A 56677-nucleotide genomic window follows, 5' to 3' on the forward strand; every position below is an offset into this window, starting at 1 on the left:
CCTGCTGGCCAACACCCTCACCGCCTGCTGCCGCGCAAACAAACTCCCAGAACCAGAAGGCCTGACCGCCTGATAAACACGGGGGCCGGAGCGGGGCGTTTCAGAGTGCAAGGTACCCTATACCTGCAAATGCAACACAACACCCAAGCCACTGCTGAAGAGCCATTTTTTCCTTCAATATGGCCCAGGCCAGAACTACGGTTAACAACCCAAAAACGGATGCCGAGACCGAGGCAAATTGTGCATTGGGCAAACCACCCGCTGAGACCACGCAAAGGATGGCAACTGCATCCAGAACACCCATCACACATAACAGGGGCATCGCTTGGGGTCCGGGCCAAATTGCTTTTCCAGATGCCACAGCAACCATCCCCAGAGTCAGGATTGCCGCCAATCGGCTGACCAGCGAGACCGAGTACTCGTTGCTAAGCTCGGTTGCATATTGTCCTAGGGCAAAGGCCGCCGCGAAGCCGACGGCCGCAACCAGCGACAGCAGTATTGTTGGGCCTGTTGCCGGATACACCACCGCATCCCGTTCGGACTTGGCTGCGACCACGGAAACCCCGATGCCAATCGCAATGACGGCAAGCCAATGCAGCGGGCTGATAGTTGCACCACGCCACATGGCCAGCAACACGGACAAGACCGGGTAACTCGCGACAAGTGGCGCAACCAACCGAACCGGGCCACGCTGAAAAGCGGCATACATGCTGATACCCGCCAACAGATAAAACCCGCCCGCGGCGACAGCGGTGAACACTGCGGCACCAGAAATCGAGTCAAATGTACCCAGCGTCACCGTCAGACCAAACTGAAGCACCGCGCCCGATATCAGCACGACCATCAGCGACGCGATCACGCTGACAGACTGGCTGACATAACGTACTGCCAGATCGTGTATCCCCCAGCAAAGTGCCGCGACCAGGCCAAGCGCCAGAGCAGTCATTTTGTCATCACCATCATCGGCTTTGTTTCAATCCGCTTGAGACCATGCATACGTCAAACTGTCACTGGTATTAAACTTATTTTCCTGTTATGCAATATTATTGAAGCCAAAGGCAGTAAGAGGCAGCACATGACGTCTGCATTAGAGCAACTTGGCGGTGAGAGCCGGCTGCGCAGTCTGGTTGAGCGTTTCTATGATCGGATGGAAACGGATCCGGCAGTTTATTCCTTGCACAGGCTACACTTTCGCGGCCATGGGCTAAACCATACCAGACAGGCCCAGTTCGAGTTTCTCAGCGGTTTTCTGGGAGGGCGGGCCTATTACCGCGAACGATTTGGTCATATGGACCTGCGCGAAATTCATGCGCATGTCCCTATCCGCGAAGCTGATGCCGAGCTTTGGCTGGAGACGTTTGACGCCGCGCTGGCGGATTGCGGCATGTCCGGTCCGGTTGTCGATAGGATGCGCGTGACGTTGCGCAGGGCGGCGCTCATGCTGGTCAATGACGTACCTGACTGGCGGCTGGAGGCGGATGCGGGCGCAGATGCCCGTGACACACAGCGTGAAAAGAGCGACTAACTTCGCGTGGCCATCGCAGAAACAGGGCCGCCTATGGCGCGGCCCCGATATGCAACCCTGCAATCCGACTTAGATATCGAGCGTGTTGTCTTTTTCCCAGCGCGAGAAATGGGAAACAAAAGAGTTCCATTCCTGATGCTTCATTTTCAGGAAAGCTGACGAGAATTCGGAACCCATCATCGCCTTCAGCTCTTTGTCCTTGTCGTATTCGCGCAGCGCATCAAGCATGTTCAGGGGCAGTTTCGGTGCACCGCGTACCTTATGGCCTTCGGCATACATATCGATGTCCCAGCGCTTGCCGGGATCGGCCTTGGACCGGATACCTGACAGCCCGGCCGCGATGATGACGGCCTGTAGCAGGTAGGGGTTGGTTGCGCCATCGGGCAAGCGCAATTCGAAACGTCCGGGGCCGGGAACGCGCACCATGTGCGTGCGGTTGTTGCCGGTCCAGGTCACCGTGTTAGGCGCCCAGGTAGCACCGGATATCGTCCGCGGCGCGTTGATGCGTTTGTAGCTGTTCACCGTGGGGTTGGTGATCGCCGCCAGTGCCGAGGCGTGTTTCATGATCCCGCCGAGGAAGTGCTTGCCGCGTTCTCCCAGACCAACCTCGCCGGTTGGGCCGTCACCCTCTCCTGCGAATACATTGGTTTTGGCGGCATCACCCGGCGCATCCCAGACCGAGATATGGGCGTGGCAGCCATTGCCGGTCAGTCCTTCGACCGGTTTCGGCATGAATGTCGCCCGAAGCCCGTGTTTTTCCGCGATCGATTTTGCCATGAACTTGAAGAAGGAATGCTTGTCTGCTGTGCGCAGGACATCATCAAATTCCCAGTTCATCTCGAACTGGCCGTTGGCATCCTCGTGGTCGTTCTGGTACGGACCCCAGCCCAGGTCCAGCATGTAGTCACAAATTTCGCGCACCACATCATAACGGCGCATCACGGCCTGTTGGTCATAACAGGGCTTTTCGGCTGTATCAAACGGATCACTGATCTGTTCGCCATCCGGGGTCATCAAAAAGAACTCGGCCTCGATCCCGGTTTTGACATGCATGCCCTCGCTTGCCGCTTCGCCAATCAGGCGGCGCAGAACATTGCGCGGGGCTTGCGCGACGTCCTTGCCTTCCATCACACAGTTGCCCGCAACCCATGCCACCTCTGGCTTCCATGGCAGCTGGATCACCGATGACGGGTCCGGCACCGCCAGCATGTCAGGATGCGCAGGGGTCATATCCAGCCAGGTGGCAAACCCGGCAAAACCAGCGCCATCTTCCTGCATCTCGGCAATGGCTTGCGCTGGCACCAGTTTGGCCCGCTGTCCACCAAACAGATCGGTGAACGAGATCATGAAGTATTTGACGCCTTTTTCTTTTGCGAAAGCTGCGAGATCTGTCGTCACGATTGCTTTCCTTTCCCTGTTGAATTTTCGGTTTTCAAAGCAAGAACGCGGCCCCCATTCAGGAGGCCGCGTCGCATATGTTCAGAACCCTTCCTTGCCCGGGTACCAACTGGTTCCCGCTAAGGGCACCCGCGCCATCGCGGCGGCCTCCATGGTCAGGGCACACAGGTCCTCCGGCTCGAGGTTGTGCAGGTGGTTGTGACCGCAGGCGCGCGCAATGGTCTGCGCCTCTAACGTCATGACCTTCAGGTAGTTGCGCAGCCTGCGACCCGCTTCGACGGGGTTCAAGCGCGCGGCAAGCTCTGGGTCCTGCGTTGTGATGCCAGCGGGGTCGCGCCCTTCGTGCCAGTCATCATAGGCCCCTGTGGTCGTGCCCAGTTTCTGATACTCGGATTCCCATTTGGGATCGTTGTCGCCAAGGGCCACCAGAGCGGCGGTGCCAATGGCGACCGCATCGGCCCCAAGCGCCAATGCTTTGGCCACATCTGCACCTGTTCGTATGCCACCCGAAATGACCAACTGAACTTCACGATGCACACCTAGATCCTGCAACGCCTGCACGGCGGGGCGGATACAGGCCAGTGTGGGCAAGCCAACATGTTCGATGAACACATCCTGCGTGGCAGCTGTGCCACCCTGCATCCCGTCCATGACCACGACATCAGCCCCGGCCTTTACCGCCAGTGCAGTATCATAATAGGGGCGCGTCGCGCCGACCTTGACATAGATCGGCACCTGCCAACCGGTGATTTCGCGCAACTCAAGGATCTTGATCTCCAGATCGTCCGGCCCGGTCCAGTCCGGATGGCGACAGGCCGAACGCTGGTCGATGCCTTTGGGCAGGGTCCGCATTTCGGCCACACGGTCGCTGATCTTCTGACCCAGAAGCATCCCGCCACCGCCGGGTTTAGCGCCTTGCCCGACCACGACTTCAATCGCATCCGCCTTACGCAAATCATTCGGGTTCATGCCGTAGCGCGAGGGCAGATACTGGTAGACCAGCTTGGATGAATGACCCCGTTCTTCCGGGGTCATGCCGCCATCACCGGTTGTGGTCGACGTGCCCGCAGCAGATGCGCCACGGCCCAAAGCCTCTTTGGCAGGACCAGACAACGCGCCGAAACTCATACCCGCGATGGTGATCGGAATGTCCAACTTGATCGGATTTTTCGCAAAACGTGTGCCTAGCGTTACCGAGGTATCGCAGCGTTCGCGATATCCTTCCAGCGGATAGCGCGAGATGGATGCGCCCAAAAACAGCAGATCGTCGAAATGAGGGACCCTGCGCTTGGCTCCGCCACCGCGAATATCATAGATGCCGGTCGCAGCAGCGCGTCGGATCTCGGCATTGATGGGGTTGGAGAACGTCGCCGACTGGATCGGCAGGGTGCGGGGGATCTGATCGTCCATATCTTTCATACCCTTCTTCCTCAGTATGCGGCGGCGTTGTCGATGTCGAAATTGTACAGCTGCCGAGCCGAGCCGTAGCGTTTGAACTCTTCCGGTTTGGCATCACAGCCCGCCCGGTCCAGCAGGTCTTTCAGTATCTCCAGATGTTCGGGACGCATTTCCTTCTCGATACAATCGGCACCAAGACTTTTGACCGAGCCGCGCACGAACAGCCGCGCCTCGTAGAGTGAATCCCCCAGCGCATCGCCTGCGTTTCCGCAGACCACCAGGTTTCCGGCTTGCGCCATGAAGGCGGACATGTGGCCGATATTGCCGTGCACGACGATGTCGATGCCTTTCATCGAAATGCCGCAGCGCGAGCTTGCATTGCCCTTGATCACCAGCAATCCGCCATGGCCGGTCGCGCCGGCATATTGGCTGGCGTCACCATCGACGATGACCTGACCGGACATCATGTTCTCTGCAACACCCGGCCCGACGGACCCTTCGACCTTGATAGTTGCCTGCTGGTTCATCCCCGCGCAGTAATACCCGGTCGATCCCTTGACCGTCACCTCGATCGGCGCGTCCAGCCCAACGGCAATCGCATGGCTGCCCTTGGGATTTACAATTTCCCAACGGGTCTGGTTGGTCTCGGAATTTTGTGCCTGCAAGCAAGAGTTCAATCCGCGCAGCCCGTCTGCCTCTAGATCATAGGTCTGCATATCAGGCGGCCTTTTCGTGGGTTGTGGGGCTGTCGTTGTGCGACCAGAAATAAACGGTGGACGGTTCAGGTTCCCAAACTCGTGCATCTTCGATGCCGGGCAGGTTCACTAGGGCGCGATACTCGCTGCCAAAAGCCACATACTGATCGGTTTCAGCCATCACGGCTGGTTTACACGCGATCGGATCACGCACGACGCCAAAGCCGTCCTTGGTTCCCACGACAAAAGTGAAGAAACCGTCCAGATCATCAATGCTGGATTCCAGAGCCTCGCCCAAGGTGGCACCATTCATCATCTTCCAGGTCAGGTAGGCTGCGCCAACTTCGGTGTCGTTCTCTGTCTGGATCGTTACACCCGCGCGGCGCAGCTTGCGGCGCAACGAGTTGTGGTTGGAAAGCGACCCGTTATGGACCAGACATTGGTCAGACCCTGTATTGAACGGGTGGGCACCCATTGTGGTCACCGCAGATTCCGTCGCCATGCGGGTGTGTCCAATGCCATGCGTGCCGCTCATTCCGCTGAGGTTAAAACGCTCGGCAACATCCTTCGGCAGGCCGACTTCCTTGTAGATTTCAAGGCTGTCACCACGGCTCATCACCCGGACCGACGGGCGGATCTCAGCCAGCGCGGCGCGTGCAGCTTCGAACTGACCGGCGGGAATTTCCAAAACGGCATGTGTGTCGTTGTTTCTTTGACCAACAGATGTGCCCAAGCTTTTGCCCAACTCGTCCGCAAGGTCGACAAAATCGGTTTCGGGGTTGGGGGACTGAACCGTAATCTTGGTTTTACCCGCCGATTCTGCGCCATAAATCGCAATACCGGCACTGTCGGGGCCACGATCTGTCATCGTGATCAGCATGTCTGTCAGCATATTGCCCAGTTGAGGAGCAAGGGACTGATCTTTGAGGAATAATCCAACAATTCCGCACATGGCTGGCAGATCTCCTTGTGTGTTTCGTTATGATTCGACGGTACCAATTATTCTGCAGGATATCAATAACAGCAGGAAAGTTTTTTTCCTGTCAGGCAATGGACGCATCCATTGATCTTGCGCCCATTGCCGGTCCTCAGAACCGGATCAATAACGATCCAGCTGTGCTTTTACTCTGTCTTCGTCTCCTGCGTGGCGGGCTTTTTCAAGATGCTCGCCCTCGCGGACAAATTGGATACGGTGCCAGCCGATCCAGAAGACGACGCCGATGATGACCATCAGAATTTCGTACCCCTGGAAGGGATAGACCGGGCCGACTTCGGCAAGATCAACGGCCCAACTTGTATATCCGATTGTAGACATAACCTTCTCCTCTATTTCGCGGCTGCGCCACGGGCGGCCAGCTCTTCTTTGTCAGCCGCGATGATCGCTGCTTTGGCATCTTCGTAGGCATGGTGTTCGGCGTAATCGAGGCCCTGAAGCTCAACCTCTTCCGGTATGCGAAGAACACCGGCAGCAGCTTGCAACTTGGCCACGATCCAACCGGGCATGAAACCCAGCACAAAGAACATTATGACTGCACCGGTGACCTGTCCGACCGGATTGATCGTCGCATATCCTTCGTAAGGCGAAGACGGGACACCCCACAGGACAAACCCAGCAATGATGAGGCCAATGACACCTGAGTACCCGTGCACTGCAACCGCCCCGACAGCATCATCCAGCTTGAACCGGCGTTCGACCCAGTAGTGCAGCTTGTAGACAATCACGACACCGATCGCGCCGATGATCATCGCCTGGATCGGGTGGTACAGGTCATTCCCTGCGGATGCTGTGATAACACCGGCCAGCCCGCCCGAGAACGTCCAGAAGGCATCGCCTTTTGAAACCACATACGCCGCCATCAATCCACCAGACAGAGACATCAGGAAATTGAAGGTAATCGCCGAGAGAGTCGTCGGAGCCAGATAGATGTTTGTTGCCGTCCAGGTCACGCCAGTGATCTGCCCGTCAATCGCCTCGGGAGAGATCACCGGAACGTTGCAGGCAGCGTAGAAACCCCAGAAGCCGGTGTAGATCAGGAAAATCCCGATCGTCAGCATCCACGGATTGTGAGGTGGAATATCCCGAGGCGTTCCGTCCTTAGCAAACTTGCCAAGGCGAGGACCCAGAACCATGATCACACCAAGCGCATACCCACCCGCGATCGCGTGAATAACGCCGGATGCATAGGCATCATGATACCCCAGAACACGCACCATCCAGCCGGCATAGTGCCAACCCCATGCGGCATCGATGATCCAGAAGACCGACCCGATCAGCACCGCATGTACCCAAAGGGCAGAAGATCTGATCCGCTCGATCACCGAGCCGGAAACGATCGAGGCCGCGGTCCACGAAAACAGCAAGAATGCGGCCCAGAAGACCCCTGTGATTCTGTCGCCAAGGTTGGTGGCCATTGTGTCGGCCCAAGGCAGATTCGCGGCACCCGCTTCTGCATCCAGACCGCCCCAGAACGGAAAGTTTGGAAAGGCCCAATAGATCCACCATCCAAAGAAGAAGAACGTGACCGTCACCAGCGGGATGATCATGATGTTTTTCATCAATGTGTGCATGTGGTTACGCGCTCGGCTTGCGCCGACCTCGTACATGCAAAAGCCCACATGGATGAGGAACATGAAGACGACCGTTACCCAGTAATAAAACTCGGTAAAGACCGTCGTGAGTGCGTTTAGATTACCATCCACTTCGTAGTCTCCCTGTTGTTGCAGCAGGAGGTCCGCCCGCGCAGAATTTCCTGCTGGGAATATTTATCTACTCAGAGGACATTTTCATTTGCGACCTGTCAATAGATATGTGGGGCAAACACCTTTTAGGCCTGTCCGCGACCTACGCTTTAGCACACCAAAAACGGACCTAAACATTTGACAAACAACTAACAAATTCCTTTCTCAGGAATGTTTTCAGGGTGCAAAAATTGCAGGCAAATATTCCCAGCAGGAAAATTTTCTGCACTCAGGTGTTGATTTTCAATCCAACATCGGCCTCAATGTGGCCAACAAAAACGATCAACGGGAGACCTGAACCATGGCCATTCTTTGGAGGACGTCGGCCCTTGCGCAGCGCCATGCCGAGATCGGCGGCGAGCTTGAGGACTGGAACGGAATGGGGACCGCTTGGTTCTATGACCACAGCCCTGAACGTGCCAAAGCGGACTACGAAGCCATCCGCACCAAAGCTGGTCTTATGGATGTGTCCGGTCTGAAAAAGGTTCATGTGGTTGGCGAGGATGCCGCCTATGTTATTGATCGCGTCACCACGCGGAATGTGGAAAAAATCATGCCGGGCCGATCGACCTATGCCTCGATCCTGAATGCTGAAGGCAAGTTTGTTGATGACTGCATCATCTATCGTCTGTCGGTGAACACGTGGTTGGTGGTGCATGGCACCGGAACAGGTATGGAGCAGCTGACATCCGTGGCGGCAGGCAAGAACTGCTCGGTCATTTTTGACGACGACATGCATGATATGTCGCTGCAAGGGCCAGTCGCCGTTGATTTCCTGGCAAAGCATATCCCCGGCATTCGTGACCTGGCTTATTTCGGCATCATGCAGACCAAGCTTTATGGGTGCCCGGTGATGGTTTCGCGGACCGGGTATACCGGTGAGCGTGGGTACGAGATTTTCTGTCAGGCCAAACATGCTGTGCATCTGTGGGACAGCATTCTGGCTGACGGCAAGGACATGGGCATCGTACCAGTCCAGTTCTCGACACTCGATTTGCTGCGCACCGAAAGTTACCTGCTGTTCTATCCGGGCGATAATTCGGAAACCTATCCGTTCGATGGTGAGACATGTGGCGATACGCTGTGGGAACTGGGTCTGGAATTCACTGTCTCGCCCGGCAAGACCGGCTTTATCGGCGCCGAGAACCATTATGCCTCGAAGGGCAAGGAACGGTTCAAGATCTATGGCGTCAAGTTGGAAGGCACGACACCGGCGAATGAGGGCGCGGACCTGCTGCAGAACGGTGAAAAGGTCGGTGTTGTCACCTTTGGCATGTATTCCGAAATCAACGGGCATAACGTGGGTATCGCGCGGATGCCGGTTGCCTGCGCATCGCCCGGAACCAAGCTGACGGTGCGCAACGGAGATGGAACGGAAATAGCGGCGACTGCGGAAGAGATGCCGTTCTACGATCAGGATAAATCGATCAGAACCGCAAAGGGCTGAGTTTCAGGGGGCGCAACGGGCATACCGTGGCGCCCTTTTCCTATTTGAGGGTACAATGTCAAAGTTCGAATTTCCCAAGTCAATCACAAGCCGACCGATCTGGGGCACGCTGGAAGCTCGGCAGGGCGACCATCATCTCATGATCGCCGAAGCCGAAGGCGCCGAAGCTGTTCTCGACATCGCGACGCCTGATCTGATGGCCAAAACGCACCTGATCTATATCCCCAAAGGGACGGACTACTCGGAAAGGTTGCGGGCGCTGAACCCCGCGCAGTTCTACGAAGGACCTTCCTATGCGGCCGCGCTGCAACGCATCCGCCGCGTACTGGAGGACGCGCATATGGGACTGCAGGTCTATCTGAGCGGTACTGAGGGCATGATGGGACAGGCCATGAACGAGGTGACAGCAGTCGGCCTGCCACACACGGCAATACAGACCGAGCATCGCGGTTCGGTTGCACGCCGGATGCAATGTGTGCACTGCAAAGGCATCACCGAAGATGTCGAGGTTGATCCATTTGTCTGCTCGCATTGCGGGCTGAATCTGTTCGTGCGCGATCACTACTCCCGCCGGCTTGCCGCCTATCAGGGCGTCCGCGTCGACGCCGAAGATCATGGCAACGTGCCCGAGCCGAAAGGGATTTACGAATGAGCGGTGCCGAGAAAATTCAGGTCAAAGTGACCGAAATCACCCCGCTGAATGAACTGGTGACGCGGTTCCGGTTCGAACGCATCGACGGCGGTCAGTTGCCAACATTTTCCGGCGGGGCGCATACCGTTGTCGAAATGAAGGATGGCGGTATCACACGGCTTAATCCTTATTCCCTGATGTCCGACCCGTTTGATCAGTCATCCTATACGATCTCGGTCCGCCGTGATGATGAAGGCAGGGGCGGTTCTTTGTTCATGCACCGTCAGGTCAAGCTGGGTGATGAAATGACCATCAGCTACCCGGTCAACCTGTTCTCGCTTGACTTGCGCGCCCGCAAGCACCTGTTTCTGGCCGGTGGCATTGGCATCACGCCATTTCTGGCGCAGATCAAGCAACTCGAACTGCTGCACGGGCACTGGGAACTGCATTACGCGTGCCGCAACACGGCATTGGCGTCTTATGCCGAGCAACTGACAGACAGGCATCCAAATGAAACCCATCTGTATTACGACGACCAAAACCAGCAGATTGATCTGAAGAACCTGCTGAGCGGGCAACCCTTGGGAACGCATGTTTATGTCTGCGGTCCCAAGGGCATGATTGATTGGGTGCGCAACACCGCCGCTGCCGAAGGCTGGCCCGAGGATTGCGTCCATTACGAAGAGTTTCTGGCACCGCGACCCGGCAAACCGTTCGAAGTGCGGTTGGCCACATCGGACAAGGTTATTCATGTGGGCGAGAATGAAAGCCTGCTGGAGGCGATCGAACGTGAAGGGGTGGATGCACCGTATCTGTGCCGCGGCGGGGCCTGTGGCCAATGCGAAACAGTTGTGCTGGATCATGATGGCAATTTCGTTCACCGCGACCACTGGCTGACCGATGAGGAAAAGGCAGCGGGCAAGAAAATCATGCCCTGTGTATCGCGTTTCGAGGGCAAGTCCCTCGTGCTGGACCGCTGAGAGGAGGCCCAACATGACCATTCAATTCAACGACGAGTCCTTCCGCGACGATTATACGTTTCATAACTCGGACTGGGCGATAAAACGCTTTCCGTTTCCGTTCCACGAAGACAGCTACATGTATTCGGTCAACATGGAACAGCATCGCGGCGGGCCCGAAGGGTCAGTCTATGAAAAGCGGTTCGATGTGGACGAACATTATGTTTCGGAAATGAAAGACCGCGCCATCGTTCTGGATCAGGACCCGCTGCGTTGCCAGTCTTTGCCACACATGACATTGGCGGGTTGGGACATTCTGGAACTGATTATGGTTTGCAAGTCCGAGGATTACCCGGATCTGTTTGAACTGCACCGCAACGGCAACCAGTGGCGCTGGATCAACAAACCATTGGGGATTGATCACAGCTTTACCTTCATGGATGAAACCACCCTGCCCTGCGGGCCGATGGAATATATCACCCGTCAGGCCCAGGGTGACTATGCGGTGCTTGATCAACGTGACGACATGCTGTGGATGGATGCCGGAATGGTGACCACCCAGGCCGACTGGAGCCTGGATTTCGACATTGGCATGAACTTTTTCGAATGGCACGCCCCGGTACCACTGGCCCACGAGATGGGTATCTTTCAGCGTGCGCTGAAATTCTTGCTGAGTATTCAGCAGGGCGCACCCGCACGCCGCCTGAACTGGACCATGACGGTCAACCCGCTTTTGGATACCAGCCCGGAGAACTACCATAAATGGGGTATTCAGAAAACCACACTGACACCGGAGAATATTGGCCAAAAACAACATCTTCGGGTCGAGTTGCAGACATTCTTCCGACTACCGCGTTCAAACGCGCTGTTATTCCCAATCCGCTGTTATCTGTGTAGTTTTCAGGATCTGATGACTGTACCGAAATGGGGTCGTCGCCTGCATCGTGTTGTTCGTGATCTGCCAGTGGAACTGGCAACCTACAAAGGGTTCATCGACAACCGGCCGCTGATGCTGGACTATCTCAGCCAGTTCGACGACGGGTTGCCCACCTCGCCCGGGATCTGGCCGGATCTGGAAACGGAACCCCCCTTGTCAAAGTAAACCGGCAATGTCAGGTGTCTTGGCTGTTATGACTGATCCAGACAGAACACCGTGGCTCATCCCGAGCGATGACTTCGCTCTGTATGACGCTCTGGCGCTGCTGCGCGAGTCCTTTCGGTACATGGATGCTCGGATCGACCCTCCGTCGTCCATCCATCGTCTGAACGTGGACGGAATGCTTGCGCATTGTCAAAGTGGCGGAGAAATCTGGGCCATCGGCCGACCGCTTTTCGCCTGCATGTTTCTAACGCCCAAGCCCGACAGCTTGTACCTTGGAAAGCTGGCAGTGAAGGACGGATTGCGAGGACAGGGTATTTGCCGGTCCTTGGTGGATCATGCTGCAATCCGCGCAGCGCAGCTTGGCCTGCCCGCGCTGGAACTGCAAACGCGCGTGGAGCTCACTGAAAACCATCGCATATTTTCCAGGCTTGGGTTCACGATTGTCAGCACGGGCAGCCATGAGGGGTATGACAGACCCACAGATTTCCTGCTGCGCAAGCCGATCAGTTTGTCTGCGGATAGCTGATCACTGAAAGATAGCGTGCCGGCAGATTGACCAACCGTTCCGGGCCGTGGGGTGCGTCGGCGTCAAAGAACAGGGTATCGCCGGGCTTCAGGGGATAAATCTGGTCCCCGTGGCGATAGTCTACCTCGCCTTCAAGCATGTAAATCGTCTCAATTCCGCCATGTTGGAACGTTGGGAACACATCGGATTCAGCAGTCAGTGTGATCAGGTAAGGTTCCACGATTACACCTGATCCATTGGCGCCGATATGCCCAAGCAGGTTGTACTGATGGTTGGCGCGAGTTCCCTCGCGCTCCAGTTCGACCCCTTCACCAGCTTTCGTATGAACCGCCTCGCGGCGTTCTTCAAACTGACGGAAAAAGCTAGTCAGAGGAACCGAGAGCGCATCCGCCAGCAATTGCAGGGTTGTCAGAGAAGGTGACGTGTTGCCGTTTTCGATCTTCGACAACATGCCGATTGACAACCCAGTTAGCTGAGCCAGGTCTGCAACCGTGATGTTCTGCTGTTTACGAAACGCTCGAACCTCGCGACCAATGGCGACTTCGAGAACTTTTTCCCTGTCACCCGAACGAACCGAATGCGGGTCCTGACTCAGATTTATCGCCATGTCTTTGTCTTTTTTTTTCAATTTCACTCTTTCAACGTCTTGCTACACTTGTCCAAACCGGTTCTGCAACCAGGCGCGGTGCAATAGCCCATCCAATTCGGACCACAATAGCACCAAGCTTTCCTGATAGTAAAATAATCATGCTGACAGAGAATATGAGCACGCTGTTCAATCGCAGGAACCGTTCCGCTGCACGCAGGTGTTTTGCCAAAACGCTGGACTGCCAGGTTTCACTGCATCAATCTGAAATCTCGGCTAAATCGACCCAGCGATTTACTTGGGTCGATTTCAGTACTGCGCCACAGAATCGCATTTCGTAGCGACCGTCTTCAAATGTCGCCAGTTGCGTAAAGTGCGACATGCTGCCTGTCGTCAGGGAATTTGGGACAGTTGGCCGCCTGAACTAAGAGAGGATCAGGCTCACCTGGTTGTTTTGATTATGCGGCGGATTCGAGGTGGAGCAAGCGCCGGGTTTCGATTGTCTTTTGTTTGGTCCTTCCTCGTTGTCTTAGTATGGTCTGCCCGCGTCCGAAGTAGACATCGGCCGGGGTTAGGTGTTCAGTTTCGGCATCTGGTGGATTGGATTTAGGATGGATCGATCTGGTTTTGATGTCCAGATTTTGCAGATGTATTCATATGGTGCGAGACCGCTGAGCGTCTTCAGTCTGAGGGCAAAGTTGTAGGGGTCAATTGCGGAAGAGTGTGGAATCCAACGCTAAGAAAACAATGACGCCATTGCGGGACGGGGCGAAATGACACTCTGAGCGATTTCGTGTTGCGCGCGCTCACAGCACCTGTATGCCGCAGGGACGGAAATTTCGGCGCCGCGGTGCAGCGCGGAGACCGGCCATTCATCGACTGCGCAGCAATTTTCGGACACCCAATTTACGAGTCGCGGACGAGAGTCCTATTTCGCTGCGGTTGCACCAACGTCCGGTCGCACGACGGGTTTCTAGTCAACGATCACCACCTGCCCTGTGAGAGCACCCTCGACACATTTCGCATATGCCAATCCAACATGATGGGATGAAACCGGTTTGTGGCCGTGAAACCATGCGCCGTAACGTGGCGCGGACACGTCCAACATGCCCGGACTGACAACATTGACTCTCAACCCGCGCGGCATCTCGATTGCAGCGCTCTTTACGAAGCCTGCCAATGCTCCGTTAGCGGTTGCCGCATTTGAACCCATTCTGATCGGATCGCGATCAAGAACACCGCTTGTCAGAGTGAAGGAACCTGCATCCGAAATGACGTCCAGCCCAGCCAGGACAAGGTTCACTTGCGCCATAACCTTTTGCTGAAGACCCACCATGAAGGTCACTTGGGTCATCTGCGGCAACGGGGCAAAGGTCGCGTCGCCTGCACAGGACACCACAGCATCGAAATTGCCGAGGCTTTCATACAGTGATTTCACCGCGTTTAAGTCACTTGAATCGACCCGATGGTCCCCACTTGAACGTCCCACTGTGACGATTTCATGCCTTTGCCGAAGCTCCTTGCAGGCAGCTTGTCCAATATCACCACCTGCTCCGACTACGATAATTCTCATGCCTGATCCTTCAATATCTCATCATAGCGTTTCAGTTTTCGATTTAGGATCACGCGGCATCGGTCCAGATCGGCCTGTCGATCTTCCAGGCGGCGGCTATGTGCCAAAAGGGCAGCTTTGCGCTCAGGGACTTTGCCGTCGCCGGATGCGTAAAGCTCCGCAAAAGCCCGCATTTCTGCCAAAGGCATACCTGTCGAACGAAGGGACGCCAGTAACTCTAACCAATCGGCATCTGCCTTCGAGAATTTGCGCTTGCCATCCGCGCCGCGTTGGACGAATGGACACAACCCCGATTTCTCATAGAAACGAATTGTTGAAGCGCTGAGTCCGGTGCGTTCTGCAACTTCTGAAATCATCATGCGATCTGATCCTCTCGCCCAAGTCCCTACCTACCTGAAGCTACTTCAGGTCAAGCAACTTCTGCAGAAACTCTCAAAAGCCGCCATTCTCGCATCGCGCAGCTTCGGCCACTCTGGCTCGCTGCAAAGCGCTTGGGCAGTATCGATGCGGACAGACAGGACTTGGCGCGCCGCGGCCAAGGTCAGCTTTCGACGTATCAGGCAGCCACCATATCAACTTCGGCAGTCGAGAATCCAAAAGAAGCGACCATGTTCCGATGGGCATCGGTCCCAAGGAATTGCGAAAGAACTGCGTCGACTTCGTTCCGCAGGTTTGTGTCGTTCAAACCAAACGCGAATGACCCGAACGCAGGAGGTTTTTCTGAGTTTGGCACAAGGATCAGTTCCAGGTCCCATTCCGGGTTCTGCTCGATAAATCCACCATGCGCTCGACCCACGCTGGCATAGGCATCGGCGGTGCCTTCACAAACAGCTTGTGCGGCCTCGGCATATGTTTCGAAAATCATGATGCGCTCTGCGCTGACGCCAAATTCAATCGCCGAGCGATGCTGAAACTGGTCCCGGATAACCGCCAAACGGATATCAGAATTGTCGGCAACCGATCGATATCCGCTCAAACCCATCTGATTGCCCCCAGCCACCAGGAGCCCGTCGGGTAGCGCCCAGATCGGGCGGCTGAACAATGCGCTCTTCCTGCGTTCTTCCGTTCCAAAAAGACCGGTCGTCATGCGCCATCGGCCATCCCCGACCCCGGGCAAGAGTTCAGCAAATTCCGTTTCTACCATTTCAAAACCGGCAATGCCAAGTTGCGCCAATACATACCGCGCGAGTTCAACGTCACAGCCGGTGACGAGGCCTGTTGCATCGATGTAGTTGAACGGCGGTTCGATCAGGTAGGCAAACTTCATGGGTCATCCTCTTTGGTGTCCGGGCCATAGCTGGCGATCTTGATGGCGAGGATACTTTCGCATTTTTCGAGAGTAGCGCGTTTGGCTTTTAGCGTTGACGCGTGGCCCAACAGGATTTGTCGCCGTTCTTCGATACCTGCATCGCCCGCTTTGGCAAGAGTCGTAAACCGACGCATTTGCTTGAGTGGCATGCCGGTTTCGCGCAGCCAATAGAGCAGAGTCAGCCACTCGACCAAACGAGGCGTAAACCGACGATGTCCATCGGTGCCACGCTCGATCTCTGGCAGCATTCCCGACTTCTCGTAGAACCTTATAGTATGTGCGGATAGCCCACAGGCTTCCGCCGCTTCAGCAATTCTCATCTTCGCAAATGTTCCTCTGATCTCTGGGTAGCGAGTTAGAGCCACTCTAAGTCAATAGCGACTTTTGAAAAGCTGACATTCGTGCAGAGTGCGGTATCTGTCAAACTGGGCTCTGGGCGGTCATCGAAGGCGGAGCAGCATCTGAATTAAGAGAGATCTGTGGAGCCATCGAGGACGGCCCAAACCAATCTCTCAGCGCAACCCCATACTCTACGGTCGCTGCCCGAAATTCAGACATTCGCTGCAGGCACGAAAGGTAGGATCACCGCAAGGTCAGCAGCGCGAACAAAGCTGGCATCGACAATTCGTGTTTGAGATCCACTACCGATGCAAGTCTCCGTTCAAGTATCGCAGACCGGTGTCGATGATCACGGTCACTACGGTTTTGCCCGGTCCAAGTTCCTTGGCCTTTTTCAGGGCCGCCCAGATGTTTGCACCTGACGTCACACCGCCAAGCAAACCTTCCTGGCCAGCGAGCGCCCGGGCCCCCCAATAGGCGTCTTCATCCTTCACTGGAATAACATCATCAATGAGGTCCCTGCGCAGGATCTTCGGCACGAAGGATAAGCCTATCCCCTCGAGCTTGTGCGTACCACTGGTGTCACCTCCTGAGAGGTTGCGCACGTAGTAGGGCTCCACGGCGACAATTTCGGTGTTGGGATTGTGCGTCTTCAAGACCTCAGCATTGCCCGAAATGCAACCGCCACCGCCCGCAGCCATGACGAAGGCATGTACGGGAGTGTTTACTTGGCTCAGAATTTCCTGAGCCATATCGTGATACCCCAGCTTGTTATCTATGTTGTTCACCTGATCCGGCCAAAACGTGCCTGGTTCACCGGCCAGTTCTTTTGCGCGCACGATCATCCGGTCGAGTACATCCGCAGTCAGCACGCCGCCCTCAGCGTGGACAATTTCCACTTCCGCGCCGAACGCTCTCATCGTTTGTAGCTTTTCCTCGGAGAACCCGTTTGAAGACACAAAGTGGGCCTTATACCCGCGAGTGGCACAGACCATCGCCAGCGAGCTTCCGGTGCTGCCACCAGTGTACTCGACAACGCGCCCACCGGGCTTCAACTCTCCGCGCCGTTCGGCCCCTTCGATCATCGACAAGGCCATGCGGTCTTTCATACTGCCCGTTGGGTTGGCCCCTTCCCACTTCACATAGATGTCGGCGTGATCGGGTCCTGTCAGATGGGACAGTTTGATGAGTGGGGTATTGCCGATGGTGGTCATTTTGGAGCCTTTCGCGGACTGTCATCACCAGCGGCTTCCATAAATTAAGTCACAATCCGAGTCAAACTTCCATTTTTTAAGTAACTGCACTAAGTTCAACAAATTGACAGCTAACATGAGGACGGAATGACCCAAACAGAGCATGAGTTTCGTTCCCGATGCTCGATTGCGCGCAGCCTTGAGATCCTTGGTGACAAATGGACCCTGCTGGTGGTGCGAGACCTGTTGTGGCACGGAAAACATACATTCCAGGAATTGCAGAACAGTGAGGAACACCTGCCCCCAAACCTTCTGTCTCAACGACTAAAGCGGTTGATGGAGTGGGGGCTTGTGGAGCGGGAGGCCTATCAGGTCAGGCCTGTGCGCTATCGTTACATGCTTACCGACCGGGGGCGAGCGTTAGAGCCAACCTTGTTGGGGATCATGAACTGGGGGCACTTGCACTTAGGGGGAGGACTGTTCGACCCAACGCTTGGCAAGACAGTGGCTGGAAGATCGGTCTGAGTTTCCAAACACATTCGTCCTGGGTTCGTAGCAGACCTAGGAGCATGCGCGTCAACTAGATCCCAGAGTTTGCGACACATCCTCGGCATGTCCGAAGCAGAATATCAACGGCTTCTCGATCTGAACAGCGAATGGCGTTTCGGCAACAACTATCTGCTGACGATTCTCCTGGCACACTTAGACGATGTTGTGGACAGGAGGCTTGGAGCACCGTGATGGCGGACTTCATCGACGAAAACGGTCAGCTGGAAAGCGGCAGATTGCGTTAGCTGATGATGAGGCCCGGCCGATAGTGTTGAAAAACTCTGATTTTGCCCAAAAGTGGTGGAATAGTTAGCCGTAGAGAGCCAGTCGAAGACCCCGGCTAGGCATAAGAACACAGTTTCGACGTCGTCAATCTGGATTTGACCAAGGCTTCGGCAAAGGTGACGGCACAGGCAACACCATCAACAACTGGTAAACCAAACTCCTCGGATAATTGTGACATCAAGTCTGTCATTCCGGCACAACCCAGAACGATGGCTTCAGCTTTGTCCTCGTCAATGGCGGCGCGAATTTCAGCCCGTATCTTATCTATTGTCGCCGGATCGTTTTCCTCAAGCTTCAGAACCGGCACGTCCGATGCCCGAACCCGGGCGCATCTGCGATCCAGGCCATATTTCAACAAATTTGTTTCCAACCCAGCCAGAGATCGGGACAGCGTAGTAATGACGCTGAATTTTGGACTGATCATGGAGGCCGCGTGATAGGCGGCCTCACCAACACCAACGACCGGAGCTGAGGTGATGCAACGTACAGCGTCGACACCTGTGTCATCGAAACAGGCCACTACGATGCCATCCACATCCGGATGCTGCTTGACCACATCCAACAAGCCCGGAACACAAGTAGAGACATCCAGATAGCCCTGTATGCTGGCGGGACCGTCTTGCGAAGTGGCAGCAATAATCATGGTTTCAGGATGCGCAGCCGCCCGCGCTGCCTCTTCTATCTTTCGCGTCATGGAACTGGTGGTGTTGGGATTGACGACTAGAAGTTTCACAACGTCCTCACATTTCTCCGCCCAGATAGGCGGCTTTGATCCGGGGATCGGTCAACAGCTCTTTGGAATTGCCCGCGATCACCACATTCCCAGTGGTCAACGCATAGGCGCGGTGCGAAATCGAAAGCGCCATGCGCGAGTTCTGTTCCACCAGCAGCACAGACACACCTTCGTCCCGGTTGATAGCTACAATAGACCGCGCAATGTCTTGCACCAGTTTGGGCGCAATTCCCAACGACGGCTCATCCAGCAACAGAAGGCGTGGCTTTGCCATCAGAGCGCGCCCGATCACCATCATCTGCTGCTCGCCACCCGACAAGGTTCCTGCCGACTGGCTGTAGCGCTCTTTCAGGCGCGGAAACCGTTCCAGAACCGAATCCAGAGTGCGCTGAACATCCGCTTTGTCCGAGCGGGTAAACGCCCCCATGAGAAGATTGTCTTTTACCGACATGTACGGGAAGACGCGCCGCCCTTCGGGCACCATAGCGATGCCTTTCGAGACGATCTCGGCCGGGTTGGTTCCGGCAATCTGTTCGCCCTCGAACGCGACCGAACCGGATTTGATCTTCGCCAGCCCAGTGATCGCCCGCAGGATCGAGCTTTTGCCTGCCCCATTGGCACCGATCAAAGCAACCGTTTCGCCTTGCTCAAGATCAATCGATACCCCTTTAAGGGCATAGACGTGATCGTAGTAAAGCTCGACATCCTTGAAATCTAACATCTTGGTCATGGCTCAGATCCCAATCTCGTCGTCGGCGCTGCCCAGATAGGCTTCGATAACTTTTTCGTTGTTCTGGATTTCTACCGGTGTGCCCTCGGCGATCATCTCACCGAAATTCAGCACGACGATCCGGTCCGAGATATTCATCACCGCAGGCATGTCATGTTCTACCAGTAGAACGGTCACCCCCCGGTCATCTCGCACCTTGCGCACCAGATTGACCATTTTCATGGTCTCGTCATGGTTCATCCCGGCGAAGGGTTCATCCAGCAGCAACACCTTGGGATCGGTTGCCAGACCAATCGCGATCCCCAACGCCCGCAGGTTGCCCTGTGGCAGGTTTGAGGCCTGTTCGTTTGCAATCTCGGTCATGCCGAGGAATTCGATCAGATCGTCGGCATATTGCCCGAAGCTGTCGACATCTTCATGCGCCGTTTTTGTGCCCCAGAAATACCCGGCCAACGAAGCACGGGCCCGTAAGTGCTGAGCGACAATGATGCTTTCGCGCACTGTCATGGATTTGAAGATCGTCGTTTCCTGAAACGTACGGACAACGCCCCTGCGGGCCACTGCGTGTGGTTTCAGGTTTGAAATTCTCTCGCCCTTGAACAGCACCTCTCCGGTCGTGGTCGGCAGGAAGGATGAGATCATCTTGAACAGCGTGCTTTTGCCCGCACCGTTCGGTCCGATCACCGACAGGATCTCGTTTTCATTGACGTTGAACGAGATGTTGCTGTTCGCGGTCAGGCCACCGAATTTCTTGGTGACATGGCGGACTTCCAGAAGATGGCTCATTTGTCCTCTCCTTTCTTGCCAGGCAGACGCAGGCTGAGCAGCCCGTTGGGCAGGAACAGCATCAGGATGATCAGCAAGCTGGAATAGGCCAGCAGCTGGAAACGACCCAACTCGAACAACAGGTCCCAGCCAAAATACAGGACCAGCGTGCCCAACATCGGGCCAAACACATATCCCAGACCACCGAGGAAGCAATTCAGCATGAAGTTCACACTGTCGGCGACCTGAAAGCTGGACGGATAAACCGATTGCGCGATCGATCCGAACATCGCACCGCCAATGCCGCCCAGAAAGGACGAGATGGCAAAGACGATGACCCGGATATACGAGATGTTCACACCTATGGAGCTGGCCAGTTCCTCATTCTGCTGCATCGAGCGGCAAAGGTGGCCAAGGCGCGAATTCACCAGCCGGTACATGGCGGCAAAGGTCAGGACCATCAGAACACAGGCGGTGTAGTAGAAGGCCAGTCTTGGGTTCTCCAGTGTTCCGAAATCGGGTATCAGAGGGATACCCAGGATCGACACCCCGCCCGGAAGCGGGATCGAGGTGATGCCCTTGGCACCATTCGTGACAGGCAAGGCAAGCGCAGTCAGGGTGACGACCTGTGTCAGCACCAGCGAGATCATTGCAAAATACACGCCCCGCAGCCGCAGGATCGGCAGACCGATCAGAACCGCCACACCGGCTGCAAAGAGGCCCGCAAGCGGCAGGGACAGCCAGAACGAAATGCCAGCCTTGGTCACCAGAATGGCCGAGACATAAGCTCCGATCAGGGCAAAGGCGCCCTGCCCTATGTTAATGCGGCCGATATAGAAGGTCAGCCAGACACCGGCACTGGCGATCGACAGCAGCGCTACCGAGGTCAGCGTGTAGTACAGGTCAGACCGTCCGGAGGCGGCGACAAAGCTGGGAACCGCGATGAAGATGGCCAGCAGGAAGACCGCCACACCGGCCCATTGGATCATTGAAAATTTTGGCACTGCGTTATCCCCACGGTTTGCCCATCAGGCCCTGCGGGCGGATGGCCAGGAAAATCATCAGCGAGACGAAGATCAGCAGATAGGTGATATCGCCATATTGCGAGAGCACCGCTAAACCGATGGCTTCCATGAAGCCAAGGATGATACCGCCTGCGATTGCGCCGGAAATCACACCTGCGCCGCCGATCATGACCATCATGAAAGCCTTGATTGAGGTCGGTCCGCCCATACCCAGATTGACGCCGGTAATAGTCACGAGCAGACCGCCGACCAGACCAGCCAGCATTGCGCCCAATGCAAATCCAATCATGGAGTAGCGAGCAACATTGACTCCCATCAGTTGGGCAGCGGTTCTGTCCTGCGCCAGCGCACGCAGGGCGCGGCCGGTTTTGGAATACTGCATAAACAGGATGAAAGTGACGATCGACAGAATAGCCAGCACGCAGATCAAAATACGGTCATATGGCATGATCAACTTGAAATCCCAGTTGAAAACCCCGTTGACGATCTTGGGCACACCGCGCTGTTTTTCTCCAAAGACCAGCAGGATGACCGCGTCAAACAGAAACGCCAGTCCCGCCGCCAGCAGCATTGTGCTTTCTTCGCGCGATGACCGTCGTATGACTGGGGCGAACAGAAACCGTTCTATCAGCGCGCCGAGCACGGCCAGAGTGATACAGGACGCCAGCAGCGCAAGGATGAAAGGCCAGCCAAGTTGTCCGTAGAAGGTGTAGGTCACAAAGCCGCCGAGAACGTACATCTGTCCGTGAGCAAAATTCAGTACGTTCATCAGGGCAAAGATCAGCGTCAGACCCAAGGCGATCATCGCATATTGCGCGCCCAGATAGATGCCGTTTGCTAGTATCTGTTCCATGATAGTCCCGCGTTAGGTTCGGGTTTCCCGGGCCGATCATCAGCCCGGGAGTTTGAGTGGCTCGTTAGGCTTTCGCCTTGTCTTGGGGAGTTCTGCCTCAGTCGACTTCAGCGACAAAGAGTGTTTCAAACTCTCCGTCCTGGTAAACATTCACTACCAGCGGGACCGCAATCTGACGCTTTTGTCCGAAGGAGGTTGTTCCGACGTACCGCATCACGGCGTCGCCCTTCATGAAAGGGTTCGGTGCTTCGAACGTGTCCATCGTGGTCTGGAACGCCTTGACGTCGTCAATGCCCGCCGGGTTGGCGTTCAAGGTCGCCAGAATATACTCCAGCGCATAGACCTTGGTATTCGATTCATCGTTATATTCGCCGAACATATCAGTGTAACGCTTGACGAATTCCTTCATGTCGTCCGATGCGATTTCAGGCGTCGATGCACCGCCGACCGAGATGAACCCGTTGGCCAGATCGCCCGCACCTTCGCGCAGAACCGTCGCATCCTGCGCGGTTTCGGTCGAGATGATGCCCTGATACCCCAGTTCGCGCGCAGACCGGATCAACTGAGGTGCATTGGCCGGCGAGACGCCGGACAGAACCAGCAAATCAGGCTGCGTGCGCATTACAGGCGTCAGAACCGGGGTAAAATCTGTCGTGTCCACCTGATACGTCACGTTGTCAGACACAACTTCAAGACCCAACGCATTGGCCGCTGCGATCCCTCCATCCCGCTGGCTCAGCGGATCAGACTCGTTGGCAGCAACAAAGGCCACGCTCTTTACGCCTTTTTCGTCGCGCAGGTATTCGTAAATCGCCGGGCCGGATTGATAGTTCGCAACCATGCCCAAAACCGCATTGGACGCCGGAGCGGTATAAAGCTCTTTCGGGAAGGCATATGGGAAATACATGATCCCTTGAGCCTCGGCCACAGGGCGCACGGCGGCAGCGCCGTCATCCACATTCGGACCAACCACATAGTGGATGCCTTCCTGTGCCATCTTCTCCATGCCCGCGATTGCGCGCTTGGGGTCTTTCTGGTCATCGAACGAGACGATTTCGATATCGTAAGTGGTATCACCGATCTTGTAGCCGCCGGATTCATTGATCCAGTCAGCGCGTGCTTCCATCGAGCGCTGGTTCGAGATGCCCCAGGCCGCTGCCGGACCTGAAGTCACACCAACAAAGCCAATCTTGAGAACCGGGTTTTCCGCCCAGGCGGTGGAGCCCAGAACGGATATGGCCAGCGCCAGGGCCGCCGATGATTTCATCAGATTTCTGCGTTTCATTTTTTCCTCCCTATTGAGGTTTGGGCGCCTCTTTCGGGCGCTTGCAAAGGTCATTGAGTCACAGGTCGAATCCCGGTGATGCTGCCAAGCTCAACATTGTTAACAATATATGTCAACATTTTTTAATGAATGACAGTGTTGATATTGTGAACAAATACTCAATATATTGTCAGTCAGAAGCCGTGCGTCTAAGAAAACGCACAAGAATTCCAGTCGAATTGAAACCAGATGACAGACGCACAACAAATACTCGACACCGTCCAATCTGATCCGGATGAGCAATTGATCGTTGATCGAATTTATTCCGCGGTAATGGAACAAAAGCTGGCGCCACGAACCAAATTGAGCGAACAAACCTTATGTGAGACCTTTGGCGTTGGTCGAATGCGCGTCCGCCGCGCATTGTTGTTATTGAGCAGCCAAGGCATTGTTGAACTTCATTCCAACCGCGGTGCCTTCATTGCTTGCCCAAGCCCCGAAGAAGCCCGAGACGTGTTTGAGGCCCGCTTGATGATCGAAACCGGTATCGTTCGGGATTTGACGCGAGAAATTAGCAACGCGGGGGTCAAAGCGTTGCGGCTTCATATCAAAAAAGAAGATGAGGCTAGGGCAAGGAACGACCAAACAGAAATTATCAGGCTCTCTGGTGAATTTCATGTCGAGTTAGCTAAATGCCACAACAACGCAGTACTCACTCGCGTCGTCAGGGAACTGGTGACCCGGTCTTCTCTGATCGTGGCGCTGTTCGGAACCAACAAGGACTCATCTTGCCCCGATGATGAGCACGCGTCGATCATCAATGCGATCGCGAGTGGTGACCCGCAAGCTGCGGTAGACAGCATCCAACACCACCTTTTTCACGTTAAAAACAGCCTGGATCTGGAAAAAACCCAAAAGGTTGAACCCGATCTGGCCAAGATACTCACCGGGCGCATGTAATTGGATCTGTTGCAAACTTTTGGAATGGCCAGAGTAGCGAATAACCGGACACACCTTTCCTGCGATCTCTGCAAATAGCTGAAATCCCGACGTCGTAGCGTTGGGGAACAGCTGCTTTCGGATCATGTTTGCGACCTCGATGCCGTCCAGACTAGCCGATGCGGACCCGAACGATTTGAACCCGCACATGTGCCGCACGCGACGCTTGATAAACCGGTGATCCTGCTCGATCAGGTTATTCAAATACTTGACCTGACTGTTTGAATTTTGTCGAGGCAACCAAACCGATTAAAGATTTTGTTCACCTCTCGAATGCCCGCTGCGTTGTTTCCGCTTTTGTCGATGACGATCTTGCTCGCGACTCCATTTGAAGACAGCGCTTTGGCAAAGAACCTGGCTGCCGCTGGAGGGTTCCTCCGCTCAGACAGCATAAAATCAAGGGTCTTGCCGTGCTTGTCGACAGCTCGATAGAGGTAAACCCACGCGCCTTTCACCTTGATGTAAGTTTCGTCCATTCTCCACGAACGATCACAAGGTCCTTTGCGGCGACGTGCTGCCTCAGCGATCGCACCAGAATACCGTGTTACCCATCGGTTTAGCGTGGCGTGGTCCACTAAAACAACGCGCTCGGCCATGATTTCTTCCAGATCCCGGTATGACACACCGAATCGGACATAAAAAAACACCGCGAACAGGATCACGTCCTTCGGATATTGCGCGCCTTTGAAAGAAATCATGAACCAACTTTCGACTGATTATACCGAAAGTCATTCACCCGCAGCATCTGACCTCGTCAACAGCCAAATGTTTGCAACAGATCCGTTGAATGCCGTCTTGGAACCAGCCCGAGCCAGGCGGCGAAGTCGCGCCCTCGCGGGAACGTTTCCGGCGGCGGGGCGAGGGCCACCAGCGCAGTTGCGATGAGCGGACCAATTCCAGGCACCGTCATAAGGCGGCGTGCCGTTTCATTTGACCGCGCGCGGCGGGCAATCTCGGCATCCAGTTCTTTGATCTGACCCTCCAGTTGGTTCAACATGCTGATCAGCCTTTCTAAGCACTGGCGCAGGCCTCCATTCAGGTTGTTTGCAAACCCACAATGGCACACCGAGGCCAGCGGGGGCCTCTACACCTTCAGAACCGTACAGGATTTCTCAAATGGAGCGATTTCTTTGCCGACCCGGTGGCAGAACTGGTCGATATGGAACTTAGAACGCTCTGTGGCGGGATCGTCCGGTGGTCCGGCAGATCTCACGAATTGATCGCATTTGAAGAAGGCGGACTTGTACGAAGCCTCGATAGCTTCCAATCGGGTCAGGTCGAAGACTTGGTTGCGGAATTTGGCCTCAACCCAGCTGAAGTTACCGAAGTGCGCGGAGATTCAGACGATCAAGCCCTTTGGATCAGATATCTGAAATAATGAATCGTCTGCACCCGCTACACTTGCGTTCCCCAGCAATCCACTTATGAAAGTGCCATCAATTGACCTAGGGAAAGCTTGCGATGCGCATGCGCGATACGTTCATCAAACCGATGCACCCTGAAGGCATTCGGTTTGTCGCGATCTTTGCCGCCATCACGGTCGGTCTGTTTCTCCTGTCCGACATTCTGGGCTGGATTGGCGTCGGCCTTACGATCTGGTGCTACTATTTTTTTCGCGACCCCGAACGCGTATCACCGACAGGGGAAGGCCTGATTGTCAGCCCGGCGGATGGGGTGGTATCGCTAATCGAAGCGGCAGTGCCGCCGAGTGAGCTTGGGATGCCAAACACGCCCCTCACTCGTGTCAGTGTATTCATGAGCGTCTTTAATTGCCATGTGAACCGCGCGCCCATTGAAGGTGAGATCACCGCCGTTGCCTACCGCCCCGGCAAGTTTTTCAACGCATCCCTAGATAAGGCCAGTGCCGATAACGAGCGCAACAGCCTGCGTATTCGAATGAGGAATGGTCAGGACCTGGCCGTGGTCCAGATTGCCGGCCTAGTGGCCAGACGGATCGTCTGCTTTGTGAAATCTGGCAACGCGCTTCAAACCGGAGAGCGATTTGGATTGATCCGTTTCGGATCCCGGCTGGATGTTTATCTTCCAGATGGCGTGGAGCCGCAGGTGCGTGTCGGGCAAACGATGATTGCCGGCGAAACCATCCTTGCCAGTTTGCACACACCCAATGAAAAGTAGGTGGCTGGATCAGTGACAGAACCATCCGAACAGGAAGAGACCGGGTTTGCGCTGATTCATTTGCTGCCCAATGCACTGACAATAACAGCCATTTGCGCGGGCCTGTCGGCAATCAGATTTGGCGTTCAGGGAAACTACGAGCTTGCGGTGCAGTTGATTATAGCCGCTTGTGTGCTGGATGGGTTGGATGGGCGCATTGCGCGCTTGCTCAGCAGTGACAGCAAAATCGGGGCAGAACTGGATTCGCTCGCGGATTTCTTGAACTTCGGCGTTGCCCCGCCGCTTGTTCTCTATTTCTGGGCTTTGCAGGATGTACCCAGTGCTGCATGGCTCGCCGTGCTGTTTTTTGCGGTGTGCTGCGTTATGCGCCTTGCTCGGTTCAATGTGGGCAGCAAGTCCGAGACCTGCGAACATGACAGCGCTTATTTCGAGGGGGTTCCAGCCCCTGCAGGGGCGCTGCTGGTCATGTTGCCAATGTATCTGTCCTTCGCTTTCGCGGATGCGCCCGCGCTGCCCAGTATATTGATTTGCCTCTTCATCGTGATCATTGGTCTTTTGCTTATCAGTCGCATACCGACCTGGTCTTTTAAAACCACGCGGATTTCACGCGAGAACGCGAAGTTTTTTCTCATCGGTGTCGCTGTTGTTGGCGCCGCGCTGCTGACCTTTGCCTGGGCCACGCTGATCGCGCTTTGTGTCGGATATGTGGGAATGGTCGCCTGGGCGTGGATTGACAGGGAAGCACGTTCTAACCGTTAAGGATACGATATGGACATCAAAGCCGTTCAAACCTCTTACGCTCGCTGGGCACCCGTCTATGACAAGACGTTTGGGGCCGTCACCAATGTCGGGCGGCAGCATGCGGTTGACTATATCAACAGACGTTCTGGCAAGGTTCTGGAGGTTGGCGTGGGCACCGGGCTGTCACTGGAACATTACGGACCCAGGACTCAGGTGACCGGAATCGACTTCAGCGAGGACATGCTGCAAAAAGCACGCGGCAAGGTAAGAGATTTATCCCTGAGCCACGTTGCGGAGCTAAGGCAAATGGATGCCCGCGCGCTTGATTTCCCAGACAACCATTTCGATACGGTTGCAGCGATGCATGTGCTGTCCGTCGTTCCAGAACCGGAAAAGGTAATGGCGGAAATTGTGAGGGTCTGTAAACCCGGCGGCAGTGTGGTGATTACGAACCATTTCAAACGAGAGCGAGGTCTGCTGGCAACCTTGGAACGCGCGTTTGCGCCAATTGCTAACACAATCGGTTGGCACTCTGACTTCGAAATCGACACGGTATTACAAGAGCAAGCGCTAACTGTCGAAGAGCAAAGAGCCCTACCACCGATTGGGATGATGACCTTTCTGGTTTTGAGAAAGTCAGTGGTTGCATAGTGGTCTAATGAAAAGTTAGCGCCTACTAAAACAGGAAGCCGAGCAGAATGACAGGTATTGCCAAGTTGATGACCTGAGCATGTGAGGTATTGGCGAAGACAGGATCAAGCGGTCATTTCCGCAGTGTACTCGTCCCAGAGGTTGAACGCGTCGGAACGAGCGTGGCGGTAAGAGTTTGCGGTGAGTTGATAGCGGCTGGGGCGGAAGACCAGGTTGATTTTGTCATGCGCAGACAGAAATCTCTGAGCCTTTAGGTCAGACTTGAACCGGCCCATGATCTTTTCTCGTTTGCGGGTTGGTCGGTGCGACACTTCGATGGCGTTATTCAGACCTTTGTGGGCATGATGGTCAACCTCTGGTGCAAGTATTTTGATCGGCTTGATATAGCTGCGCAATTTGTCGGTGATGACGACCCTGGGTTCGCCAAACTTGGCAACCGGCCCGAGCAGCCAACAGATCCTCAACGTCAGCTGTGCTCAACCCAAAGCGATGGTAAGCCCAGACCGCGTAGGCAATGATCTCACGAGAAAAGCGAAAACTTTTCAGGAGTGGCATGATCGTTGGGATGTTCATTGGCGCGACATAGCTGGATCATTCAACGTGAACAACTTGGCAATACCGTCGAGTTAGGTTCTTTCGCAAACTTCTCTGAGATCTGCATACATGAAGCTGGAGGGACGATTGTCCAGCCAGTTGGCTGAACTGCTGAAAAAGACGGAATATGGGCGTGAATTGACCTTTGCTGATCTTCTTGAAGACTGTTCGGAAACTACTCGATGGGACCGAACATGAGATCACGTACGTTCGACAATTGGGCAACAAGGCCGAAGACAGTTACTCAGCTGCGTCCACGCGAACCGTCCTGATGCTGGGATCAATACGGCTGTAGGCGGCCAGAAGTCGCGCCGACCACTTCTGCGAAATATAATCGGCCATGAATCGTGACGGTGCGATAAGGACAACACGCCCCCCTGCCCTTTCAGCTTCGGACAGATGTTGAAACCAGCTTGCCCACAGTTCCGGATCGCGACCGTGTAGAATCGCCTGTACCTGCGACCACACATCCCCAGCTGGGCTGTCAGGGGCACTGGGTTTGGTTGCAAAGGGTACGACATTCGTTTCGGGTTCCGGCACGTCAGTCATCCGGGCTTGAAAGTCCGATCCGATAACAGACCACACCTCTTCGGTGTCAATCAGGATTTGTTTCAGATCGATCTCGTACACGGCTACACGACCCCGCGCTGAGGGCCGTTTTACCGTTACCCAACCTAATGTGCGAAATCTGGACATTTCGCGCTTTACGGTTCTTTCGTTCACTGCCCACAGGCGCGAAATTTCTTCCCGCCCAATGGATAATTCGTTGTTGCGCCAGTTATACCGGGTCGTAATCAACGCAATGATACGCAAAATACTTCGTTGTCGGTGCTTGTCGCCTGACAGCGCATGAACGGTCAGAGCAGATAGTATATCATATTTCAAAGCCGGCGCATTTCGCCCGACCGGTTTCGCAAGCTGCATATCCGTTCTCACCGCTCAGTCTGCCTCTGGCGGGTGTGTCCCGCCAATCTCGCGCCGTTTGCCAACGCTTTTCGTCATCTTGGCCTAATTAGCGTCCAAAGCTTCGATTCTGTCAAGCCAAGACTGGAACATCGCGTGATCTTGCGCAGATCAAACTCAAAAAACGAAAAGAAATTTGGTGAAATATTGGTGATGGGGGTCATTCTGTGTGTCCCCTTATTGGGTCTTTGTGTCCCCCTATATGTGGTTATTTCCTTCGGTCCGTCCCCCTAAATACTGGCTGGATAGGGCTGTCTTGATCGTTTTGTTCCACCTGGGGCGGTCGAATCGCTTCGGGTGTTTTTGCGCCTTGTTTTCTTACCCGTGGGTAAGATCGTACTCTCATCATAATTTCTTTTGCTTAAAGTGCAAATCAAGCGTAAATAAGAAACGAGCAGAAATTTACGTTCCAAACTAAGAGACCCGAGGCATGTACACGCACGAAGACCTGAACGCATTGCGCAATCAGTCCCTCAAGTTGCAGGGGTGGATTCGCCAGCAGACCTTTAGCCCTGAGATGGAGAAAACGCTCCGCCGGTTTTCCAGCTGGGAAGTGTCCGAACTGATCTTCCGGGTGAATCAGTCAACCTTTCGCGGAAAGCTTGCAGCCGATCCTTCCCTACCTGGTGGAGAAGTTGAGCCCGACGGGCGTCAGCGCTGGTTCAGCCTGGAAGAGGTGAACGAACTTCGGCGACGGCTCAAGATTAATCGCAAGTCACTGATGCCCCCTCGCCCTGAAGGCAAGCGCGCCATTCGTGCGGCTGTCGCAAACTTCAAGGGTGGCGCGGGAAAGTCGACCGTGGCGCTGCATCTTGCCCATGCAGCCGCCCTGGATGGGTATCGGGTCCTTGTGGTGGATTTCGACCCTCAGGCAACACTAAGCCATTCGATGGGGCTGACGGATGTGGCCGAAGATTATACGGTCTGGGGGATCATGGCGCGTGACCTCATTCGTGAAACAGAACGCATGAATAACCGCCCCGCCGCTGCAGAATCGGGAACCGCCCTGCCCCGCCGGGAGTTGCCGCCCGCGATAACAGATATGGGCCTGGGCGATCTGCGAATTGCTGATTTCATCAAGAAGACCTCCTGGTCGACGATCGATGCGATACCTTCCTGTGCGAACGCAGCCTTTGTTGAATTTGCGTCGGCCCAGTACCGGCACCTGAATCCCGAATGGTCCTTCTTTGCGGCGGTGTCCCGGTATCTGGATCAGATTCCGGATGACGCCTATGACCTTATCCTGTTCGATTGTCCGCCCGCAATCGGGTACCAGTCTATGAACGCGGTCTTTGCCGCAGACATGCTTTATATCCCTTCGGGCCCTGGCTATTGGGAATATGACTCGACCACATCGTTCATCGGCCAATTGGCAGAAGCGTTGGAAGACCTGGCTTATGGGTTCGACAAGACCTTACCCACGGGTAAGATTGGGTTGCCCAAAACCTTCTGTGAGTTGCGGTTCCTGTTGACGCGGTATGAACCGGGCAATGCGCTGCATCTGGCGATGTTTGATGCCTTTAAGAAGGTATTTGGCGAGCACGTCGCACAGCACCCGGTGGAAATGACCCGTGCGGTGGAGCAGTCTGGACGTTTTCTGAGCTCGGTCTACGAAATGGATTACCGCGAAATGACCCGCGAAACCTGGCGGCGCGCCCGCTCAACTTTCGACAATGTGTATGAGGAATTCCGGGGCGTAATGCTATCGGCCTGGGACAAGGTGGAGGATGACGCATGAGCCGCAAGCGGAGAATGTTCGATATTGATCTACCGGCTATGGATGACATTCCTGTTGGTAAGGTGCCGGATAAAGTTTTCGAAAAACGACGTGGCCCAATGGCCGCTGCAATTTCGGAAAATGCCGACGCTTTGCGTGATCAGCAATCGACGGAACAATCCATTCGCGCAGAAAACGATCGTCTTGCACACGAACTGGTTCGGCTGAGAGCCGAAGGTTTGGTGACAGAACGAGTGGTGCTAAACGACGTTGTAACGGAAAAGCTGACACGAGATCGCAAACCCGGTCCCGATCCAGAACTGGATGAACTTAAGGACTCTATTAGGGAGGTCGGCTTGTCCAACCCGATCCGCCTGGAGCGCAGGTCGGACGGGCTGTATGAATTGATCCAGGGTATGCGCCGTTTGTCTGCCTATCGAGCCTTGTACGATGAGACCGGTGATGAAACCTACGCCAGAATTCCAGCGGGGATTTCTGATGCGGGTGATCTGGACAACAGTTATCGGCGTATGGTCGACGAGAACCTGATCCGAAAGGATATCTCATTTGCGGAAATGGGTGCCCTCGCCCGTGCATATTCCGAAGACCCTGCGAATGACTGTCCCGATGTCGACAAGGCGGTGTCCACGCTGTTCAAATCTGCCAGCTACACAAAGCGCAGCTATATCCGGTCTTTTGCCAGTTTGCTGCTGATGTTGGACAAAGTTCTGACCCACCCGAACGACATTCCGCGAAACGTGGGTGTTGAGCTAAAGCGCAAATTTGACGCGACGCCAGGTCTGGTTCGCCAGGTAAGCGAGGCACTGAAGAGTGAGCCTGATCGGGATGGCGCGCGTGAAGTCGCAATTCTGAGGTCATTTCTAGGTGAGCCAGAAGCTGTGTCCTCGAAGAAGACGGAGGCCGCCAGTGCAGGTAAACCACGCCGCGCGAAAACAACTTTTCAGGTTTCGGGCAGGGCAGGGATCGCGAAATGTGCTGCTTCTAGTGGAAGGATCGAGGTGCGGTATGATCTGGATTTTACCCGCGTTGATCGAAGCAAACTGGAGGCAGCAATTGCCGCGCTGCTCGATGCGCTTCCCGAGGAAGATGATCTTACCCACGGGTAAGATCACGAACTAGCAAGTCAGGTGAAGGCGTCGGAAAGGTTTCGGCGCCTTTTTTGTTTTGCCGCGCAAAGGGTAGGGGCCTTGAGTGACATTGTCGGGTAAATCCACTGTCCAAGCTGAACCGGAGGGCGCGGGCCATGGCGTGAACGGGGTAACCGGCATATCAAAGCTTGCTGTCAAGCCAAGTATAAAGTTTCTCAACATATCGATTATGGACATAATCTGCTTAGGCATGTATCTCCGTTCTGTCGAAAACAGGCGGCGCCGGGAGCGTCGCGCTTACCCCGCCGACCCGCCGAACGTCAAACTTACCTAGTGCACAAGCATCGTTGCGATGTTTACAGTCGAAGATCAGTCGGTTGTGATTTGAGGCATATGTAGTGTTAGCGACTTGCATAAACTACAATATATGCCAACAGCTCTGGCTTGGCACCCAAAAAAGATGTGTCGCAACCTCTGGGGTCTGGTTGACGCGCGCGCGTGATCCTCGGTTTGTACTCGTCGGATAGTTTTGAACAGGTTGTTTGAGCATGATCTCATTGAACGGCTGTCATTTCTCAAGGATGCAGTTTTGTACGCTGTGTACTTCTACCTGCGTTACACGGTGTCGTATCGGGACTTAGAAGAAATCCTGGCGGAACGCGGCGTTCAGGTGGACCATGCCGCTCTCATCAGGTGGGTCGTGAGGTATTCACCGATGATCGCAGTAAGATCGCAATTGAAGAAACGCCCAACGCCGAACTCTTGGCGCATGGACGAGACTCTGAGTAATTGACCAGCAGCTCTCTTGGCCGGTGCATGGTGGCATCGGAACAAAGACAGGAGAGTAAAATGGAACAGTGTTTTGTCGGATTGGATGTTTCGAAAGCTGAGACGTCTATTTGTTTATGCGACGAGAACGGTGATCCGGTGTTTGCTGCGAAGAAAGTCACCGAACCGGATGTCATTTTCCAAGTGCTGCGCAAACACCTTGGTTCCCTCAAATGCGTCGTCCTCGAAACCGGTCGAATGGCGAACTGGCTCTATACTGAGCTCTCGGATCGGGGATTGCCGATTGTTTGCATCGACGCCCGTCAGGCTCATGCTGTTCTCAGCCAGATGCACAACAAGACTGATGCCAATGATGCCGCCATGTTAGCAGAGCTGGCGCGCACGGGGTTCTATCGGAAGGTAGAGGTTAAGAGCCGGCTCGCCCAGGAGCGGCGGGCATTGCTGAAAGCTCGGGAAGTGGCATTGAAATCCCGCGTGAATGTCGAAAACACAATCCGCGGTCTTTTGGCCAGTTTCGGGCAGCGGTTGCCAAGGCATCTGCACACATACGAGGAACGGGTCCACGCGATCCTGAAAGATCGGCCAATCTTATCCAAGATCATCCTGCCTTTGCTCGACTTGCGCACAACCGCGCTGCGGCAAGCGGCAGCTCTGAGTAAAGAAATGGCGCGCCATGCGAAAAACGATGAAGCCTGCAACGTTTGATGACGATCCCTGGCGTTGGCCCGGTGAGCTTTGTGACCTTTGTGGCAACAATCGACAACCCGCATCGGTTTGTGAAATCCAGATCGGTCGGAGCCTATCTCGGGCTGACTTCCCGGCGCTACCAATCGGGGGACATCGACTATGGGGGGCGAATATCGAAACGGGGCGATCCTATGCTGCGTTCTACGCTCTATGAAGCGGCCAGCAGTTTACTGAACCGAGTAAAACCGGGCAAAGGATCTGAATTACAGAGATGGGCTCGGGCTCTCAAAGCCCGTACCAGTCACAAGAAGGCGGTTGTCGCCTTAGCCAGAAAACTTGCGGTCCTTATGCACGCCATCTGGACAAACGGATCAACCTTTCAAATGAAGGAGGCATAATCAGCGTAACAGCGGATAAACCGAACACGAGTTGCCGTACCGACCAACACGGCAGGCTGTCGACCGAACCCGTGAGATCTACATGCGGCTATTTAACCAGACCGCGCATGAGACCTTTGGGGGTTGATGCCTTGAACGCCGAGATGGAGCTCCAACAGAATGACTTCGGAAAGAACCTTGCAGGTGGTCGATACTGGAATAAAGTCACCGAGAGCTGCTGCTCAATTAAAGAACCTACATCAAAGTTAAAGGCGCGTGGGTTTACCTCTATCGAGCTGTCGACAAGCACGGCAAGACCCTTGATTTTATGCTGTGTGAGCGGAGGAACCCTCCAGCGGCAGCCAGGTTCTTTGCCAAAGCGCTGTCTTCAAATGGAGTCCCGAGCAAGATCGTCATCGACAAAAGTGGAACCAACGCAGCGGGCATCAAGGCCATAAACAAGATGCTAAAGGGCTTTGGATGTCCGATACCAATTGAGATAGTCAGGCGGAAGTATTTGAACAACATTGTGGAACAGGATCACCGCTTCATCAAAAGACGAACCGGTCCGATGCTCTGCTTCAAGTCCTTTGCTTCGGCTTCAGCCACTCTCGCAGGCATCGAAGTCGCGCACATGATCCGCAAAGACCAATTCACACCTGGACTCTGTCCCTTTCAACAATTCAAAGAACTGGCCGCTTAACTCATCAGGTCAGATGCATTTCTCCGAACTGCAGGAAACTTCGCAACAGCGTTGTTATGTGGCGTTCACGTAAGAGAACGGAAACCGATCCCTGGCTTGCCCGCATGATCGAACGCAAGCCGCCACTGCTGGTTCGCGTGGCCCTTGCGAACATGATGGCGAGGATCGTTTGGGCCTTGATGAACACAGGGGAAGTCTACCGGGCTCCGGCTGCCAACGCGTAAGGCGTCTGTGGCCGCGAGGCGGCGGAAACGGAAGAGGACAATGGACGGTATGGCATAAGGATCGTGAGACCGGGTCGGAAAAACCAGCTTGCGACAGAGTGCTTTGAGCACGTGGTTCTGAATTGGACCGGATCCGCTAACACCATAGGGGCCAGCGGCATGTGCAAACGCCGCGCAACAGGCCGAACACATGTCAGTACCCGAACCGATGCAATTACCGGTCAAAATTACCTCTTGTGTTTTGGGCGTCTACACGTGTCGCAAACTTAAATGAGATTAGCATTGTCAGTGCTGACGAGCCGATTATCCAGCCAATCTGGCAAACTGTTGAAATGGAGAGAGTCCAGGCGTGAACTGACCTTTGCGGATCATGTTGACCAGTTCGATACCAGCCAAGGCAGATGCTGCTGAAGTGAACGACTTGAATCCCAGCGTAGGCCTGATCCTTCGTTTGATGAAACGGGAAGTTTTAGCGCGGTTCATACGAAAAAGTTGGCGGCACACCTGGCAAATTCTTTGTAGCCTTATCGCGATTCGATGTGGATTATGTTAAAGTAACTGCGGCTTTCGTGGACGAAGTTATTATGCTAGTACACCTTGTTTTTCTAGGTTTTTTGCGGCTTAGGTCTAGCCTCATCGCTATTGTGATGTTCGGACCTGCTATTGTACTGGCGGACGTATCTGATGTCAGACGTACGGCGCTTGTCATAGGAAATTCGCAGTATGAGTACGTTTCGAATATTCCGAACTCGGCAAATGACGCCCGGGATATAGCAGCAGCGCTTGGTCGGATAAGTTTTAATGTGACCGAATTATACGATCTCGACTATCGCCAAATGCGGCTGGCCCTTCGGGATTTTTCCGACAAGGCTGCGACGGCCGACGTGGTATTGGTCTATTTTGCGGGTCATGGCATCGAAATAGACAACACTAATTACCTGATTCCCACCAACGCGGAACTCAAAAGCGACAAGGATGTGGAATTCGAGGCTATACGGCTGGACTCGGTACTAAATTCGGTATCGACGGCGAAAGGTCTCAAACTTGTTCTTATTGACGCCTGCCGAAACAATCCGTTCCTTTCTGATATGGAGCGCACAACCGCGACGCGGTCGATCGGGCGCGGATTGAGCAGTATTGACCCCGGAGGTGTTCTGGTCGGCTATTCTGCACGCGGTAGAACTTTGGCTTTGGATGGAAAAGGTCGCAACAGCCCATATGCCGAAGCGCTGCTTGAACATATTGAGGTTCCCGGGCTGGAACTTGGGAAATTGTTTCGCAAAGTCCGGGATTCAGTCTTTAAACTTACCGATGGGTACCAAGAGCCCTTCACTTATGGCTCATTGCCAGGGCGGGATATATTCCTTGTCCCTGCAGCGGCCAAGGTACCTTCCATTTTAAAAGAAACGCCTGCGCCTGTTGCCGAGTCCTCGCCTGAAGATGAGCGTGAAAAATCTGCCCAACGCGTTCTGCGCGAAGCGTTAAAGTTGGATGATCAAACGGTCAAGTTGGGCGCTTTGAAGATGATCGCGCAGCTCTATCCAAATACACGCGCTGGTCAATATGCGGCTGACGTAGCCGATGTGCTCAGCCGTTCACAACCGATTAAGAACAACGCCAGCGTGCCTACAGAGTCTGCTGCCGCGTCCCAAAGCCCGATCAACACGACGAACCAGGAGAACGTCGCGGGGCAACAACCAGATCCAGCCCTTGTGGCAGAAAAGGATCTTAATCTCAGCCAAAACGACTATCGCAACATTCAACGTGGTCTGAATTTCCTAGGGTATTCAGCCGGGCCTGTTGATGGGATATTCGGTACGCGCTCTCGTGCGGCACTAAAGCAATTTCAGAGCAAAAGCGGTTCGACCAGAACGGGGTATCTGACAGCGCAAAGCCTTGCTGTGTTAAAGAACGTCGCAAAGCCGCCACCCTCGGCGCACAGCGAGGAACAAACGAGCGGCGAAACGCTTGCTGCCTTGCCGAAGACGACCCAAACCGGCGCAGTAGCAAACAGCTACCATGGGGATTACTCAATCGTGGTCAGAAGACGACCCAATCCAAACTACAATGACCCGGAGCTTGCTAAGGATCGGCCCAAAATAGTGTTGCAGATGGTGTACCGGAAGTCGTCCGCCGGGTTTCAGATGATCAGCGCTCAGGATCTGACGGAAGGTGGTGAAAATCGACCAAAACGATTTCGCGCATCGTTATCAGAAAAGGGGCGGTTGCGTATTTCGGGAAATACAGGGTACCTGTTTGGTAAAGTAAGAGTTGTCCCCTTCTCAATTACTCAGAGAATTCCTGCAGACTTTTCCAAGGGGCAAACCCTCCACTCCAACCAAGGCCAGTTCGACAAAGCCTTTTTCATGGATGTGACGATAACAAAACGTTGAAACTCACAACACGAAGTATTCGCAGCTACTCGGGTACGCGCCTGTTGAGTTCAACCACTTGAATTTCTGTCTCGCCATCATCGTGAATGAAACTCGCAGCCACTGGCCATCGTCGTTCAGCGTCCACAGTTTTTGCCGTCGCCATGGTCATATAAATAGGACGAAACCCATCGGCATCCGGTGCTAGGGTCTTGATCCAGCTTTCCAGGCGTGCAGCGACATTTATTGTATCACCGATGACGTTATAATGCATGGATCCGCTGACACCCAGTGTGCCACCGATTGCTTCTCCACTGTTCAGCGCTATCCGTAGCTTGTATGCACGTTGATTTCGAAAAGTGTTATTAAGTGATGCCACGGCTTCGCGCATGGCGTTGGCACAACGTAGTCCGGCCTGCGCGTCCGATTGCCTTTGCTCGTGTGTTTCGCTTGGAATTGGCGCGCCAAACACAACCAGTATGCCGTCTCCTGTATATTTCTCGACAAACCCACCATGCGCGCGAGCGATTTCACCCAGCCGATCAAGAATTCGCGCGATCCACGTCATAAACTCGTCTGCATCCGTCGCATTCCCGGCGAGGGTCGACCCTTCAATATCCGCAAGCAGCGCCGTAACATACAGCTGTCGAGATCGGGGCTTTCCACCCGACATTAGATTTTTGCGCTGCTTCCAGATCTCAGCTGACAACTCTTCGGACAGATGAGATGAAAAAACCTGTGCGATCGCGCGTCTTTGGTTGCGCGAAAAGCCTGAGATGATCCCAAAGCCGAAAAGAAACCCGAAAGTCCAGCCCAGCAGAGAAGGCGCGACAGGCATTAACAACGCGAACTGTTGAAACATGGACAACGTAATCGTTAGCAGGACGCCACCTATCCCAGCCAGCAACACCGCATTGCCGGTGACCCTGACGAAAACAGACACGCAGGCACCTAAGAAGACCGAAGCGAGGATGATGAACGCAGGGAACTGACCGTCCAACGCGCGCAGCGGAGAGGCTTGGCCGTTGAAGTAGTCAATCAACTGTTGAACGATGGCGGCATGAATTTCGGCACCAAAGGTAAAATCTGACCCGGTTGATCGGTTGAGTGGTGTTGAAAAGTAATCTTTTACGGAATGACTGGTAACGCCGATTATCACGGCATTTCCCTCAAAGCGATCCAGCCCAGTGTGAGTCAGAATCTCTGCGGCGGGAACACTGCGCGTGATCGGCAATGCATTTTTGTAATCAATGACGATTTGATAGCCTGACGTATCCACGTTGCGGAACAGGTTTGCACCCGGGGCCAAGGGTTCTACAACTGTATCGCCAAACATCAAATAGCGCGGATTGTCGGGAGCGCTTTTCAATGCGGGTTGCCCGGTATGGGTCGCGGCCAGATGCATAGGCAGTGACAGGGAAATACCATCGTGCGTATTTACTAACAACAAGGCGCGTCGGGCAACGCCATCAGGGTCAATTGGAATATCAGCGAACCCAGTGTGCGTGCCCGGCGGCGCTGAAATGCCAGCAGTCTCGCTATCCTGCAATTTCGAGATCACGAAAACTCTGGGATCGCTCAGCACCTCAAGTAAGGCGTCCCGACCTTCACCTGCCGGAACGTCCCTGTAAATGTCGACGCCCACCGTAGTTGCACCAGAGGCGAGCAAGGTGTTTACAATCTGTGCCAATTGCCGATCGGGGACAGGCCAACCCCATTCGCTCAAATCTCGGTCGGTGATGGCAACCAGATAAACGTCTGCTATAGGTTCATCCGCCGCAAAGGCCGATATTGTCCAATCGTATTGGAGAAGCTCAAGTGACTCGAGCATGCCTTTTTTCCGGAGTTCGACCAGAGGCATGCCGACAATCAGTGTAATGACACAGACCAACACCCAGCGTTGCCAAACCGGCATGAGCGATGACGTTCTCTGCCATGCATGCTTTTGACGCTTCGATGTCACTGACCTACGCCAGCTGAGTTCAGCAATTGTTCGAGTTCGGCTGGGTTCGTCGCCTGCACACGGCCGCTGAGGCCTATATCCACAAGTTCAGAGAGCGCATCGAACCACAGACCAGCTGCGGCCGGGGTGTCGGATCTAAATTCTTCCGGCAAACGCTCGATCAATCCTGATGTTCGTTCGACCACCGCGTCGGTGTTTGGATCGAGCAACTCGAGTTGCAAAAGATAAACTCGGTCGGTGTCCAGCACAATATTTGACCTACTCAGGTCCAGACCGTAATCGCCGGGTGGGAAAGGGCCACTGATGTGTAACTCTGTTGCAGTCATCCCGGATGGGCCCAGTTTGACGATTACATTTCCTCGATGGCCGCGAGTTAGCCGCCAGATCAACGGCGGAAAGGCTTGAGTTGTTAGCCCACCGTCTGCTGGAACCAGTAGCAATAGGTCAGAAGCGGCATCCGAAGGTATATTCCGGGTGCCTGCGCCCATTCGATCCTTTGGCGTACCTATTTTGGGAGGAACAAACACAATTTCTGCGGACGTGTCGGTGTTTTTCTCATCGCCGGAAGCCAGCGCAAAACCGCTGAGAAACAGGCCTGCAGCCAGTACGAAGACAAAAACAGCTATTGATACCCAATTCCACGACACAAGACGCCTCTCGAAGAAAACTGCAGGTGTATCCGCTTTTTGAAGGTTTAGCGTAGGCTTGAAACTACGTTGAGTCCAGTTCCTGCTCTGTCTCGCTTCAGCTGATCCTAAGCTCGGTGGTCAGGCAATTTTATGCTAAAATAAGGATCTGTTCGGTTCAGAGTCGAGTCTGTGCTCATGGTTCCTGAAAGCAAATGGCGAAGCGGCGCCTCGTGTTTGTTGGTGGTTTGTTTGCTCTTGATCTTGCCGCTTGCGGCAGAGGCTAAGGGCAAGCGCGTCGCTCTTGTAATAGGTAACTCCGCCTATCAATACGTCCCGGACCTGCGCAATCCGGCCAATGATGCTGAGGACATATCTAAGGCGTTACAGCGCATTGGGTTTGAGGTTACACAGCATCAAAACCTGAGTTACACAGATATGCGCATTGCATTGCGCGACTTTGCCGAAGCCGCAGCCGATGCGGAAGTGGCGCTTGCGTATTTCGCGGGCCACGGAATCGAAATTGAGAACACAAACTATCTGATACCCGTGAATGCCGCGCTAAAAAGTGATCGGGATGTAGAATTTGAAGCCATTCGTCTGGACGCTATCGTGAATGCCATTGCTGGCTCGTCGGCTCTAAGTATCGTGATTGTTGACGCATGCCGAAACAACCCGTTTTTGGCCCAGATGAAAAAGGCCTCGAGCACTCGTTCAATCGGGCGCGGTCTGGCCGCGGTTGAACCAAGAGGAGTCGTGGTCGGATACGCGGCCCGAGGTGGGACTCTGGCGCAGGATGGCGACGGCCGGAACAGCCCTTACGCGCAGGCGTTTCTGGAACATGTTGAAGAACCGGGAGTGGAACTTGGTAAACTGTTCCGCAAGGTGCGCGACCGCGTGGTCGCACTGACCGACGGGTATCAGGAGCCTTTTGTCTATGGCTCACTACCGGGCGAGGACATATTTTTGGTCCCCAAGGTAGAACAGGCTGCATTACCCTTCCCTGACCTTCAGGAGTCTGACGAACCAGTCTTGCAGCCGCAGGTAACTCAGAAAAACGCGCTGGCCGCAGCTATGAAGGTGAACACAGTCAGGGGGTGGGATTTGGTCGCCAGATCCTATCGCGCTGCAACGTTATCCGAGCCCGAAATACTGAAGCGGATGGCCCAGATCACACCTGCCTGGACCAGAAAAAGCGGGCGGCTCGATGAGATAGAAGCCGCGCTCTTGCCGGGCCCTGCTCAGAAGAAGGAAGTACAACAAAGTCTTAACAACTCAGGCTTCGACGTCGGTACACCTGACGGAGTTTTCGGACCGCGGACCCGATCAGGCATCAAGGCGCTTCAGGCCAACGTCGGGTTAGAACCAACCGGATATGCCGATCTTGCTGTCCTGTCCGGCTTGGGGATCAGACCGCTGGCGGATGATGGCGCGAGTTTTATCAGCAATCCCTTTGCTGTCCGACAGGATATATCCGAGCTGGAAGTGTTAGGTGAATCCGAAGAGGTCACGCAAATTCTTGGCTGTTTGGGCCTGCGTAAAAGCGTCTATGGTACGTTTCGCGGAAACCTATATATTGCGCTGGTTTATTCAGGCAGTGTGCAGAGTGCGCGCAGCGAGGCGCAAAAATGTGGCTTGGATTTGGCCGCAATAACATCGGCTGCAGAGAATGCGTTCATCGTCCGGATGATTTCAAGTGACCCGGCTTTCTTTGAATTGGGATACGACAGCAAAACGAAAATCAGCTACAAGGCCGGACCCTATTTCGGGTTCAGAAAGGACCCCAAAGAAGACGGTGCCATCATCGGATGGCGATGGTTCAGCGGAGAACCCGTGAGCTACACCAACTGGTTGCCATCCAAGCCAAACAAAACCCACGGCAAAGGCAGAAAATCATTTGCCCAATTTCAGTACGAAGCGCGAGGACGGCGCGACCTTGACGATGTGACCCCAACAAAATGGTTCGATGGCTCTGGATGGAATGCGCGTTCCGTGGTCTTGGAAGCTTCTCTGAAATAACGCGCTCTGCCCAAAGGGTTTCAGCGAAGCTATGTTTTTTATGAGGATACGCTGGCAATCGGATCAGCATATTCGATTCAATCAGGTTATGTGGTAATGTTCAGGCGTCTCAACTTGTTCCGATCGGGGGCAGTTTGTTTAACAGTTCATTTCAATATCCTTTCAGGACATTCTTATGGCTGATAGGCTTTGCGATTTGGTTCTCGGTTTCGCATGTTGCGCACGCGGACACCAAACGGGTCGCATTGGTGATTGGAAATGCCGAGTATCAACATGTCGCCAATCTTCCAAATGCAGGCAATGATGCCTCGGATCTGGCCAAAGCCTTGCAACGGATCGGTTTCACGGTTTGGCACAATCAGAATCTAGATTACCGTGGTCTCCGCATTGCGTTGCGCGACTTTGGTCGAGCGGCGAAAGATGCGGATATGGCCATCATCTATTTTGCGGGTCACGGGATTGAGATCGAAAACACAAACTACCTTATTCCTGTAAACTCAGAACTGCGCAGCGATCAGGATATCGAATTTGAAGCGATACGGTTGGACTCCGTCATCAGTTCTTTGTCGGGTGCCGATGGGTTAAAGGTCGTTTTGATCGATGCGTGCCGGAACAACCCATTCCTGAGCACGATGGAAAGAAATGGCGGCACACGCTCCATCGGTCGCGGATTGGGTCGTATTGACCCCAGCGGAGTATTAGTAAGCTACGCAGCCAAGGGTGGAACGTTGGCTCTTGATGGAGAGGGGCGTAACAGCCCGTATGCCACAGCGCTGCTAAAGCACATCGAAGAGCCTGGGCTGGAACTAGGTAAAATGTTCCGCAAGGTCCGCGACACCGTATTTAAGTTGACAGATGGGTTTCAGGAACCTTTCACCTACGGTTCTTTACCGAGCCAAGATATCTACCTAGTTCCGGTGGCAGCGCCCATGCCGCCGGAAGCCAAGCGTGTCGGGTCTGACAACCGTGAAATCTACGCTGACTTTGAGTTGGCTCGTTCACTCGGAACGCTGGATGCAATTGAGTCCTTTCTAAACCGTTATCAGGAACAGAATGATCACTTTGCGGTAACGCTCGCCCTTTCGCTTCGGGATGATCTGCGTGAGAAGGCAAGGCAACAAGCTGCTCCTGACGACAACCCCAGAACGAACGAGACGGAAGTCGCCGTTGCGGCTCCGCCGGACAATCCGACTGAGGAAGCACAGACACGCAGCCTGGTCCGTGACATTCAGAGCGAATTGAACCGCGTCGGATGCAGTGCGGGCGCGGCGGACGGCGTTGCAGGTCCTCGCACTAGAGCGGCATATACTAGATACCGGAACGCCCGAAAAAACCTGGGGCTTCCGGCGGAAGGTCTGAACCAACAACAGACCCTTATTGCGCTTAAGAAAGAACCGGGTCGCGTTTGCAAGGAAGTTGCGGTTGCTGTAGGTTTAGACGGTGATTACGTCATCTCCATTCGGCGTAGATGGGATGATGACTATTGGCAGACTGCAACGCGCGGCGACGAATCCTACTACCCCGGAAAAATCGAACCACTCGCGTCATTGCGGATCAATCGGAAAGGCAGCAAAGTGACTCTGGTGTCCGCCCAAGCGTTTACCGGAGGCGGTCCGTGGTTCAAGGATTTCCAGGGGTCATTGGATGACAACGGTCAACTGAAACTCCGTTTCACCCTAAGCTCACATTTTGGTCCACCGGTGACGCCCTACAAGGTTCGAATTGATGTAAAATTGCCTCAAGGACTGCAACCCGACCGACGCCTCGTGTATGAGCCACGACGTATCGACGGTCAGTTTTTCCTGAATTTCCTGGTTAGACGTGCGAACTAGCTTCCAACGGAAATCCCAAGATGACGAGGGTCGACAAGAGCGGCATGAATACCAAGCTGCGTGCCGTTTGCGCCAAAGTTGCAGAGACCGATTTCCTCTACTACGAAGTCGGCCATCGGCTTGAGAGCCGTTGAAAATAGAATTTCCACTAAATCAACTGAAGTAGCTGCATGTTGTTGTAGAACTCCGTACCCTGCCATGAGGTCGGTGATATCGGAAGGTGGTGGGCGGGATCCCAGCGATCGGCAGCTATGCGGGCTGCACCACCAGCATTCGGCTTCGACGCCAAAGGTCCGGTATGGGGCGCTCACAAACTTCTCGATTTAGATGTGGAATCTTGAGGTATTCCCTGCCAAATCGACCTGAAGACGTCGAGGCACACAATCAGCATGCCGCCTTACATAGCCTCCAACGTGTGGGCGAGGCCATTTCTGATGTGATCTTCCAACAGTTTCTTGGCTGTATCAGCGTCTTTGGCCAACGCGGCATCGAACATTCGTTTGTGTTCTTGGGCTGCAACCTCACCTCGGTAGGTCAGTACGAGCATCTGATAACGAAGGTACTTGTCATAAATGATTGAGTGAAGGGATAAGAGGTTCTTGGAATTACAGGCTGCAATCATCGCTTGATGAAACTCTGAATCGTACCTCTTCCAGGTTTCCTTTTCAGAGTCATCACCCTTGAGAAGCCGTTGCTCCATCAAATGCAGCTTATGATGCGCAGCGACCAGGTTGCCTTCCCAGTCCGTGTCGCCATTCGCAATGGACAACTCCAACGCGTGGCATTCCAGCAGAACGCGCAGTTCTGAAATCTCGGTCAGGTCTTCTCGTGAAACTGGCGTGACCAGGAAACCCCGTTGCTCAGGAGCTTCGACAAATCCGTCGCTGGCGAGCCTGTTCAGCGTTTCACGAAGTGTCGAAAGGCTTGCCGAATAGCGTTCCTTCAAGGCGTCCAGCTTCAGTTTGGAGCCGGGCTGCAGCTCCCCGAAGATGATGTCCCGCTTGATGCGCTGATAGGTGCTTGCACCTATCGTAGACGGCTGTTTCGCCATGCGTTTCACCCGATATTTTTAGTTTCCTCGTTCAATTAGCATTTTTTTGAGACATCAGCAATCCAAACTGATGTATGGTATAAATAATAATATCATACATTATTGCGGAATCGCGAAAACCCCAATACGGTCGTGGCCAAATTGGGCAAGGCAGCCTGATCGCAATCAACGGTTTCGGGATTTTCCGGACCCTCCGGAAGGAAGCAAAGTGTCTAAGAACTTTCGCATTGCCATTGTCGGCATTGGTCTTGTTGGACGCCGCCACGCAGACGCTATCCGAGCGTTGCGCCATGTTGATCTCGTTGCGGTAGTCGACCCCAGTGATGAAGGTCGTGCTTACGCCGTTGAGCACGGGGTCGCATGTTACGAGACCCTCGAGAAAATGTTTGCAAATCAGACGCCAGACGGAGCTGTTCTTGCGACCCCGACCACGCTTCATGTTGAACAAGGCCTCACGTGTGTTCGACACGGTTGTCCTGTTCTTGTCGAAAAACCGATCGCCGTAGAAGCCACCGCTGCACTTGAGCTTGTTCAAGCTGCGGAGAAGGCCAATGTGCCACTGATGGTCGGTCATCATCGCAGACACAATCCTCTGATCAGGTCGGCTAAGGAAGCAATTGTCGATGGAAAGATTGGAAATGTGCGCGCTGTCCATGCGAATTGCTGGTTCTATAAGCCAGACGAGTATTTTGATACTGCGCCCTGGAGAAAGAAACCCGGTGCAGGGCCCATCTCGGTCAATCTTGTCCACGATGTGGATCTGCTGAGGTACCTGGCCGGAGAAGTTGTGACCGTACAGGCTCAGTCGGCTGCATCGCAGCGGGGCTACGACAACGAAGATGTTGCTGGTGCGCTGTTGACATTTGAAAGCGGGGCGATAGGGACCATAAGTGTGTCCGACAGCATCGTTGCTCCATGGAGCTGGGAGATGACGTCTCAGGAATATCCAATCTATCCTTCGACCACAGAGAGTAGCTATATGATCGGTGGCTCTCATGGTTCGTTGTCCGTTCCCGATCTTCGCCTGTGGAGTTACCAGAGTGAGCAACGGGACTGGTGGACGCCTATCTCATCGACCGCGCTGAAGAAGGGTGCGTCTGACCCTTTGGTCAATCAGCTCAGGCACTTTATTGAAGTAGCCCGGCACGAAGCAGTGCCGATTGTGTCTGGATGGGAAGGTTTCAGAACGCTTCAAGTTATTGAAGCTATTCAGAATTCTTGCAGAACAGGTGAAACGGTCAGGATCAAAAACTTACAAAAAACACCAATGGTAGATATGACAGTAGTATAAAATATCAGATATTTTGCAAAAAATCTTGCAAAATTTCCAAAATAGGGCAAAACTCTGAATCGCAAAAAAGAAGCATCATGATGTCTCAGGGAGGAGCAAAGTGATTACCAAACTTACCCGCCGGGCTGCTGTATCAGCCCTTGTTGCAACCGGTGTTCTGTTTGGCGCGACAAGCGGTGCGCTGGCGGAAGACAAAGTGCAACTTCGCCTCGCAACATCAGGATCGGAGACCGACCAGCGCTCGGTCGCTATGGCCGAGGTTTTCGCGCCGATGGTCGCTGATTTTGCAAGCTACGAGCCCAGCTATAATGGAACCATCTTTGCCCAAGGCACCGAGTTGGATGCCATCAGCCGGGGTAACCTGGAAATGTCGATCACCTCGGCGCAGGAACTGGCACAGTTCTTCCCCGAGTTTTCGATCTTTACCGCAGGTTATGTCCACCAGGACGCCGCGCATCAGGTGGCTGTCTTCAACGATCCCTTGATGGATGCCTTTAAGCAGAAGGCCGAAGAAGAATTAGGCGTCAAACTGCTGTCGGTCATGTATCTGGGCCGTCGTCAGGTGAACCTGCGCCAGCCCAAGGATGAGCTGACAGTCACGACACCCGCGGATTTGGAAGGCGTGAATCTGCGGATGCCGGGCACCGACGCATGGCAGTTCCTTGGCAAGGCGCTGGGTGCCGCGCCGACACCGATGGCCTTCTCCGAAGTCTATACCGCGCTGTCGACCGGTGCCGTTGACGGCCAGGATAACCCGTTGCCGACCGTCGTCGACGCCAAGTTCTATGAAGTGACCAATCAGATCGTCCTGACATCGCATCTGGTCGACCTGAACTATATCGCCATCGGCAAAGAGGTTTGGGACGGGCTGACACCGGAACAGCAAGCCAAGGTTCAGGAAGCTGCGGACGCAGCAGCTGAATCAGGCCGCCAGAAGCAGCTTCAGAAAGAAGAGGATCTTGTCAGCTTCCTGAAAGAGCAGGGCATGGAGATTTACGAACCCGATCTCGCTGCGTTCCGCGATCAGGTACAGTCTATGTATCTGGACAGCGAATTCGCTGGCTCATGGCCCGAAGGCGTTCTGGATCAGATCAACGCTCTGGGCAACTGAACCCAGTAAGACAGGGGAGGGAGAACCATAATGAAGGCCTTTATGAAGGGGTTCTCCCGACTGACCGAAGCGATTGCCGGCGGGATGCTGGCGGCAATCTTCCTTATCTTCCTTCTCCAAATTCTACTACGGTACTTCTTCACCCCAGCAGGCTGGACGCTGGAATTGATCGGCATTCTTTGGGTCTGGGTGATTTTCTTCAGCTGCGCTTTCATCGTGCGCGAACGGGATCACGTGAAGTTCGACATCATCTATCTTTCGGTGCCGATGCGCGTACGGCAGGTCTTTGCGATGCTGGCGGCCGCAGCGATCGTAGTCGGTATGCTCTACAGCTTCCTTCCGACGTGGGACTACATCGACTGGATGAAAATCCGCAAGACATCGACTGTCCGCAATCCGTTCTCCGGTGAGAAGATTCCGCTGCGCACAGTATTCTCGATTTACGCGGTATTCATGCTGGTCGTCGCAGCGCGCTACGCGTGGCTATTCTTCGACGTCATGCGCAATGGCCCACCAAAGACAGAGTTGGAACTGGTCGTTGGGTACAACGTGGTTGACGATCATCCCCGTGTCGACGTCGAAAAGGATGAGGAAGTTAAGAAATGAGTTTTGAACTTCTTTCCTGCCTGCTCGCTCTCTTTCTTCTGGCAGGCATCGGGACACCTATCGGCTATTCCATCCTCCTGGCCTCATTAGTGTACCTGGGCACGGCCGGACTGGACGTCGCCCTCGCGGGCGAGAAGATCCTGCAAGGTTTTTACAAAAGCACGATCCTGCTTGCCGTGCCTTTGTTCATCGTCGCCGCGAATATCATGAACGCTGGATCGATCACGGACCGTCTTTTGAACTTCTGCGTCGCTGCTGTCGGTCGTTTCAAGGGCGGCCTCGGGCACGTAAACGTGGTAGCGTCACTGATCTTTTCGGGTATGTCCGGCTCGGCCGTCGCGGATGCTGCTGGGATCGGGAAGATCATCATTGAAATGATGACCAAGGATGGCCGCTACAGCCGAGGCTACGCAGCTGCAATCACGGCGGCGTCGGCAACGATCGGCCCTATTATTCCGCCCTCTATCCCAATGGTTTTGTACGCGCTCGTTTCCAAGGCCTCCATCGGGTCGCTGTTCCTAGCCGGTATTCTGCCGGGCCTGATCATGGGCGTCGTCCTCATGGCGATGAACTATTATCTGGCCGGAAAGCGGAACTTTGCATTGGAAGAACCTGTTCCACTGCGCGAGTTGCCGGCTAAAACCGCCAACGCATTTCCGGCACTGCTGATGCCCGCAATCCTGCTCTACGGCATATATGGGGGCGTCACCACTCCGACTGAAGCTGCCGCCGTAGCTGCATTCTACGCCCTGCTACTGGCAGCGTTGTTCTACCGAGCGCTGACCTTCCGCGGCCTTTATCAGGTGTTCGTCGATAGTGCGCGCTCTTCCGCAGCCGTCGGGGTTGTCATTGGTGGCGCGTTCATTCTGAACTTCATCGTCATCCAGGAACAAATACCGCAGTCTATCTCGGCGCTGCTGGAGGGTTCCGATGTTAGCCCGATTGTGTTCCTGATCCTCGTAAACCTGCTGATCCTCGCGCTGGGATGCGTGTTAGACGCAACAACGATCATCCTGGTGATTGTGCCCCTGTTCATTCCAACCTGCGAGGCGCTTGGGATTGATCTGGTGCATTTCGGGGTGCTGGTCGTCGTGAACTCGATGATCGGTCTGATCACGCCGCCCTATGGCATTCTGCTCTTTGTGATCAACGCCGTGACGGACATTCCGCTACGCGAAATCATCTCGGAAATCTGGGCCTTCCTCGCGGTTCTCATCTTCGCCCTGGTGATCATGATACTGATGCCTGATTTGGTCCTGTGGTTGCCGCGTATGTTTGGATATCAGGGATAATGTGCCTCTCGGTTTCGACAACGTCGATCCCCGGTGATCTGGCCGAAAAACTAAGCACTATCGCTGACGCGGGATTCGGGGGTGTCGAATTACACGAACCGGACTTGACCGCTTTTGACGGGCCGCCATCGCAAATTCGGAACATTGCATCAGATCTCGGCCTGAAGATTTGCCTGCTGCAACCTTTCCATAACCTTGAAGGTCAGTCTGGCGGCGGACGGGAGCGCGCCTTTGATCGACTGAAGCGCAAACTCGACCTGATGAGCGAATTGGGTACGGATCTGCTGCTAATCGGGTCCGCATTCGAGGTCGATGCCGCTGCGACCGAAGAACAGGTAATCGCAGATCTTGGCGAGGCGGCCGAAATAGCAAAGGCATTGGGGTTGCGTCTGGCCTATATGGGCTTGCCATGGTCGGATCTTATTCACTCGGATGAACAGGCGTTAGGCGTCGTTGAAGCTATCGACAGCCCTTATTTGGGGTTGGCCTTGAATTCCTTCTTCTCGCTTGCCGACGGGTCCAAACCAGCCCGCCTTCGGGACATTCCCGGAGATCGGCTGTTCCATGTGCAGCTATCCGATGCACCCCGACTTGAGATGGATATTCGCAGGCTCAAACGGCACTTTGGGCTTCTGCCGGGGCTTGGGTCGCTGAACCTTGCGGGCTTTGTGCGGGTGTTGTCCCGCGCTGGGTACAAGGGGCCTTGGTCTATTGCGCGTGTCAATGAAGCAGCTCCTCAACCCGGTGGCCTGACACTGGCCCGAGACAGCTACAGGTCGCTGGTGAACCTGTTAGATGAGGTTTCCCGGACCGAACCGGGAACAGATTTCGGCATCCCGGACCTGCCGGAACGCGTCTATGCGTCAGGCTTCGAATTCGTCGAATTTACAGCCGACGAAACAAGCGGCGCGCAGCTGGCAGATATGCTGTCAGCAATGTGTTTTCGAATGGAGCGAAAACACGTAACCAAGTCCGTCGAGCTGTGGCGGCAGGGCGCGATAAACATCGTTGTAAATACCGAAAAGGAAGGTTTCGCCCATTCGGCGTTCCTGGGTCACGGCCCCTCCGTGTGTGACATGGGGTTGCGTGTCAAAGATGCGGATCAGACGGTTCAGCGAGCGACCGCGTTGGGCGCGCCGAATTTCTCACAGCCGGTAGGGACTGGGGAACTGGACATCCCGGCCATCCGAGGTGTTGGTGGCAATGTTGTCCATTTCATAGATGAGAAATCCGATCTGCATCGGGTTTGGGACATCGAGTTCGAGCCAGTCGCCAAGACCAAAGCGATCCAGCCTGCTGGTCTGCGCCGCATCGACCATCTGGCGCAGACGATGCGTAACGATGAGATGCAAAGCTGGCTGCTCTATTACATTTCGACTTTTGAGATGGCAAAATCTCCGATCGTGTACGTTGCCGACCCTTCAGGTGTTGTGCAAAGCCAAGCCATCGAGAGCCCCGAGGGCGAAGTGCGTTTAAACCTGAATGGTGCAGTTGGGCGTCGAACACTGGCGGCTTCATTCCTTGAAGACGGTTTTGGTGCCGGTGTTCAGCACATAGCCTTCCAGTCGGACGACATATTTGAAACCTCAGCCCAATTGCGGAAGTCCGGCTTTCCCAGCCTGTCCATCCCAGAAAACTACTACGCTGATCTGCAAGCGACATTCGGGTTAAGTGAAGACCTGATCGCCCAAATGCGCAGGGATAACATTCTCTACGACCGCGCAGCGGGTTCCGAGTATTTTCAGATCTACAGCCGACCTATCTTTAACGGCTTCTTCTTTGAAATTGTTGAGCGCCGATCTGGCTATTCCGGCTATGGCGCGCGCAATGCTGCGTTCCGATTGGCGGCCCAAGCGCGACACCACATGGCGGAAGGAACAACCTGAAATGAAGGCGGCACTAATCGGCCAAGGTATTGCTGGCTCCATGACGCCTGAGATGCACGAGGCAGAAGGTCGGGCGCAGGGTATCGATCTGAGCTACGGTAGGATCGACACTGCAAAAGAGCCATTTCGTGGAATGTCGGTCGCTGATTTACTGCATTATTCCGTTGAATTAGGCTGCGCGGCGGTCAACGTGACGCATCCCTACAAAGCATCAGTCATTGATCATCTTGATGAGCTTTCCAAGACTGCTGAGGAGCTTCAAGCTGTCAACGCGGTGGTTTTTTGTGACGACCGAATGGTTGGCCACAACACCGACTACATAGGTTTCCACAGTGCCTTCGGAGATTCTTTGGGATCATCGAAGACTGAAACGGTTCTCATGTTTGGTGCTGGTGGCGCGGGCAGTGCAGTCTCTTTGGCTTTGCTTGATTCAGGTGTTCGAGACCTGGAGATTATTGATCCTGACCTCCGCCGAGCGCAGGCGCTGGTCAGTCGACTAGAGGTCTTGCGCCCTTACGCAAAGATTCAGGGTTCCCCTTCGATTTCGTTGGATCGGATCGAACTTGTGGACGGAGTGGTCAACGCAACACCACTTGGAATGGACAAGTACCCCGGAACAGTCATTGAACCATCCCTGTTGCGGCCCGATGCATGGGTGGCAGACATCGTATATTTCCCGCTTGAGACACACCTACTGAGCAGGGCCCGCGCAACTGGGTTGAAAGTGATGAATGGTGCTGGAATGGCGGTTCATCAGGCTGCAGCGTCTTTTGAAATCTTCACCGGCTGCACCGCCTCAATCAGTCGCCTTCAAAACGTTTTCGATTCACTTCGTCAGCAGCGCATGCGCGAGTTTAGAGGTGCAACGGTATGACAAACGACGAACAAGCAATCCGCCAATGGTGGCGCACATCCATCATTGACATGAAACCCGGCAAGATCGCGTTTCGTGGCAACGCAATAGAGGATCTGATCGGGAACGTTTCTTTCCCGCAGATGATCTGGCTGATGGTGCGGGGCGATCTGCCCAGCGACGCACAAGCGCGTCTGTTCGAAGCCGCTTTGGTCGCAGGCGTGGATCACGGCCCACAGGCCCCCTCAATCGCGGCGGCGCGCATGGCTGCCACCTGCGGGGTAGGTCTCAATAATGCGATGGCGACTGCGGTGAACATGCTGGGCGATGTGCATGGCGGAGCAGGCGAACAATGCGCCGAGCTGTACTATGATATCTCGGAACGCGTGAATGCTGGGGCATCGCTGATTAATGCTGTTCAGGACGGTCTGGACAGCTGGCGCGAGACGTACGGCAAGATCGTCTCGGGCTTTGGCCACCGTTTTCACAAGCCCGTCGACCCGCGCGCGCCCCGGCTGATGCAACTTGTTCGTGATGCGGCAGATGAAGGCACTGTTTCGGGTCGCTTTGCTGATATCGGAGAAGAGGTTCAGGCTGAACTCGGCCGTCAACGCGGCGGTCGGCCAATTGCCATGAATATTGACGGCGCGACAGCTGTGATCTTCTGCGAACTTGGCTTTCCCGCGCCCTTGTCGCGGGGGTTGTTCTGCCTATCCCGCTCGGTCGGAATACTCGCCCACGCTTGGGAGCAGATGAACCAGGGTGGCCGCAACAAAGGGCCCATGCCCCCGAATTACTTACCTCTCTACGAAGACAGGAATGATGACACGTGAGACATCGAAATCCTTCCGGGTCGGCCTTATCGGTTGTGGTCGTATCAGCGATATCTATCTAAAAACGCTATCCAAATTCTCAAACGTCGAGGTCGTGGCTTGTGCAAGCCTTGATCCTTCGGAAAGCCGCGCCAAAGCAGATCAATACGGTGTCGCCCAGGCCTGCACACCAGATGAAGTGTTTGACGATCCGACGATTGACTGCGTTCTGAATCTGACAATTCCGGCGGCGCATGCGGAAATCAGTTTGCGCGCGTTGGAGGCCGGCAAGCACGTCTATTCCGAGAAGCCGCTGGTTATGAATCGAACGGACGGAAAGGCGATCCTGCACACTGCCACTGAAAAGGGGCTACTGGTCGGTTGCGCACCCGACACGTTTCTGGGCGGTCGTTGGCAGACCGTTCGGCGCTTGATCGATGAAGGCGCTATCGGGAAACCAACAGGGATTTTTGCCCATGTCGGGACCCACGGGACGGAGCGCCACCATCCCAACCCGGATTTCTACTATAAGGCGGGTGGTGGGCCAATGCTGGACCTTGGGCCGTACTACCTGACCGCCATGATCTACTGCCTTGGACCCGTTGACCGGGTTGCCGGAATGGCTCGGCGCACGTTTGACAAAAGGATGATCGAAAACGGCCCTCGCAACGGCGAATGGATGAATGTCGAGGTGGACACGCACTCCCTAAGCCTGCTGCAGTTCTCTTCCGGAGCAATAGGGTCGATGACCATGAGCTTCGACGTCTGGGACAGCGAAACTCCGCGGTTCGAGATCTATGGTGAAAACGGAACCATCAGCATCCCTGACCCTGACCCGGTTCATGGCGCCAACATCTTTCAGGGGGATGTCTGGCTGAAAACGCGGGAGACCTCACGCTGGTCTCATCAGCCCCGTCCAACCGGTCGTGAAGACTGGCAGGTTGTTGAAAACAGACATGGGTTTAACGAAGATAGCCGCGGGCTCGGCCTTTTGGACCTCGCCCTGGCGGCACAAGAAGGACGCCAACCCCGTGCAAGTGGAGCGCTTGCTTACCACGTTTTCGAGGTCATGGACGCAATTGAACGGGCGCCAAAATTCGGCGCCTATCAGACGATAGAAAGCCGGTGCGCGGCTCCGGAGCCTTTGCCGGTCGATTTTCTGAACGGTGAGAGGAAGGAGTCGGCCCATGCCGATTGAGACACTCGACTTTGCCCAGCCATTCTTTCGCGTCCAGCACATAACTGACGAGCGCAGAATTTCTATCGAGGGTCGCGCCATCGTCCTTAACCTTGGGGGGCGAAATTTCTCTGTCGAGGATCAGACCATTGCACCGCTTTCCTCTGTGATCGTGCAAGACAGCACGCTTAGCGGCGTGGAACGTGCAGTCATTGTCCACGGTTTCGACGCCCATTCCAATGACAACGAGTTGTTCGCATGGGTGAAAGATACATGGCCATCTGCTTTTGATGTTCGCCAAGAGGAGCGTCTGCGTGGCGTCAGCCACTACATGTCGCCGAAGGTCTTCGTGGGTAACGTTGGACTGACCATGTACCATTCCGGCTCGGTCCCTTTGAATGTCGGATTGCATAAGGATCATCCGTTCTGCCCGGTACCTGGGTTTCGCGAAGTGCATACGCAGATCGTTGGCTTCGGCAAAATGCAGCAATGTCGCGAACGGGATGTCGAGACCCTGTATCTCGAAGAATTCATGGCCCCGGGCGCGACCCACAAACCTATGTATGACGCCGAAGGCAATTATCCCTGGCATCAATACGAGACGATCACCCCCGGTATCTTCATGGCGGTGGAAATACTATCCGAGGGCGAACTGGTCCCGGAAATGGAGGTTGAGAATGGCTGAGAGACTTTTACCCGAAGACCTGAAGTTCGACGGCCCTTTCCCCCGCTTGTCTCGCCGTTTGCGGTTGGGCGTTGTTGGTGGAGGACGGATCTCTGTCACGCAAGCATCATCCGCGCGGATGACCGACCGGTGGGAGGTCGTCGCAGGAGCACTCAGTTCTGACACAGCGCGCAGTAAGGCGCGTGGGGCCGAGTGGTTCCTGCCGGCCGAACGGTGCTACGCGTCTTTCGAAGAGATGGCACAGGCCGAGGCGGCACGCACGGATGGCATAGATGCCGTCATGATCACGACCCCGAACCACGTTCATTTTGAAGCGGCCAAAGCGTTTCTGGAAGCGGGCATTGACGTGTTGTGCGACAAACCCCTGACCAACGAAGTCGCCGAGGCCGAGGGGCTTGAGGAGATTACCGCGCGCACGGGACACATCTTTGCTGTCGGTTATGCGATGTCATGTTTTCCGGTGATACGGCAGGCCAAGCAGATCGTGGCCGACGGGGGCATCGGCAAAATCAACCAGATCCATGTCGAGTTCATGCAAGACTGGATGACGCCCGAAGATGTGGCCGATGCGCCTCATGTAAAGTGGCGGCTGGACCCCAATATTTCTGGTCCAACCAGCTGTGTCGGCGATATCGGCACCCATGCCGCGCATCTCGCCAGTTTTGTTTCCGGCCTGCCCTTGACCGACCTGCGGGCCGAGTTTCATGTCTGCGGCGCGCCAAAGCCTTTGGAAGACACGGTGTTCATGTTCACCCGTTACCAAAATGAAGTCCCCGGAACCTTGATGGCAACACGCCTTGCCCCCGGAAACCGGGGTGGGTTGCGCCTGCGCATATTCGGGAACGAAGGAGGCCTCGAGTGGGACCTAGAGAACTCGGAGCGGCTGAAATTCAATCGGTTTGGTGAACCGGATCATATCATCAGCCGAGGTCTCGGGCATGGTATCGGACCCGGCGCAGAACGTTTGATCCGTACCGCGCGCGGCTTCCCTGAAGGGATTATCGAAGCTTGGGCCAACCTCTATACGGAACTTGCGATGGCCGTAGCCGCGCGTCGGGATGGCGTAACCGTTCCGGCCGATTGGCTTGCTTATCCCAGTGTCGAACAAGGCGCAGACGGTGTTCGATTCATTGACGCCTCTGTGCGCTCTCACCAGTCCGGAGGGGACTGGGTCACTCTCTAAGGGTCTGCCTACACGAATGTAATACACGCCCGGGGCGTTGCCCGGGCGTTTTCATTTCTGTTAAGTATTGAAGTTGATATTTTAAAAAATATCAGATATTTTTGACTACGTGTGATGAATTTTAGATTCGCAGACACGTGGAGCTGTCGTTCATGGTGAAACCCGAAGAGGCTGGCGCAAGCCCCTCTCTCTATTCCTTGGCGCATCTGACGCTGATTGGCTGTACGCCGCCCGAGTTGGTCTATATCGCCGCACGGGCCGGTTACGATGCCGTCAGCCCCCGATTCATTCCGATGCATGTGCCCGGCGAATTCACTCAATCCCCAATCGACAAGGCACAGGTGCAGGCCACCAAAACGGCTCTCTCTACCACCGGATTGAAGGTCCTTGATGTCGAGCTTGCACGCATCACCGAAGATGTCGATCCACGCAGTTTTGAGCCTTCTCTTGAGATTGGCGGGGAGTTGGGCGCCAAACGCATGATTATGAGCGCGTGGACAAACACCCGCGATGATCGTGATTTTCTGATCGACGTCTATTCCGAAACCTGCGAACTGGCAGCGCCCTACGGATTAACGGTGGACTTGGAGTTCCCGAGCTTCTC

General features: G+C 54.7%; 53 protein-coding genes and 8 pseudogenes (1 of these 61 cut by a window edge). 33 read left to right on the top strand and 28 right to left on the bottom strand.

Translation table 11 applies throughout. From position 1 onward, the window contains the following. Window positions 1-100: 100 nt before the first annotated feature. Window positions 101-946 (bottom strand): EamA family transporter, encoded by an 846-nt coding sequence (locus ACR0D9_RS13990; protein WP_480539148.1) that lies wholly within the window; start codon window positions 944-946, stop codon window positions 101-103. 129 nt (window positions 947-1075) lie between these two features. On the opposite strand from ACR0D9_RS13990, the gene ACR0D9_RS13995 reads away from it, so the two are divergent. Next, window positions 1076-1525, top strand: a complete 450-nt coding sequence (locus tag ACR0D9_RS13995; protein ID WP_480478526.1) for a group II truncated hemoglobin — start codon at window positions 1076-1078, stop codon at window positions 1523-1525. Window positions 1526-1594: 69 nt separating this feature from the next. Here the strand turns inward: ACR0D9_RS13995 and glnT are convergent, their stop codons facing one another. From glnT to ACR0D9_RS14025, 6 genes are all read right to left on the bottom strand, one after another. Further along, complete coding sequence (gene glnT, locus ACR0D9_RS14000; RefSeq protein WP_480483615.1) at window positions 1595-2923, bottom strand: type III glutamate--ammonia ligase; 1329 nt, start codon at window positions 2921-2923, stop codon at window positions 1595-1597. Window positions 2924-3004: 81 nt separating this feature from the next. After that, window positions 3005-4333: an FMN-binding glutamate synthase family protein gene (locus ACR0D9_RS14005; protein ID WP_480483619.1), complete on the bottom strand. Its 1329-nt coding sequence runs from the start codon at window positions 4331-4333 to the stop codon at window positions 3005-3007. Between the two features lie 20 nt (window positions 4334-4353). Continuing rightward, window positions 4354-5037 (bottom strand): protein GlxC, encoded by a 684-nt coding sequence (locus ACR0D9_RS14010; RefSeq protein ID WP_480483614.1) that lies wholly within the window; start codon window positions 5035-5037, stop codon window positions 4354-4356. Between the two features lies 1 nt (window position 5038). Beyond that, window positions 5039-5968 (bottom strand): class II glutamine amidotransferase, encoded by a 930-nt coding sequence (locus ACR0D9_RS14015; RefSeq protein ID WP_480487935.1) that lies wholly within the window; start codon window positions 5966-5968, stop codon window positions 5039-5041. A 147-nt stretch (window positions 5969-6115) separates the two neighbouring features. Beyond that, window positions 6116-6331 (bottom strand): hypothetical protein, encoded by a 216-nt coding sequence (locus tag ACR0D9_RS14020; RefSeq protein WP_480483612.1) that lies wholly within the window; start codon window positions 6329-6331, stop codon window positions 6116-6118. Between the two features lie 11 nt (window positions 6332-6342). Further along, window positions 6343-7716 carry an ammonium transporter gene (locus ACR0D9_RS14025; RefSeq protein ID WP_480483611.1) on the bottom strand — a complete coding sequence of 458 codons (1374 nt, stop codon included), beginning with the start codon at window positions 7714-7716 and terminating at the stop codon, window positions 6343-6345. A 340-nt stretch (window positions 7717-8056) separates the two neighbouring features. Here ACR0D9_RS14025 and ACR0D9_RS14030 point away from each other — a divergent pair, with 340 nt between their 5' ends. Genes ACR0D9_RS14030 through ACR0D9_RS14050 form a run of 5 tightly spaced genes read left to right on the top strand, consistent with a single transcriptional unit; the run spans window position 8057 to window position 12420 of the window. Further along, window positions 8057-9202, top strand: coding sequence for an aminomethyl transferase family protein (locus ACR0D9_RS14030; protein WP_480487937.1), 1146 nt, complete (start codon window positions 8057-8059; stop codon window positions 9200-9202). A 55-nt stretch (window positions 9203-9257) separates the two neighbouring features. Next, window positions 9258-9854 carry a dimethylamine monooxygenase subunit DmmA family protein gene (locus tag ACR0D9_RS14035; protein WP_480539150.1) on the top strand — a complete coding sequence of 199 codons (597 nt, stop codon included), beginning with the start codon at window positions 9258-9260 and terminating at the stop codon, window positions 9852-9854. Then, a complete protein-coding gene (locus tag ACR0D9_RS14040) occupies window positions 9851-10813 on the top strand; it encodes a PDR/VanB family oxidoreductase (protein ID WP_480508325.1) in 963 nt (320 codons plus the stop codon). The genes ACR0D9_RS14035 and ACR0D9_RS14040 overlap by 4 nt, the downstream gene beginning before the upstream one ends. 13 nt (window positions 10814-10826) lie before the next feature. Further along, entirely contained in the window at window positions 10827-11894 is a 1068-nt protein-coding gene (locus ACR0D9_RS14045) for a heme-dependent oxidative N-demethylase family protein (RefSeq protein WP_480508327.1), read from the top strand. A gap of 28 nt (window positions 11895-11922) precedes the next feature. Continuing rightward, on the top strand, window positions 11923-12420 hold the full coding sequence (locus ACR0D9_RS14050) for a GNAT family N-acetyltransferase (RefSeq protein ID WP_480483606.1): 498 nt from the start codon (window positions 11923-11925) through the stop codon (window positions 12418-12420). On the opposite strand, the gene ACR0D9_RS14055 is transcribed toward ACR0D9_RS14050, so the two are convergent. The 7 genes and pseudogenes from ACR0D9_RS14055 to ACR0D9_RS14085 form a co-directional block, all read right to left on the bottom strand. Continuing rightward, window positions 12398-13027 carry a helix-turn-helix domain-containing protein gene (locus tag ACR0D9_RS14055; RefSeq protein WP_480483605.1) on the bottom strand — a complete coding sequence of 210 codons (630 nt, stop codon included), beginning with the start codon at window positions 13025-13027 and terminating at the stop codon, window positions 12398-12400. The genes ACR0D9_RS14050 and ACR0D9_RS14055 overlap by 23 nt on opposite strands. Before the next feature lie 550 nt (window positions 13028-13577). Next, a pseudogene (locus tag ACR0D9_RS14060) lies at window positions 13578-13709 on the bottom strand (IS481 family transposase); the annotation flags it as partial. A 270-nt stretch (window positions 13710-13979) separates the two neighbouring features. Further along, on the bottom strand, window positions 13980-14579 hold the full coding sequence (locus ACR0D9_RS14065) for a short chain dehydrogenase (protein WP_480483604.1): 600 nt from the start codon (window positions 14577-14579) through the stop codon (window positions 13980-13982). Further along, window positions 14576-14938, bottom strand: coding sequence for a MerR family transcriptional regulator (locus ACR0D9_RS14070; protein ID WP_480483603.1), 363 nt, complete (start codon window positions 14936-14938; stop codon window positions 14576-14578). The genes ACR0D9_RS14065 and ACR0D9_RS14070 overlap by 4 nt, the downstream gene beginning before the upstream one ends. Window positions 14939-15135: 197 nt before the next feature. Next, the gene (locus ACR0D9_RS14075; protein WP_480539152.1) at window positions 15136-15846 is read right to left on the bottom strand and encodes a transporter substrate-binding domain-containing protein; all 711 of its coding nucleotides are present in this window, start codon (window positions 15844-15846) and stop codon (window positions 15136-15138) included. Continuing rightward, complete coding sequence (locus ACR0D9_RS14080; protein ID WP_480483601.1) at window positions 15843-16208, bottom strand: MerR family transcriptional regulator; 366 nt, start codon at window positions 16206-16208, stop codon at window positions 15843-15845. The genes ACR0D9_RS14075 and ACR0D9_RS14080 overlap by 4 nt, the downstream gene beginning before the upstream one ends. Window positions 16209-16529: 321 nt before the next feature. Then, window positions 16530-17441, bottom strand: a complete 912-nt coding sequence (locus ACR0D9_RS14085; RefSeq protein WP_480539155.1) for a PLP-dependent cysteine synthase family protein — start codon at window positions 17439-17441, stop codon at window positions 16530-16532. Window positions 17442-17567: 126 nt separating this feature from the next. Between ACR0D9_RS14085 and ACR0D9_RS14090 the strand changes: the two genes are divergently transcribed. Next, on the top strand, window positions 17568-17945 hold the full coding sequence (locus tag ACR0D9_RS14090; RefSeq protein ID WP_480539157.1) for a winged helix-turn-helix transcriptional regulator: 378 nt from the start codon (window positions 17568-17570) through the stop codon (window positions 17943-17945). A gap of 364 nt (window positions 17946-18309) precedes the next feature. Here the strand turns inward: ACR0D9_RS14090 and ACR0D9_RS14095 are convergent, their stop codons facing one another. The 6 genes from ACR0D9_RS14095 to ACR0D9_RS14120 form a co-directional block, all read right to left on the bottom strand. Then, the gene (locus tag ACR0D9_RS14095) at window positions 18310-18987 is read right to left on the bottom strand and encodes an aspartate/glutamate racemase family protein (RefSeq protein ID WP_480483598.1); all 678 of its coding nucleotides are present in this window, start codon (window positions 18985-18987) and stop codon (window positions 18310-18312) included. Between the two features lie 7 nt (window positions 18988-18994). Beyond that, complete coding sequence (locus ACR0D9_RS14100; RefSeq protein ID WP_480483597.1) at window positions 18995-19717, bottom strand: ABC transporter ATP-binding protein; 723 nt, start codon at window positions 19715-19717, stop codon at window positions 18995-18997. A gap of 3 nt (window positions 19718-19720) precedes the next feature. After that, window positions 19721-20503 carry an ABC transporter ATP-binding protein gene (locus ACR0D9_RS14105; protein WP_480483596.1) on the bottom strand — a complete coding sequence of 261 codons (783 nt, stop codon included), beginning with the start codon at window positions 20501-20503 and terminating at the stop codon, window positions 19721-19723. Further along, window positions 20500-21471, bottom strand: coding sequence for a branched-chain amino acid ABC transporter permease (locus ACR0D9_RS14110; RefSeq protein ID WP_480483618.1), 972 nt, complete (start codon window positions 21469-21471; stop codon window positions 20500-20502). Before ACR0D9_RS14110 ends, ACR0D9_RS14105 begins: the two co-directional genes overlap by 4 nt. A gap of 19 nt (window positions 21472-21490) precedes the next feature. After that, a complete protein-coding gene (locus ACR0D9_RS14115; RefSeq protein WP_480483595.1) occupies window positions 21491-22360 on the bottom strand; it encodes a branched-chain amino acid ABC transporter permease in 870 nt (289 codons plus the stop codon). Between the two features lie 97 nt (window positions 22361-22457). Continuing rightward, complete coding sequence (locus ACR0D9_RS14120; protein WP_480483594.1) at window positions 22458-23645, bottom strand: ABC transporter substrate-binding protein; 1188 nt, start codon at window positions 23643-23645, stop codon at window positions 22458-22460. 228 nt (window positions 23646-23873) lie between these two features. On the opposite strand from ACR0D9_RS14120, the gene ACR0D9_RS14125 reads away from it, so the two are divergent. After that, a complete protein-coding gene (locus tag ACR0D9_RS14125) occupies window positions 23874-24584 on the top strand; it encodes a GntR family transcriptional regulator (RefSeq protein WP_480483593.1) in 711 nt (236 codons plus the stop codon). A 57-nt stretch (window positions 24585-24641) separates the two neighbouring features. On the opposite strand, the pseudogene ACR0D9_RS14130 reads toward ACR0D9_RS14125, so the two are convergent. Together ACR0D9_RS14130 and ACR0D9_RS14135 are read right to left on the bottom strand one after the other, a co-directional pair. Continuing rightward, a pseudogene (locus ACR0D9_RS14130) lies at window positions 24642-25321 on the bottom strand (IS6 family transposase); the annotation flags it as partial. 83 nt (window positions 25322-25404) lie between these two features. Continuing rightward, window positions 25405-25608, bottom strand: a pseudogene (locus ACR0D9_RS14135) (transposase); the annotation flags it as partial. A gap of 72 nt (window positions 25609-25680) precedes the next feature. Here ACR0D9_RS14135 and ACR0D9_RS14140 point away from each other — a divergent pair. From ACR0D9_RS14140 to ACR0D9_RS14155, 4 genes are all read left to right on the top strand, one after another. After that, window positions 25681-26001 carry a hypothetical protein gene (locus ACR0D9_RS14140; RefSeq protein ID WP_480483592.1) on the top strand — a complete coding sequence of 107 codons (321 nt, stop codon included), beginning with the start codon at window positions 25681-25683 and terminating at the stop codon, window positions 25999-26001. 83 nt (window positions 26002-26084) lie between these two features. Beyond that, window positions 26085-26759, top strand: a complete 675-nt coding sequence (locus tag ACR0D9_RS14145) for a phosphatidylserine decarboxylase (RefSeq protein WP_480483591.1) — start codon at window positions 26085-26087, stop codon at window positions 26757-26759. Window positions 26760-26771: 12 nt separating this feature from the next. Beyond that, window positions 26772-27518, top strand: a complete 747-nt coding sequence (pssA, locus tag ACR0D9_RS14150; RefSeq protein ID WP_480487950.1) for a CDP-diacylglycerol--serine O-phosphatidyltransferase — start codon at window positions 26772-26774, stop codon at window positions 27516-27518. Window positions 27519-27527: 9 nt separating this feature from the next. Next, window positions 27528-28151, top strand: coding sequence for a class I SAM-dependent methyltransferase (locus tag ACR0D9_RS14155; protein ID WP_480483589.1), 624 nt, complete (start codon window positions 27528-27530; stop codon window positions 28149-28151). Between the two features lie 104 nt (window positions 28152-28255). On the opposite strand, the pseudogene ACR0D9_RS14160 reads toward ACR0D9_RS14155, so the two are convergent. Further along, window positions 28256-28724 (bottom strand): annotated as a pseudogene (locus tag ACR0D9_RS14160) (DDE-type integrase/transposase/recombinase). 261 nt (window positions 28725-28985) lie between these two features. Beyond that, a complete protein-coding gene (locus tag ACR0D9_RS14165) occupies window positions 28986-29669 on the bottom strand; it encodes a DnaA N-terminal domain-containing protein (RefSeq protein WP_480483588.1) in 684 nt (227 codons plus the stop codon). A 469-nt stretch (window positions 29670-30138) separates the two neighbouring features. Between ACR0D9_RS14165 and ACR0D9_RS14170 the strand changes: the two genes are divergently transcribed. The 7 genes and pseudogenes from ACR0D9_RS14170 to ACR0D9_RS14200 all read left to right on the top strand — a co-directional run. Then, window positions 30139-31446 carry an AAA family ATPase gene (locus ACR0D9_RS14170; RefSeq protein ID WP_480483587.1) on the top strand — a complete coding sequence of 436 codons (1308 nt, stop codon included), beginning with the start codon at window positions 30139-30141 and terminating at the stop codon, window positions 31444-31446. Then, on the top strand, window positions 31443-32552 hold the full coding sequence (locus ACR0D9_RS14175; protein WP_480487952.1) for a ParB/RepB/Spo0J family partition protein: 1110 nt from the start codon (window positions 31443-31445) through the stop codon (window positions 32550-32552). The genes ACR0D9_RS14170 and ACR0D9_RS14175 overlap by 4 nt, the downstream gene beginning before the upstream one ends. 530 nt (window positions 32553-33082) lie before the next feature. Next, window positions 33083-33315 (top strand): annotated as a pseudogene (locus ACR0D9_RS14180) (IS6 family transposase); the annotation flags it as partial. Between the two features lie 68 nt (window positions 33316-33383). Continuing rightward, a complete protein-coding gene (locus ACR0D9_RS14185; RefSeq protein WP_480483585.1) occupies window positions 33384-34028 on the top strand; it encodes an IS110 family transposase in 645 nt (214 codons plus the stop codon). Continuing rightward, window positions 34028-34408 carry a transposase gene (locus tag ACR0D9_RS14190; RefSeq protein WP_480539159.1) on the top strand — a complete coding sequence of 127 codons (381 nt, stop codon included), beginning with the start codon at window positions 34028-34030 and terminating at the stop codon, window positions 34406-34408. The genes ACR0D9_RS14185 and ACR0D9_RS14190 overlap by 1 nt, the downstream gene beginning before the upstream one ends. Before the next feature lie 232 nt (window positions 34409-34640). Beyond that, window positions 34641-35090 (top strand): annotated as a pseudogene (locus ACR0D9_RS14195) (IS6 family transposase); the annotation flags it as partial. A 92-nt stretch (window positions 35091-35182) separates the two neighbouring features. Beyond that, window positions 35183-35314 (top strand): annotated as a pseudogene (locus ACR0D9_RS14200) (IS110 family transposase); the annotation flags it as partial. Window positions 35315-35617: 303 nt separating this feature from the next. Here the strand turns inward: ACR0D9_RS14200 and ACR0D9_RS14205 are convergent. Continuing rightward, window positions 35618-35776, bottom strand: a pseudogene (locus ACR0D9_RS14205) (IS6 family transposase); the annotation flags it as partial. Between the two features lie 107 nt (window positions 35777-35883). Here ACR0D9_RS14205 and ACR0D9_RS14210 point away from each other — a divergent pair. Beyond that, the gene (locus tag ACR0D9_RS14210) at window positions 35884-37707 is read left to right on the top strand and encodes a caspase family protein (RefSeq protein WP_480539161.1); all 1824 of its coding nucleotides are present in this window, start codon (window positions 35884-35886) and stop codon (window positions 37705-37707) included. Between the two features lie 25 nt (window positions 37708-37732). Here ACR0D9_RS14210 and ACR0D9_RS14215 read toward each other — a convergent pair whose 3' ends face one another. Further along, window positions 37733-39649, bottom strand: coding sequence for a CHASE2 domain-containing protein (locus ACR0D9_RS14215; protein ID WP_480539163.1), 1917 nt, complete (start codon window positions 39647-39649; stop codon window positions 37733-37735). Continuing rightward, complete coding sequence (locus tag ACR0D9_RS14220; RefSeq protein ID WP_480539235.1) at window positions 39646-40137, bottom strand: DUF928 domain-containing protein; 492 nt, start codon at window positions 40135-40137, stop codon at window positions 39646-39648. Before ACR0D9_RS14220 ends, ACR0D9_RS14215 begins: the two co-directional genes overlap by 4 nt. Window positions 40138-40518: 381 nt before the next feature. On the opposite strand from ACR0D9_RS14220, the gene ACR0D9_RS14225 reads away from it, so the two are divergent. Both ACR0D9_RS14225 and ACR0D9_RS14230 read left to right on the top strand, forming a co-directional pair. Beyond that, window positions 40519-42294, top strand: coding sequence for a caspase family protein (locus tag ACR0D9_RS14225; RefSeq protein ID WP_480539165.1), 1776 nt, complete (start codon window positions 40519-40521; stop codon window positions 42292-42294). 134 nt (window positions 42295-42428) lie between these two features. Further along, complete coding sequence (locus ACR0D9_RS14230) at window positions 42429-44126, top strand: caspase family protein (protein WP_480539167.1); 1698 nt, start codon at window positions 42429-42431, stop codon at window positions 44124-44126. 397 nt (window positions 44127-44523) lie between these two features. On the opposite strand, the gene ACR0D9_RS14235 is transcribed toward ACR0D9_RS14230, so the two are convergent. Beyond that, entirely contained in the window at window positions 44524-45177 is a 654-nt protein-coding gene (locus ACR0D9_RS14235; protein WP_209506749.1) for a GntR family transcriptional regulator, read from the bottom strand. Window positions 45178-45385: 208 nt separating this feature from the next. Between ACR0D9_RS14235 and ACR0D9_RS14240 the strand changes: the two genes are divergently transcribed. The 11 genes from ACR0D9_RS14240 to ACR0D9_RS14290 all read left to right on the top strand — a co-directional run. Further along, on the top strand, window positions 45386-46468 hold the full coding sequence (locus ACR0D9_RS14240) for a Gfo/Idh/MocA family protein (RefSeq protein WP_480483578.1): 1083 nt from the start codon (window positions 45386-45388) through the stop codon (window positions 46466-46468). A gap of 100 nt (window positions 46469-46568) precedes the next feature. Next, window positions 46569-47579, top strand: a complete 1011-nt coding sequence (locus ACR0D9_RS14245) for a sialic acid TRAP transporter substrate-binding protein SiaP (protein ID WP_480483577.1) — start codon at window positions 46569-46571, stop codon at window positions 47577-47579. A gap of 30 nt (window positions 47580-47609) precedes the next feature. Then, window positions 47610-48185: a TRAP transporter small permease gene (locus ACR0D9_RS14250; RefSeq protein ID WP_480483576.1), complete on the top strand. Its 576-nt coding sequence runs from the start codon at window positions 47610-47612 to the stop codon at window positions 48183-48185. Continuing rightward, window positions 48182-49477, top strand: a complete 1296-nt coding sequence (locus ACR0D9_RS14255; protein WP_170753386.1) for a TRAP transporter large permease — start codon at window positions 48182-48184, stop codon at window positions 49475-49477. Before ACR0D9_RS14250 ends, ACR0D9_RS14255 begins: the two co-directional genes overlap by 4 nt. Continuing rightward, window positions 49477-51363, top strand: a complete 1887-nt coding sequence (locus ACR0D9_RS14260) for a bifunctional sugar phosphate isomerase/epimerase/4-hydroxyphenylpyruvate dioxygenase family protein (RefSeq protein ID WP_480539169.1) — start codon at window positions 49477-49479, stop codon at window positions 51361-51363. Before ACR0D9_RS14255 ends, ACR0D9_RS14260 begins: the two co-directional genes overlap by 1 nt. 1 nt (window position 51364) lies before the next feature. Then, window positions 51365-52237 (top strand): shikimate dehydrogenase, encoded by an 873-nt coding sequence (locus ACR0D9_RS14265; RefSeq protein ID WP_480487954.1) that lies wholly within the window; start codon window positions 51365-51367, stop codon window positions 52235-52237. Beyond that, window positions 52234-53049 carry a citryl-CoA lyase gene (locus tag ACR0D9_RS14270; protein WP_480487955.1) on the top strand — a complete coding sequence of 272 codons (816 nt, stop codon included), beginning with the start codon at window positions 52234-52236 and terminating at the stop codon, window positions 53047-53049. The genes ACR0D9_RS14265 and ACR0D9_RS14270 overlap by 4 nt, the downstream gene beginning before the upstream one ends. Beyond that, complete coding sequence (locus ACR0D9_RS14275; RefSeq protein WP_480539171.1) at window positions 53036-54226, top strand: Gfo/Idh/MocA family protein; 1191 nt, start codon at window positions 53036-53038, stop codon at window positions 54224-54226. The genes ACR0D9_RS14270 and ACR0D9_RS14275 overlap by 14 nt, the downstream gene beginning before the upstream one ends. Further along, a complete protein-coding gene (locus tag ACR0D9_RS14280) occupies window positions 54216-54890 on the top strand; it encodes a hypothetical protein (protein ID WP_480539173.1) in 675 nt (224 codons plus the stop codon). Before ACR0D9_RS14275 ends, ACR0D9_RS14280 begins: the two co-directional genes overlap by 11 nt. Beyond that, complete coding sequence (locus ACR0D9_RS14285; protein WP_480483570.1) at window positions 54883-56073, top strand: Gfo/Idh/MocA family protein; 1191 nt, start codon at window positions 54883-54885, stop codon at window positions 56071-56073. The genes ACR0D9_RS14280 and ACR0D9_RS14285 overlap by 8 nt, the downstream gene beginning before the upstream one ends. Window positions 56074-56225: 152 nt before the next feature. Continuing rightward, window positions 56226-56677: the 5' portion of a sugar phosphate isomerase/epimerase family protein gene (locus tag ACR0D9_RS14290; protein WP_480539175.1), read on the top strand. Its footprint extends 463 nt past the window's final position; the window shows 452 of its 915 coding nt (coding positions 1-452); the start codon lies at window positions 56226-56228; the stop codon falls past the right edge of the window.

Source organism: Ruegeria sp. AK11, from assembly GCF_056541095.1.

What these genes read in the sequence shown, in the direction of transcription:
- ACR0D9_RS13990 (WP_480539148.1), bottom strand. Translation starts at nt 946, where the DNA reads ATGACTGCTCTGGCGCTTGGCCTGGTCGCGGCACTTTGCTGGGGGATA.
- ACR0D9_RS13995 (WP_480478526.1), top strand. Translation starts at nt 1,076, where the DNA reads ATGACGTCTGCATTAGAGCAACTTGGCGGTGAGAGCCGGCTGCGCAGT.
- ACR0D9_RS14005 (WP_480483619.1), bottom strand. Translation starts at nt 4,333, where the DNA reads ATGGACGATCAGATCCCCCGCACCCTGCCGATCCAGTCGGCGACGTTC.
- ACR0D9_RS14010 (WP_480483614.1), bottom strand. Translation starts at nt 5,037, where the DNA reads ATGCAGACCTATGATCTAGAGGCAGACGGGCTGCGCGGATTGAACTCT.
- ACR0D9_RS14015 (WP_480487935.1), bottom strand. Translation starts at nt 5,968, where the DNA reads ATGTGCGGAATTGTTGGATTATTCCTCAAAGATCAGTCCCTTGCTCCT.
- ACR0D9_RS14020 (WP_480483612.1), bottom strand. Translation starts at nt 6,331, where the DNA reads ATGTCTACAATCGGATATACAAGTTGGGCCGTTGATCTTGCCGAAGTC.
- ACR0D9_RS14030 (WP_480487937.1), top strand. Translation starts at nt 8,057, where the DNA reads ATGGCCATTCTTTGGAGGACGTCGGCCCTTGCGCAGCGCCATGCCGAG.
- ACR0D9_RS14035 (WP_480539150.1), top strand. Translation starts at nt 9,258, where the DNA reads ATGTCAAAGTTCGAATTTCCCAAGTCAATCACAAGCCGACCGATCTGG.
- ACR0D9_RS14040 (WP_480508325.1), top strand. Translation starts at nt 9,851, where the DNA reads ATGAGCGGTGCCGAGAAAATTCAGGTCAAAGTGACCGAAATCACCCCG.
- ACR0D9_RS14045 (WP_480508327.1), top strand. Translation starts at nt 10,827, where the DNA reads ATGACCATTCAATTCAACGACGAGTCCTTCCGCGACGATTATACGTTT.
- ACR0D9_RS14050 (WP_480483606.1), top strand. Translation starts at nt 11,923, where the DNA reads ATGACTGATCCAGACAGAACACCGTGGCTCATCCCGAGCGATGACTTC.
- ACR0D9_RS14055 (WP_480483605.1), bottom strand. Translation starts at nt 13,027, where the DNA reads ATGGCGATAAATCTGAGTCAGGACCCGCATTCGGTTCGTTCGGGTGAC.
- ACR0D9_RS14065 (WP_480483604.1), bottom strand. Translation starts at nt 14,579, where the DNA reads ATGAGAATTATCGTAGTCGGAGCAGGTGGTGATATTGGACAAGCTGCC.
- ACR0D9_RS14070 (WP_480483603.1), bottom strand. Translation starts at nt 14,938, where the DNA reads ATGATGATTTCAGAAGTTGCAGAACGCACCGGACTCAGCGCTTCAACA.
- ACR0D9_RS14075 (WP_480539152.1), bottom strand. Translation starts at nt 15,846, where the DNA reads ATGAAGTTTGCCTACCTGATCGAACCGCCGTTCAACTACATCGATGCA.
- ACR0D9_RS14080 (WP_480483601.1), bottom strand. Translation starts at nt 16,208, where the DNA reads ATGAGAATTGCTGAAGCGGCGGAAGCCTGTGGGCTATCCGCACATACT.
- ACR0D9_RS14085 (WP_480539155.1), bottom strand. Translation starts at nt 17,441, where the DNA reads ATGACCACCATCGGCAATACCCCACTCATCAAACTGTCCCATCTGACA.
- ACR0D9_RS14090 (WP_480539157.1), top strand. Translation starts at nt 17,568, where the DNA reads ATGACCCAAACAGAGCATGAGTTTCGTTCCCGATGCTCGATTGCGCGC.
- ACR0D9_RS14100 (WP_480483597.1), bottom strand. Translation starts at nt 19,717, where the DNA reads ATGACCAAGATGTTAGATTTCAAGGATGTCGAGCTTTACTACGATCAC.
- ACR0D9_RS14105 (WP_480483596.1), bottom strand. Translation starts at nt 20,503, where the DNA reads ATGAGCCATCTTCTGGAAGTCCGCCATGTCACCAAGAAATTCGGTGGC.
- ACR0D9_RS14110 (WP_480483618.1), bottom strand. Translation starts at nt 21,471, where the DNA reads ATGATCCAATGGGCCGGTGTGGCGGTCTTCCTGCTGGCCATCTTCATC.
- ACR0D9_RS14115 (WP_480483595.1), bottom strand. Translation starts at nt 22,360, where the DNA reads ATGGAACAGATACTAGCAAACGGCATCTATCTGGGCGCGCAATATGCG.
- ACR0D9_RS14120 (WP_480483594.1), bottom strand. Translation starts at nt 23,645, where the DNA reads ATGAAACGCAGAAATCTGATGAAATCATCGGCGGCCCTGGCGCTGGCC.
- ACR0D9_RS14125 (WP_480483593.1), top strand. Translation starts at nt 23,874, where the DNA reads ATGACAGACGCACAACAAATACTCGACACCGTCCAATCTGATCCGGAT.
- ACR0D9_RS14140 (WP_480483592.1), top strand. Translation starts at nt 25,681, where the DNA reads ATGGCACACCGAGGCCAGCGGGGGCCTCTACACCTTCAGAACCGTACA.
- ACR0D9_RS14145 (WP_480483591.1), top strand. Translation starts at nt 26,085, where the DNA reads ATGCGCATGCGCGATACGTTCATCAAACCGATGCACCCTGAAGGCATT.
- ACR0D9_RS14155 (WP_480483589.1), top strand. Translation starts at nt 27,528, where the DNA reads ATGGACATCAAAGCCGTTCAAACCTCTTACGCTCGCTGGGCACCCGTC.
- ACR0D9_RS14165 (WP_480483588.1), bottom strand. Translation starts at nt 29,669, where the DNA reads ATGCAGCTTGCGAAACCGGTCGGGCGAAATGCGCCGGCTTTGAAATAT.
- ACR0D9_RS14170 (WP_480483587.1), top strand. Translation starts at nt 30,139, where the DNA reads ATGTACACGCACGAAGACCTGAACGCATTGCGCAATCAGTCCCTCAAG.
- ACR0D9_RS14175 (WP_480487952.1), top strand. Translation starts at nt 31,443, where the DNA reads ATGAGCCGCAAGCGGAGAATGTTCGATATTGATCTACCGGCTATGGAT.
- ACR0D9_RS14185 (WP_480483585.1), top strand. Translation starts at nt 33,384, where the DNA reads ATGGAACAGTGTTTTGTCGGATTGGATGTTTCGAAAGCTGAGACGTCT.
- ACR0D9_RS14190 (WP_480539159.1), top strand. Translation starts at nt 34,028, where the DNA reads ATGACGATCCCTGGCGTTGGCCCGGTGAGCTTTGTGACCTTTGTGGCA.
- ACR0D9_RS14220 (WP_480539235.1), bottom strand. Translation starts at nt 40,137, where the DNA reads ATGGGCGCAGGCACCCGGAATATACCTTCGGATGCCGCTTCTGACCTA.
- ACR0D9_RS14235 (WP_209506749.1), bottom strand. Translation starts at nt 45,177, where the DNA reads ATGGCGAAACAGCCGTCTACGATAGGTGCAAGCACCTATCAGCGCATC.
- ACR0D9_RS14250 (WP_480483576.1), top strand. Translation starts at nt 47,610, where the DNA reads ATGAAGGCCTTTATGAAGGGGTTCTCCCGACTGACCGAAGCGATTGCC.
- ACR0D9_RS14255 (WP_170753386.1), top strand. Translation starts at nt 48,182, where the DNA reads ATGAGTTTTGAACTTCTTTCCTGCCTGCTCGCTCTCTTTCTTCTGGCA.
- ACR0D9_RS14260 (WP_480539169.1), top strand. Translation starts at nt 49,477, where the DNA reads ATGTGCCTCTCGGTTTCGACAACGTCGATCCCCGGTGATCTGGCCGAA.
- ACR0D9_RS14265 (WP_480487954.1), top strand. Translation starts at nt 51,365, where the DNA reads ATGAAGGCGGCACTAATCGGCCAAGGTATTGCTGGCTCCATGACGCCT.
- ACR0D9_RS14270 (WP_480487955.1), top strand. Translation starts at nt 52,234, where the DNA reads ATGACAAACGACGAACAAGCAATCCGCCAATGGTGGCGCACATCCATC.
- ACR0D9_RS14275 (WP_480539171.1), top strand. Translation starts at nt 53,036, where the DNA reads ATGATGACACGTGAGACATCGAAATCCTTCCGGGTCGGCCTTATCGGT.
- ACR0D9_RS14280 (WP_480539173.1), top strand. Translation starts at nt 54,216, where the DNA reads ATGCCGATTGAGACACTCGACTTTGCCCAGCCATTCTTTCGCGTCCAG.
- ACR0D9_RS14285 (WP_480483570.1), top strand. Translation starts at nt 54,883, where the DNA reads ATGGCTGAGAGACTTTTACCCGAAGACCTGAAGTTCGACGGCCCTTTC.